Annotated in this window: 51 protein-coding genes and 1 tRNA gene (1 of these 52 running past the window's edge); 25 read left to right on the top strand and 27 right to left on the bottom strand. The window is 71.6% G+C overall.

Annotated features, from left to right (window positions below; genetic code table 11):
• The 3 genes from FCN22_RS14220 to FCN22_RS14210 form a co-directional block, all read left to right on the top strand.
• Nucleotides 1–965: the 3' portion of a hypothetical protein gene (locus FCN22_RS14220; RefSeq protein WP_137122220.1), read on the top strand. 475 nt of this gene lie to the left of the window's left edge; 965 of the gene's 1440 nt are visible here — the last part of the coding sequence; the start codon falls outside the window, past its left edge; its stop codon occupies nucleotides 963–965.
• Between the two features lie 122 nt (nucleotides 966–1087).
• The gene (locus FCN22_RS14215; RefSeq protein ID WP_202911582.1) at nucleotides 1088–1516 is read left to right on the top strand and encodes a VOC family protein; all 429 of its coding nucleotides are present in this window, start codon (nucleotides 1088–1090) and stop codon (nucleotides 1514–1516) included.
• Nucleotides 1517–1629: 113 nt separating this feature from the next.
• A complete protein-coding gene (locus tag FCN22_RS14210; RefSeq protein WP_137122218.1) occupies nucleotides 1630–1965 on the top strand; it encodes a YnfA family protein in 336 nt (111 codons plus the stop codon).
• A 179-nt stretch (nucleotides 1966–2144) separates the two neighbouring features.
• Here the strand turns inward: FCN22_RS14210 and ahcY are convergent, their stop codons facing one another.
• Nucleotides 2145–3608 (bottom strand): adenosylhomocysteinase, encoded by a 1464-nt coding sequence (ahcY, locus tag FCN22_RS14205; RefSeq protein ID WP_137122217.1) that lies wholly within the window; start codon nucleotides 3606–3608, stop codon nucleotides 2145–2147.
• A gap of 338 nt (nucleotides 3609–3946) precedes the next feature.
• Here ahcY and FCN22_RS14200 point away from each other — a divergent pair, with 338 nt between their 5' ends.
• Nucleotides 3947–4576, top strand: a complete 630-nt coding sequence (locus tag FCN22_RS14200) for a hypothetical protein (protein WP_137122216.1) — start codon at nucleotides 3947–3949, stop codon at nucleotides 4574–4576.
• A gap of 18 nt (nucleotides 4577–4594) precedes the next feature.
• Here FCN22_RS14200 and FCN22_RS14195 read toward each other — a convergent pair whose 3' ends face one another.
• Nucleotides 4595–5308 carry an HAD family hydrolase gene (locus FCN22_RS14195; protein ID WP_137122215.1) on the bottom strand — a complete coding sequence of 238 codons (714 nt, stop codon included), beginning with the start codon at nucleotides 5306–5308 and terminating at the stop codon, nucleotides 4595–4597.
• 4 nt (nucleotides 5309–5312) lie between these two features.
• Entirely contained in the window at nucleotides 5313–6278 is a 966-nt protein-coding gene (locus FCN22_RS14190; protein ID WP_137122214.1) for a cation diffusion facilitator family transporter, read from the bottom strand.
• A 131-nt stretch (nucleotides 6279–6409) separates the two neighbouring features.
• On the opposite strand from FCN22_RS14190, the gene FCN22_RS14185 reads away from it, so the two are divergent.
• The 3 genes from FCN22_RS14185 (at nucleotide 6410) to FCN22_RS14175 (ending at nucleotide 9867) form a co-directional block, all read left to right on the top strand.
• Nucleotides 6410–7192 carry an alpha/beta fold hydrolase gene (locus FCN22_RS14185; RefSeq protein ID WP_137122213.1) on the top strand — a complete coding sequence of 261 codons (783 nt, stop codon included), beginning with the start codon at nucleotides 6410–6412 and terminating at the stop codon, nucleotides 7190–7192.
• Between the two features lie 69 nt (nucleotides 7193–7261).
• The gene (locus FCN22_RS14180; protein ID WP_202911581.1) at nucleotides 7262–7930 is read left to right on the top strand and encodes a 4a-hydroxytetrahydrobiopterin dehydratase; all 669 of its coding nucleotides are present in this window, start codon (nucleotides 7262–7264) and stop codon (nucleotides 7928–7930) included.
• A gap of 356 nt (nucleotides 7931–8286) precedes the next feature.
• Nucleotides 8287–9867: an HNH endonuclease signature motif containing protein gene (locus tag FCN22_RS14175; protein ID WP_137122211.1), complete on the top strand. Its 1581-nt coding sequence runs from the start codon at nucleotides 8287–8289 to the stop codon at nucleotides 9865–9867.
• Nucleotides 9868–9926: 59 nt separating this feature from the next.
• On the opposite strand, the gene FCN22_RS14170 is transcribed toward FCN22_RS14175, so the two are convergent.
• The 12 genes from FCN22_RS14170 to FCN22_RS14115 all read right to left on the bottom strand — a co-directional run bounded on the left by FCN22_RS14170 (nucleotide 9927) and on the right by FCN22_RS14115 (nucleotide 21803).
• Entirely contained in the window at nucleotides 9927–11330 is a 1404-nt protein-coding gene (locus tag FCN22_RS14170; RefSeq protein WP_137122210.1) for a mycothione reductase, read from the bottom strand.
• A 9-nt stretch (nucleotides 11331–11339) separates the two neighbouring features.
• Nucleotides 11340–12260: a PaaX family transcriptional regulator gene (locus FCN22_RS14165; protein WP_137122209.1), complete on the bottom strand. Its 921-nt coding sequence runs from the start codon at nucleotides 12258–12260 to the stop codon at nucleotides 11340–11342.
• Nucleotides 12257–13594 carry a kynureninase gene (gene kynU / locus FCN22_RS14160; protein WP_137122241.1) on the bottom strand — a complete coding sequence of 446 codons (1338 nt, stop codon included), beginning with the start codon at nucleotides 13592–13594 and terminating at the stop codon, nucleotides 12257–12259. The genes FCN22_RS14165 and kynU overlap by 4 nt, the downstream gene beginning before the upstream one ends.
• A 68-nt stretch (nucleotides 13595–13662) precedes the next feature.
• Nucleotides 13663–14544, bottom strand: a complete 882-nt coding sequence (kynA, locus tag FCN22_RS14155) for a tryptophan 2,3-dioxygenase (protein WP_274381599.1) — start codon at nucleotides 14542–14544, stop codon at nucleotides 13663–13665.
• A gap of 64 nt (nucleotides 14545–14608) precedes the next feature.
• Nucleotides 14609–14851 carry a hypothetical protein gene (locus FCN22_RS14150; protein ID WP_137122208.1) on the bottom strand — a complete coding sequence of 81 codons (243 nt, stop codon included), beginning with the start codon at nucleotides 14849–14851 and terminating at the stop codon, nucleotides 14609–14611.
• Nucleotides 14848–15564: a DsbA family oxidoreductase gene (locus FCN22_RS14145; RefSeq protein WP_137122207.1), complete on the bottom strand. Its 717-nt coding sequence runs from the start codon at nucleotides 15562–15564 to the stop codon at nucleotides 14848–14850. The genes FCN22_RS14150 and FCN22_RS14145 overlap by 4 nt, the downstream gene beginning before the upstream one ends.
• Nucleotides 15565–15752: 188 nt before the next feature.
• Nucleotides 15753–17051, bottom strand: coding sequence for a TolB-like translocation protein (locus FCN22_RS14140; RefSeq protein ID WP_137122206.1), 1299 nt, complete (start codon nucleotides 17049–17051; stop codon nucleotides 15753–15755).
• Between the two features lie 85 nt (nucleotides 17052–17136).
• Complete coding sequence (locus FCN22_RS14135; RefSeq protein WP_137122205.1) at nucleotides 17137–18411, bottom strand: hypothetical protein; 1275 nt, start codon at nucleotides 18409–18411, stop codon at nucleotides 17137–17139.
• Nucleotides 18412–18440: 29 nt separating this feature from the next.
• Complete coding sequence (locus tag FCN22_RS14130) at nucleotides 18441–19625, bottom strand: SIS domain-containing protein (RefSeq protein ID WP_137122239.1); 1185 nt, start codon at nucleotides 19623–19625, stop codon at nucleotides 18441–18443.
• A gap of 12 nt (nucleotides 19626–19637) precedes the next feature.
• Nucleotides 19638–19841 carry a Trm112 family protein gene (locus FCN22_RS14125; RefSeq protein ID WP_137122204.1) on the bottom strand — a complete coding sequence of 68 codons (204 nt, stop codon included), beginning with the start codon at nucleotides 19839–19841 and terminating at the stop codon, nucleotides 19638–19640.
• Entirely contained in the window at nucleotides 19838–21331 is a 1494-nt protein-coding gene (locus tag FCN22_RS14120) for a phosphomannomutase/phosphoglucomutase (RefSeq protein ID WP_137122203.1), read from the bottom strand. Before FCN22_RS14120 ends, FCN22_RS14125 begins: the two co-directional genes overlap by 4 nt.
• Nucleotides 21332–21386: 55 nt before the next feature.
• Nucleotides 21387–21803: a DUF3499 domain-containing protein gene (locus FCN22_RS14115; protein WP_137122202.1), complete on the bottom strand. Its 417-nt coding sequence runs from the start codon at nucleotides 21801–21803 to the stop codon at nucleotides 21387–21389.
• Between the two features lie 147 nt (nucleotides 21804–21950).
• Here FCN22_RS14115 and FCN22_RS14110 point away from each other — a divergent pair, with 147 nt between their 5' ends.
• The gene (locus tag FCN22_RS14110; protein ID WP_238384744.1) at nucleotides 21951–22277 is read left to right on the top strand and encodes a metallopeptidase family protein; all 327 of its coding nucleotides are present in this window, start codon (nucleotides 21951–21953) and stop codon (nucleotides 22275–22277) included.
• A 1-nt stretch (nucleotide 22278) separates the two neighbouring features.
• Here FCN22_RS14110 and FCN22_RS14105 read toward each other — a convergent pair whose 3' ends face one another.
• Nucleotides 22279–22623 carry a hypothetical protein gene (locus FCN22_RS14105; RefSeq protein WP_137122201.1) on the bottom strand — a complete coding sequence of 115 codons (345 nt, stop codon included), beginning with the start codon at nucleotides 22621–22623 and terminating at the stop codon, nucleotides 22279–22281.
• 123 nt (nucleotides 22624–22746) lie between these two features.
• On the opposite strand from FCN22_RS14105, the gene FCN22_RS14100 reads away from it, so the two are divergent.
• Nucleotides 22747–23535 (top strand): SDR family oxidoreductase, encoded by a 789-nt coding sequence (locus FCN22_RS14100; RefSeq protein ID WP_137122200.1) that lies wholly within the window; start codon nucleotides 22747–22749, stop codon nucleotides 23533–23535.
• An 84-nt stretch (nucleotides 23536–23619) separates the two neighbouring features.
• Here the strand turns inward: FCN22_RS14100 and FCN22_RS14095 are convergent, their stop codons facing one another.
• The 3 genes from FCN22_RS14095 to FCN22_RS14085 form a co-directional block, all read right to left on the bottom strand.
• Nucleotides 23620–25149, bottom strand: a complete 1530-nt coding sequence (locus FCN22_RS14095; RefSeq protein ID WP_137122199.1) for a DUF5719 family protein — start codon at nucleotides 25147–25149, stop codon at nucleotides 23620–23622.
• 79 nt (nucleotides 25150–25228) lie between these two features.
• Entirely contained in the window at nucleotides 25229–28390 is a 3162-nt protein-coding gene (locus tag FCN22_RS14090; RefSeq protein WP_162308207.1) for a glycosyltransferase family 2 protein, read from the bottom strand.
• 63 nt (nucleotides 28391–28453) lie between these two features.
• Nucleotides 28454–28741, bottom strand: a complete 288-nt coding sequence (locus FCN22_RS14085; protein WP_137122197.1) for a WhiB family transcriptional regulator — start codon at nucleotides 28739–28741, stop codon at nucleotides 28454–28456.
• Between the two features lie 373 nt (nucleotides 28742–29114).
• Here FCN22_RS14085 and cofD point away from each other — a divergent pair, with 373 nt between their 5' ends.
• Both cofD and FCN22_RS14075 read left to right on the top strand, forming a co-directional pair.
• A complete protein-coding gene (gene cofD, locus FCN22_RS14080; protein ID WP_137122196.1) occupies nucleotides 29115–30119 on the top strand; it encodes a 2-phospho-L-lactate transferase in 1005 nt (334 codons plus the stop codon).
• Entirely contained in the window at nucleotides 30116–31309 is a 1194-nt protein-coding gene (locus tag FCN22_RS14075; RefSeq protein WP_238384743.1) for a coenzyme F420-0:L-glutamate ligase, read from the top strand. The genes cofD and FCN22_RS14075 overlap by 4 nt, the downstream gene beginning before the upstream one ends.
• Before the next feature lie 135 nt (nucleotides 31310–31444).
• Here the strand turns inward: FCN22_RS14075 and FCN22_RS14070 are convergent, their stop codons facing one another.
• Nucleotides 31445–32392 (bottom strand): DNA-3-methyladenine glycosylase family protein, encoded by a 948-nt coding sequence (locus FCN22_RS14070; RefSeq protein ID WP_137122195.1) that lies wholly within the window; start codon nucleotides 32390–32392, stop codon nucleotides 31445–31447.
• 63 nt (nucleotides 32393–32455) lie between these two features.
• Between FCN22_RS14070 and FCN22_RS14065 the strand changes: the two genes are divergently transcribed.
• Complete coding sequence (locus tag FCN22_RS14065; protein ID WP_238384742.1) at nucleotides 32456–33178, top strand: TIGR03089 family protein; 723 nt, start codon at nucleotides 32456–32458, stop codon at nucleotides 33176–33178.
• A gap of 65 nt (nucleotides 33179–33243) precedes the next feature.
• Here FCN22_RS14065 and FCN22_RS14060 read toward each other — a convergent pair whose 3' ends face one another.
• Nucleotides 33244–34752: a substrate-binding domain-containing protein gene (locus tag FCN22_RS14060; protein WP_162308206.1), complete on the bottom strand. Its 1509-nt coding sequence runs from the start codon at nucleotides 34750–34752 to the stop codon at nucleotides 33244–33246.
• Nucleotides 34753–35090: 338 nt separating this feature from the next.
• Between FCN22_RS14060 and FCN22_RS14055 the strand changes: the two genes are divergently transcribed.
• Together FCN22_RS14055 and FCN22_RS14050 are read left to right on the top strand one after the other, a co-directional pair.
• Nucleotides 35091–35915 (top strand): CoA transferase subunit A, encoded by an 825-nt coding sequence (locus FCN22_RS14055; RefSeq protein ID WP_137122192.1) that lies wholly within the window; start codon nucleotides 35091–35093, stop codon nucleotides 35913–35915.
• A 2-nt stretch (nucleotides 35916–35917) separates the two neighbouring features.
• On the top strand, nucleotides 35918–36556 hold the full coding sequence (locus FCN22_RS14050; RefSeq protein ID WP_137122191.1) for a CoA transferase subunit B: 639 nt from the start codon (nucleotides 35918–35920) through the stop codon (nucleotides 36554–36556).
• 313 nt (nucleotides 36557–36869) lie between these two features.
• Here FCN22_RS14050 and FCN22_RS14045 read toward each other — a convergent pair whose 3' ends face one another.
• From FCN22_RS14045 to FCN22_RS14035, 3 genes are read right to left on the bottom strand one after another with little or no spacing between them, the layout of a single operon-like run.
• Nucleotides 36870–37784 (bottom strand): glycosyltransferase, encoded by a 915-nt coding sequence (locus FCN22_RS14045; protein ID WP_137122190.1) that lies wholly within the window; start codon nucleotides 37782–37784, stop codon nucleotides 36870–36872.
• Between the two features lie 53 nt (nucleotides 37785–37837).
• Entirely contained in the window at nucleotides 37838–38668 is an 831-nt protein-coding gene (locus FCN22_RS14040; RefSeq protein WP_137122189.1) for a CDP-alcohol phosphatidyltransferase family protein, read from the bottom strand.
• Nucleotides 38665–40827, bottom strand: coding sequence for a DUF5941 domain-containing protein (locus FCN22_RS14035; protein ID WP_137122188.1), 2163 nt, complete (start codon nucleotides 40825–40827; stop codon nucleotides 38665–38667). The genes FCN22_RS14040 and FCN22_RS14035 overlap by 4 nt, the downstream gene beginning before the upstream one ends.
• A gap of 225 nt (nucleotides 40828–41052) precedes the next feature.
• On the opposite strand from FCN22_RS14035, the gene FCN22_RS14030 reads away from it, so the two are divergent.
• Both FCN22_RS14030 and FCN22_RS14025 read left to right on the top strand, forming a co-directional pair.
• Entirely contained in the window at nucleotides 41053–41961 is a 909-nt protein-coding gene (locus FCN22_RS14030; RefSeq protein WP_137122187.1) for an ABC transporter permease, read from the top strand.
• A complete protein-coding gene (locus FCN22_RS14025) occupies nucleotides 41948–42961 on the top strand; it encodes an ABC transporter ATP-binding protein (protein ID WP_137122186.1) in 1014 nt (337 codons plus the stop codon). The genes FCN22_RS14030 and FCN22_RS14025 overlap by 14 nt, the downstream gene beginning before the upstream one ends.
• A gap of 24 nt (nucleotides 42962–42985) precedes the next feature.
• Here the strand turns inward: FCN22_RS14025 and FCN22_RS14020 are convergent, their stop codons facing one another.
• Complete coding sequence (locus tag FCN22_RS14020) at nucleotides 42986–43984, bottom strand: glycosyltransferase family 2 protein (RefSeq protein WP_274381597.1); 999 nt, start codon at nucleotides 43982–43984, stop codon at nucleotides 42986–42988.
• 133 nt (nucleotides 43985–44117) lie between these two features.
• On the opposite strand from FCN22_RS14020, the gene FCN22_RS14015 reads away from it, so the two are divergent.
• From FCN22_RS14015 to FCN22_RS13990, 6 genes are all read left to right on the top strand, one after another.
• Nucleotides 44118–45332 (top strand): LCP family protein, encoded by a 1215-nt coding sequence (locus FCN22_RS14015; protein WP_238384741.1) that lies wholly within the window; start codon nucleotides 44118–44120, stop codon nucleotides 45330–45332.
• A 141-nt stretch (nucleotides 45333–45473) separates the two neighbouring features.
• On the top strand, nucleotides 45474–48761 hold the full coding sequence (fdh, locus tag FCN22_RS14010) for a formate dehydrogenase (protein WP_137122183.1): 3288 nt from the start codon (nucleotides 45474–45476) through the stop codon (nucleotides 48759–48761).
• Complete coding sequence (locus FCN22_RS14005; protein ID WP_202911579.1) at nucleotides 48761–49699, top strand: 4Fe-4S dicluster domain-containing protein; 939 nt, start codon at nucleotides 48761–48763, stop codon at nucleotides 49697–49699. Before fdh ends, FCN22_RS14005 begins: the two co-directional genes overlap by 1 nt.
• The gene (gene nrfD, locus FCN22_RS14000) at nucleotides 49696–50799 is read left to right on the top strand and encodes an NrfD/PsrC family molybdoenzyme membrane anchor subunit (RefSeq protein ID WP_238384740.1); all 1104 of its coding nucleotides are present in this window, start codon (nucleotides 49696–49698) and stop codon (nucleotides 50797–50799) included. The genes FCN22_RS14005 and nrfD overlap by 4 nt, the downstream gene beginning before the upstream one ends.
• Nucleotides 50800–50820: 21 nt before the next feature.
• Nucleotides 50821–52125: an L-lactate MFS transporter gene (locus FCN22_RS13995; protein ID WP_137122181.1), complete on the top strand. Its 1305-nt coding sequence runs from the start codon at nucleotides 50821–50823 to the stop codon at nucleotides 52123–52125.
• 70 nt (nucleotides 52126–52195) lie between these two features.
• Nucleotides 52196–52750, top strand: coding sequence for a protein-L-isoaspartate O-methyltransferase family protein (locus FCN22_RS13990; protein ID WP_238384739.1), 555 nt, complete (start codon nucleotides 52196–52198; stop codon nucleotides 52748–52750).
• Between the two features lie 155 nt (nucleotides 52751–52905).
• On the opposite strand, the gene FCN22_RS13985 is transcribed toward FCN22_RS13990, so the two are convergent.
• Together FCN22_RS13985 and selD are read right to left on the bottom strand one after the other, a co-directional pair.
• Complete coding sequence (locus FCN22_RS13985) at nucleotides 52906–53301, bottom strand: rhodanese-like domain-containing protein (protein ID WP_338016658.1); 396 nt, start codon at nucleotides 53299–53301, stop codon at nucleotides 52906–52908.
• Between the two features lie 2 nt (nucleotides 53302–53303).
• Nucleotides 53304–54299, bottom strand: coding sequence for a selenide, water dikinase SelD (gene selD, locus FCN22_RS13980; RefSeq protein ID WP_137122180.1), 996 nt, complete (start codon nucleotides 54297–54299; stop codon nucleotides 53304–53306).
• Between the two features lie 87 nt (nucleotides 54300–54386).
• Between selD and FCN22_RS13975 the strand changes: the two genes are divergently transcribed.
• The 3 genes from FCN22_RS13975 to FCN22_RS13965 form a co-directional block, all read left to right on the top strand.
• A tRNA-Sec gene (locus FCN22_RS13975) sits at nucleotides 54387–54482 on the top strand.
• A gap of 165 nt (nucleotides 54483–54647) precedes the next feature.
• Nucleotides 54648–55961, top strand: coding sequence for an L-seryl-tRNA(Sec) selenium transferase (gene selA, locus FCN22_RS13970; protein WP_137122179.1), 1314 nt, complete (start codon nucleotides 54648–54650; stop codon nucleotides 55959–55961).
• A gap of 2 nt (nucleotides 55962–55963) precedes the next feature.
• Nucleotides 55964–57671 (top strand): GTP-binding protein (locus FCN22_RS13965; protein WP_137122178.1); only part of this gene is annotated, 1708 nt, incomplete at its 3' end.

Here is a 57671-nt window from a genome sequence, read left to right as displayed (position 1 = left end):
TGCTGACCCTCTACACCGCGGCATGGCTCGCGACGGCGCGAGACCTGCGCCCACGGTGGTGGATGGTCCCAGTGACATGGCTTTGGGCTAGCTCACACGGGATGTGGTTCACGGGAGTCCTGGTCGGTACGGCGGTGATCGTCGGCCTTGCCCTGGAGCATCGTGTCAACGTTCGACAGGCGTTTCGTCTTGCCCTGGTGCCAGTGGGATGCATGGTCGCGGCAGCCTTGACTCCCGTGGGCCCGCAGCTGCTGATCTCTCCGTTGTCTGTCCGCGGTTACGCCCAGTTCGTCGCGGAGTGGGTCGCGCCGGTCATCACAGACCCTGCCCCAATGGCCACACTGACCATGGCGCTGGTCGTGGCAATAACTTGGGTACGTTCGGCGCGCCCAACTCCTTGGCATCAGATCGCCGTCCTGGTCGTTGCCCTGGGATGGACGCTGCTATACGGACGCACCGTTGCTGTCGGCGCCGCAATGACCGCACCACTCTTTGCCGGCTGTCTGCAAGTCCTGCTCAAGCAGTCCCGACCCCATTTCGCCAGAGCGGAGAGGATCTTTGTCTTCGGTGTGGCAGCACTCTGCATGGTCGTCGCGGCAATCGTTCCGGGCCCGAGCGCGCCTTCGGCAGCCGCATTCCCCAGCGCGCTAAACGGCAAACTCTCACAGCTCCCATCAGGCACCGTGATGCTGGACGCGTACTTCCTCGGCGGTTGGCTGCTCTGGCAGCACCCAAATCTCGACCTCGTGATTGACGGGCGGACTGAGGTCTATGCGGTTTCGTATGTTGAGGACTACATGGGCGCACTGCGTGCCGACCGTGGGTGGGACGAGTTCGTACGGTCGTCGGGCGCAAAGGTGGCGCTGGTGGAGACCGGCTCACCGCTCGCAACCGCGCTTCAACAGCGGTTGTCCTGGCGGTCGGACGGTTCGGATGCGGGCTACACCCTGCTCCGAGCGCCTTGAACCGACGTCAGGTGAGTCAGGATGTCGGTCCGGGTGCTGTCCGGGCGATTGACCTCAAGTCCACCTGAGGCTGCAGTCTTAGTCTCATGGACGGCCTACCCGCATCGTCGACGCTCCGCATCGTGCGGCCCACGAAGGACCTGGACACGACCGAGACCTTCTGGGTCGAAGGCGTGGGCCTCGAGGCGCTGTGGCGCAACGACCACCCGCACGCCGGCGAACACGCACTCCTCATGGTCGGTGTCGCCGGTGCGGTATGGCACTTGGAGATCGTCGACGATCCTGCGGCGGCGGCTGAGAGTCGCCCGAGCGCCGAGGACCTCCTCGTGCTCTACCTCGGCGAGTCTGCCGACCCGCAGTGGGTCGACAGGATCTGCGCCCACGGCGGGACGGTCGTCCCGTCCCGCAACCCCTACTGGGACCAGTGGGGCGTCACGATCAAGGATCCGGACGGGCATCTCCTGGTCCTGTCCCACCGCACCTGGGGCCCGCGCACAACAGTCACTCCCGTCCCTTCCCAGCGGGTCCGCGGAGATGGGGTCCCACGGTGACGGCTGCCCGCCGAGCGGTCGGTCCAGCGGTTCACGTTGAAGCCCGTCCTCCCGGGCGCGGCGGCGGCCCCAGGGGCAGCGGCCGGGGGGCGATGCGCTGACAGGATGGCCAGGTGGACACCCTCAGGTCGATTGCTCTGTTCGTCGCCGCCGCCATCGCCGAGATCGGTGGCGCCTGGCTGGTCTGGCAGGGAGTCCGCGAACACAGGGGATGGCTCTGGATGGGCGCCGGCGTCATCGCGCTCGGCCTCTACGGCTTCGTCGCCACCTTGCAACCGGACGCCGACTTCGGCCGGATCCTCGCTGCCTACGGCGGTGTCTTCGTCGCCGGCTCGCTAGCGTGGGGCATGGCACTCGACGGCTACCGGCCGGACCGCTACGACATCGCGGGCGCCCTCATCTGCCTGGTCGGCGTCGCCGTCATCATGTATGCACCGCGAACCCGCTGACGCCGGGACCGATCTCCGCAGCCCTCCCCCACCGTCGAAGGACCCTTGGCGCGAAACGGTCACCCAGCCCGCGCCACCGTGCCAACCCGCCCCCAGACGCAGGTATGCCGTCCGCTCACTCGAGCGGACGGCATACCTGGCAATTGCTCGACCGGCAGAGGAAGCCGGGCGCCTGAGGATCAGTAGCGGTAGTGCTCCGGCTTGTAGGGGCCGGCGACGTCGACGCCGAGGTAGTCGGCCTGCTGCTTGGTCAGCTCGGTGAGCCGGACGCCGAGGGCGTCGAGGTGCAGGCGGGCAACCTTCTCGTCGAGGTGCTTGGGCAGCACGTAGACCTGGTTGGAGTAGTCACCCGGCTTGGTCCACAGCTCGATCTGGGCGATCGTCTGGTTGGCAAACGAGTTGCTCATGACGAAGCTCGGGTGGCCCGTGGCGTTGCCCAGGTTGAGCAGCCGGCCCTCCGACAGCACGATAATCGAATGGGAAGTGCCCGCTGAATCATCATTGAACGTCCACTCGTGCACCTGCGGCTTGATCTCGGTCTTGGTGATGCCCTTGACCCTGGCGAGGCCGGCCATGTCGAGCTCGTTGTCGAAGTGGCCGATGTTGCCGACGATCGCCTTGTCCTTCATCCGGCTCATCTGGCCGGCCGAGATGACGTTGAAGCAGCCGGTCGTGGTGACGAAGATGTCGGCGGTCTCGACGACGTCGTCGAGCTGGGCGACCTGGTAGCCCTCCATCGCCGCCTGCAGCGCGCAGATCGGGTCGATCTCGGTGATGATCACGCGGGCGCCCTGGCCGCGCAGCGACTCGGCGCAGCCCTTGCCGACGTCGCCGTAGCCGCAGATGACCGCGACCTTGCCGCCGATGAGCACGTCGGTGGCGCGGTTGAGGCCGTCGATGAGGCTGTGGCGGCAGCCGTACTTGTTGTCGAACTTCGACTTGGTGACCGAGTCGTTGACGTTGATCGCCGGGAAGAGCAGCGTTCCTGCCTTCTGCATCTCGTAGAGCCGGTGGACACCGGTCGTGGTCTCCTCGGTGACCCCCTTGATGCCCTGGGCGATCTTGGTCCACTTCTGCGGCTCGGTCCTGAGGGTCTCGCGCACGACCCCCATCACGACCTGGAACTCCTCGGGGTCCTCGTCGGTGGCGGTGGGCACGACGCCGGCCGCCTCCCACTTGACGCCGTTGTGCACGAGCATCGTCGCGTCGCCGCCGTCGTCCAAAACCATATTCGGGCCGGGCCCCGCAGCATCATCAGAAGGCCAGGTGAGGATCTGGGTGGTGCACCACCAGTACTCCTCCAGCGTCTCGCCCTTCCAGGCGAAGACCGGCACACCCTGCAGGTCGTCGGGGCTGCCGTGCGGGCCGACGACGACCGCGGCGGCCGCCTCGTCCTGGGTGGAGAAGATGTTGCAGGAGGCCCAGCGCACCTGGGCGCCGAGCGCGGTGAGGGTCTCGATCAGCACCGCGGTCTGCACGGTCATGTGCAGCGAGCCGGCGATGCGCGCTCCCTTGAGGGGCTGGCTGGCGGCGAACTCGTCCCGCAGGGACATCAGGCCGGGCATCTCCTGCTCGGCCAAGCGGATCTGGTGACGGCCGGCCTCGGCGAGGCTGAGGTCGCGAACCTTGTGGTCAAAGGACATAGGAAAAGTGCTCCTGGTCGTCTTACGGTCGGTTGGCAGACCCGGCGTAGCCCCTCTGGGCGCATCTTCTCGCGGGTCATCACCCACGCCGGCAACCGCCAGTCTATGCCCGTATGCCGTCCGCCCGCCGCCCGCGCGCGGCGGCCGCGCCGCTCGCCCAGCCACACGGCATACCCGCAAGTCGGGTCAGCAGTCGACAGATCATCCTCGAGGATGATGCGGTCGCGACCTGGGGTCGATGCGCTGTGGCGCCAGCGTGGACACAGTGAAGGTGCACCTTTCGCCACGCTGCCGGAGGAGCCGGCAGGAATGGGACAGCGTCTGCAGGAGGACCAGGAATGACCCACACGGAGCGCCCCGTCGCGCGCGATCGATCCCGACAGGCAGCCCGGGATCCTGCAGTCCCGCCGTCGGCGTTGCGGCAGAGGATCTCCGTCGCTCTTGGCTTGTGGGGCCTCGGTTACGCCTGCTACCGCGCCTACTACGCAGTCGGTGGCACCTTCGGCATGATCGGCGAACCACGCTCCGAGACACAGTTTCGCGTCATCAATGCCCTCGGCGCCGCGATCATCCTGCTCGCCGCGATCGTGCCGGTTGTGCTGGTGCGGGTGCGCCCGGCTCGGGCCGCCGTTCCGGTGCTCGCGTGGGTGGCCGCTGTCGGCTGCTGCATGCACGCCGTCGTCGACATCATCTTGAGGGTGCTCAGCCTGACCGGCGTTCATCCGACGCACCTGCCGAGCAGCGTGTGGCTCTCGGTGGACCGCCGGGCCGCCGACCTCCAGGACGTGTTGCTGAACGAGCCGTGGTTCCTTGTCGAGGGCCTCCTGTGGGCGGCTCTCGGCCTGGCCTTCGTCGCGGCGCCGCGCCGGCGCGCCTGGCTGTGGTCGGCCCTCGCCGCGTGCCTCGCGCTCAGCGTCGTCGGGGTCCTCAGCGGACTCGCCGTCATCGGGTCCTTCCACCTCGGCTAGATGGGGACAGCGACCGCCCTAGCGAGGGCTCTGGCGCAGCGGCTCACGCGTCGGGTCCGGCGTCGTGTCGGGCATCAGGTCACGCATCTGGTCGAAGACGATCGCTCCCGCCTCGGCAAGCTCGGCGTGCGGGGTCAGGCCACCACCGAAGCCGTATGCCGTCATCCCGGCCGCCCGCGCGGCCCGCACCCCGAAGGCGCTGTCCTCGACCACCACACACCGGTGCGGCTCGACGCCGAGGCGAGTCGCGGTATACAGGAAGAGATCGGGTGCGGGCTTGCCGTGCTCCACCTCGTCTGCGCTGAAGATGCGGCCGTCGAACAGCTCCCACAGCCCGGTGAGGCCCAGGGTCTTGCGCATCTTGGCGTGTGACCCGCTCGAGGCGACGCAGGTGAGGGTGCCGGCCGCGATCAGGGCCTCGGCGAGCTCGCGGACGCCGGGCACCGCCCGCAGGTCACTCTCGAACGACGCTTGGACCTCGGCGGTGGAGCGCTCGTCGAACTCGCGGGTGCGCTCCGGTCCCAGGTGACGCTCGACCTCGGCCAGCATCGCGGCGCTGGTGGCGCCCATGAAGCGGCGGACGAGCTCCTCCTGGGTCATCGGCCAGCCCATCTCGGTGAGCATGCGGGCCTCGACGACCGCGGTGAGGCGTTCGCTGTCGACCAGGACGCCGTCACAGTCGAAGATCACCAGGTCGGCGTCGGCCGGCGCCAGGGGTGTTGGACTCGTCATGTGGTCAGGGTGCCTCGGCGCGTTCCCACGGCGCGGGCTCGGCGCTGCCGCGGTCGATGTCGGGCTCGAGGTAGAGCACCAGGGTGAGGCCGGGGACGGCCGCACGGGCCCGTTGCTCGGCGTCGTTGATGGCCGAGGAGATCTCGTCGCCGTGCTCCCGGCGGCCGACCCCGAGCTTGGCCGCGACCAACAGCTCCTCGGGCCCGAGGTGCAGGGTGCGCATGTGGATCACCCGGGTGACGGCGTCCGTGGTGTCCGACTCGAGGGCGTCGCGGATCTTGTGGATGACGTCGAGGCCCGCGGACTCGCCGATCAGCAGCGACTTCATCTCGACGGCGAGCGTGATCGCCACCGCCACGAGCAGGAATCCGATGGCTGCGGTGCCCACGGCGTCCCACTTGCCGTTGCCGGTGAGCAGCGTCAGCCCCACGCCGAAGAGCGCGAAGATGAGGCCGAGCAGCGCGGCGAAGTCCTCGAGCAGGATGACCGGCAGCTCGGGCGCCTTGGCGCTGCGGATGAACTTCGGCCAGGACTGCTCGCCACGGGTGTGGTTGCTCTCCTTCACGGCCGTGCGGAAGGACATGCCCTCCATGCCGATCGCGACGAGCAGCACCACGATCGGGACCCACCACCACTTGCCCTCGAGGCCGTGCGGGTCGGCCCACTTGTGCCAGGCCTCGTAGAGCGCGAACAGGCCGCCGACGCTGAACAGCACGATCGAGACGATGAACGCGTAGACGTAGCGCTCGCGCCCGAAGCCGAAGGGGTGCTCGGGCGTGGCCTTGCGCTTGCTGCGCTTGCCGCCCAGCAGCAGGAGCCCCTGGTTGCCGGAGTCGGCCACCGAGTGCACCGACTCGGCGAGCATCGAGCTGGACCCGGTCAGCAGGAACGCGATGAACTTGGTGATCGCGATGCCGGTGTTGGCCAGCAGAGCTGCGATGATCGCCTTGGTGCCGCCCTCGGTTGACATGCGGAAGAGACTAACCACCCGCGCTGCGCAGGCGCCCGCGACGCGGCCCAGGGCGCCGGAGTCGTCGCCGCCGCAAGCTCTGAGGCTCGGGCGGACAGCACCCCTTGCGCCCGCGTGATTGGGTAGTCGCCGTGGAGACTCGAGCGGGCGAGGTCACGGTCCAGTATGTCGAGCACGGAGCCGGCCGGCCGGTGCTCGTGCTGCACGGCGCTGGGGTCGACCACCGCGAGACCGAGGCCTGCTTCGAGCCGATCCTGCGCGACGGTGCAGGGTTGCGGCGGATCTATCCGGATCTTCCCGGCATGGGTCGAACGGTCGCTCCCGATGACCTGCGCAGCGCCGAGGACGTCCTGGCCACTCTCCTCGAATTCGCCCGTGCGGTCGCCGGCGACGGCTACCTGCTCATCGGTCACTCGGCGGGTGCCTACTACGCCCAGTCGATGGCCGACAGGGCGCCGGCGCAGGTCGCCGGTCTCACGCTGGTCTGTCCGTTGCTGCCGGGCACGCGCGACGTTCCGCCACACCGCGTCGTTGTCGGACCGGACGAGGTGGGCGACGAGGGCTTCCGCAGCTACTTCGTGATCCACACGCCGGAGATGCTCGAGCGTTATGAGCGCCATGTCGCTCCTGCGGCCGCGTTGGTCGACCAGGCCGCGATGGCGCGAATCGGCGAGCGATGGGAGCTCGCCCCCGGTGAGGGGTCCGTCTTTGCAGGTCCCACGCTGATCGTGGCGGGGCGGCTGGACTCGAGCGTCGGCTACCGGGGCGCGGTTGACCTCGTCGACCACTACGCGCACGCCTCACTGGCCGTGCTGGACGACGCCGGGCATGCCCTGCCTCACGAACAGCCCGACCTCCTCCGCGCCCTGGTCACGGAGTGGCTAGGGCGCGTCGAACGATCAGCTCGGCGTTGAGGACGCGGTTCGTCCGAGATCTGACCTAGCGTGACGGCATACAGGCACATCCGGAGCGGAGTGATGAGCATGACGCAGCAACGGCTGACCGAGGTCCAGGTACGCGAGGCCGGCCTGGACGACTGGCGGCAGATCCTCGGGCGGCTGAAGGCACGCTTTCGGACCGGCGACTTCGCCACCGGGCTGGCCCTGGTGGACAAGATCGGGGAGGCCGCCGAGGCGGCCGACCACCACCCCGACATCACGCTGACCTACACGGACGTCATCGTGACGCTGACGAGCCACGACGTGCAGGGCGTCACGGGACGCGATCTGGAGCTGGCGCGGCAGATCAGCGACCACGCGGCGCAGCTCGGCATCGAGGCCGACGTGTCCGGCCTGACCCAGCTCGAGCTGGGACTCGACACGGCCGCGGGGCAACGCCTGGCACCGTTCTATGCAGCCCTGCTCGGCGGGCAGGTGGACCACGGCGAACCGGTCGACCGCAGTGGTCAGGTCCCGACCGTGTGGTGGCAGGACCCCGGCGAAACCGACGCGGAGTGGGCCCTTCCCGAGCAGTCCTTCGAGCAGCGCTGGCACTTCGACGTGTGGGTCCCGCACGACGAGGCAGAACGTCGCCTCCAGGCGGTCCTCGACGCGGGCGGCCGGCTGGTCAGCGACAAGGCAGCGCCGGCCTACTGGGTGGTCGAGGACGCCGACGGCAACCGTTCCTGCATCTGCACACCGTCCGGGCGCTGAGCCGAGCCGGAGGGCCGCCAACGCCGACCATCGGGGCCGTGGGTGCCCGGGCTGGCGTCTGCCACACGCGGGCCGCTGTCCAAGGATCCCGTATGCCGGGTGACTGGCTCCCGTCCACGGGCTCGTCTCCGCCTGTGGACAGTGGGGCGTCTCGGGTAGGGGTTGTGGACAACTTGGTCGACGGATCCGACTGGCAGTGCTGTTGATTCGGGCTGAGTGGGTTGTCGGTGGTCACCTCTAGGGTGAAGTCATGAAGCACAGCGGACCACCGTTCCCCCGCGGGGGCGACACCGGCTCAGGCACGGGTGGTGCTTTCGGCCTCGGTGGCGGACACGGGATGCCGGAGCGTCCGCTGGATGCCTCCGACGTCGCGGCGGCGGCAGCTGCGAGCGGGTCGGGTGAGGTGGGGCCCGGAGGGCCTGCCGCGGGTCGACGCGGTTGAGGTTGCTGCGGCGCGTGAGCGATTGTCGCGCACCGCGGCGGATCTGCGGACGGTCGCGGCCGGTCTGTGGTCGGTCGGGTCGGACGACCTCGCCGCCCTGATCAGCCATCTCGACGTGGTGCGCTCAGGGGTGGACATCGCCACCGTGCTGGCCACCAGGGATGCGGCACAGCGGGGCGTGGTCAGCGAGTCGCAGCAGGCGTCAGAGGGGCAGTGGCTCCGTGCCCAGGTCCTGAGGCTCGAGCCGGCGGAGGCGGCAGCCGTGGGGCAGGTCGCGAAGGCGTGCACCCAGCAGCCGCGTCACCAACTCCTGCAGTCCCTGGTGGCATCGGGTGCGGCGACGACCAAGGCCGCCGCGACGGCGCTGCGCGAGGTCACCAAGATCTTGCCCGACCTCGACCTGGACGTCGACTACGACGAGGTGCTGGGCTGGTATCTCAGCGCGTTGATGGGTGGCGCGACCGGCGCCGACCTCCGACGACTGTCCGACCGGCTGCGCCAGCAGTACGGCTCCGCCGAGGCCAACCAGAAGGGCGAGAAGGCCCACGGCCTCAATGCCCTGGACGTCTCCACCCTCCCCGACGGGGTGCGGCGCTACCTGATCCACCTGTGCCCTGAATACGCCGCGGCCCTGGATGCCGCGCTGGCCACCCTCTCCGCGCCCCAGCCCGGTGTCGACCCCGACACCGGCGAGCAGCTCCGGGACGAGCGCACGCCCGCCCGTCGCCGCGCCGAGGCCTTGGTCGAGATCGTCAAGCGCACGGCGGCCACCGATCCGAGCACCTCGTCGACCGCGACGACCAAGCTGATCCTGACCATGTCGATGGCCGACCTCCTCTCGGGCACCGGTTCCGCCACCACCCGCGAGGGCGAGCTCCTGGATGCCGGGACGGCCAGGCGGCTCGCCTGCGACGCCGACGTGATCCCTGCGGTCCTGGGCGGTGGCGCGGAGATCCTCGACTGGGGCACCGAGAAACGCCTGTTCGACGGCCCGTTGCGGGCAGCGATCGTGGCCAGGGACCGGTGCTGCACCTTCCCTGGCTGCGGACGACCGGCGACCTGGTGCCAGGCACATCACCTGGTTCACTGGATCGACGGCGGCAGGACCGCGCTGACCAACGCTGCCCTGCTGTGCCAGCGACACCATACGATCGTCCACCGAGACAATCTCGGCGCCTCCATCGTCGACCACCAGGTGGTCTGGGACACCACTCCTCGTGCGGAGCCGCCCACCTCGGACACCGGTTACCCGCCGCAGATCACGACCTGCCCCGGCCAGTGCGACGGGCGCGACGAACGCGATGAACGCGATGAACGCGGTGAGGGCGACAACGGTGGCGGCGGGCCGGGTCCGGGTGGCCGAGGGCCGCGTGACAACGGTGGCGGCGGGTCGCGTCGCGAAGGCCCCGGGGCCTCGAGCAGCAGTGCGACGGTCGGCTCGGGGTGGCTCTACCAGCCCAACGTCGGTGCTCGCCCGGACGAGACCGAACCCTGACTCCGCCGCACCGGCCCCGCCATCACCGGCGGGGCGCGTCGGCGTGCCCGGCCGCCGGGTTACTGCAGGGGGTAGACCCGCGTATCCGCGTCGGGCGCCAGCTGGAGGCCGAGCAGGGCATTCTCGACGACTTCGGTGAGCGCGGGGTGGATCCAGTACTGCCCCTGCGCCATCTCGCGCACGGTCTGCCCGGCATACATGCCCTGGACCAGCGGCTGGATCAGCATCGACGCCTCGTGGCCCATGATGTGCGCGCCGAGCAGTTGTCCGGTGGTGCGCTCCGCAACCAACTTGCAGACACCGGTGCGGTCCTCCATCGCCCAGCCGTATGCCGTGTCCCCGTAGTCCTGCACCTTGGTCACCACGTCGTGCCCGGCAGCACGTGCTTCTTCTTCGGTGAGCCCGACCGCGGCCACCTGGGGATGGGTGAAGACGGCCTCCGGCACGAAGCGGTGGTCAATCGGGCGGAGGTCGCCCGGGTGGGCGAGGTTGTGAGCGACGATGCGCGCCTCGTGGTTGGCCACGTGCTTGAGCTGGTAGGGCGAGGACACGTCCCCCAGCGCCCACACGCCCTCGGCCGTGGTGCGGCCGTGGGCGTCGACCTTGACCCGACCGTCGTCGTGCAGCTCGACGCCGGCGAGGTCCAGCCCCACACCCCTGGTGTTGGCCGTGCGACCGGTCGCGACGAGCAGCAGGTCACCGTCGGCATGGGTGCCGTCGGCGAAGTGCAGCCGGACGCCGTCCGCGTCCCCGGTGACCTTGACCAGCTTGGTCTCGAGCCGGACGTCCCAGCGACCGCGTGCCAGCTCGGTGAACCGCTGGCTGATGTCGGCGTCGAGGTGTCGCAGCACCGCGTTGCTGCGGCCGACCATCGTCACCTCCGTGCCGAAGGCGCCGAACACGTGCGCGAACTCCGCGCCGATGAAACCTGAGCCGAGGATCAGCAGTCGGCGCGGCAGCTCATCGATCCGCATGATCGTGTCGGAGGTGTGGAACGGCACGCCAGACTCGGCCACCTCCGGTGGGACGTCGGCGTGGGTGCCGGCGGCGATGACCACCTGGTCAGCGGTGACGTGCTCGATGGTCCCCTCGACGTCCACGTCCATGGCACGCGGCCCGGTGAAGGTCGCACGCCCGAGCAGGGCGGTCGTGTTGTCGCCGTCGCGCCGGTAGTCCAGTCCCCCTGCCGAGATCGGGTCGATCCGGCCGAAGATGCGGTCGCGGATCTCCCTCCACCGCACGCCGTCGACATGGGCGTCCACGCCGAGCCGGCCGACCTCGCCGACCGCCGTGGCGACGTCGGCGGGGTAGACATACATCTTGGTCGGGATGCAGCCCACGTTGAGGCAGGTGCCGCCGAAGATGCCTGCCTCGATGACCGCGACCTGTTTGTCGTCGAAGTCGCGGGTGACGAGCGAGTTGCCGGAGCCGCTACCGATGATGGCCAGGTCGTAGTGGGTCACGCCCCGATGCTAACCAGCGGCGGCGTGCCGGCCGGTCACCGCCAGCACGTGGGACAGGCTCGGCCCCGAGAGCCGTTCGTGCAGCTCGGCGAAGAGCGCCACGCCCCGCTGCCCCGGCCAGTCGTGGGGCAGGTATTCCGGCGGCAGCGCCGGGTCCAGGTAGGGGATCGAGCGCCAGGCATCGAGCGCCCGCACGTAGTCCGCGAACGCCGCGGGACCGTCCACCGCCTCGTTGCCCGCAGCAGCCTGCCAGTCCGCCATCGCAGGCTGGCCGCGGCCCGCGGCACGGTCCTCGTCGCCTGCCACACGCCAGCGGGCGGCGACCGGCTCGAACTCACTGGTGAACACGTCATACCGGCCACCGAGGGCAGGCAGGTCCCACCACCGGGCCACCGCATCGGCGAGGTCTCCGTCGACCAGCGGCTCCTGCGTGCACAGGATCGTCGTGTAGCGCAGCAGGTCGACCTCGGCCAGCACCTCGCGGGTCTCCTCGATGAGGTGCCCGGGGCCGATCCACGCACCGGGCGTCATCGCGCCGCAGCCGAGCCACGTCAGTCGGGTCCGTAGCTGGTGCCGCAGGTGCCGGTGTGCCTCGGGGACCGAGAAGACGACCACCATCCAGGGGTCGCCGACGCGCATCTGGTGGTAGCCGTAGATCCTCCGGTCGCCGCGGGCGAGCATCACCTCCGCCTCGTCGGCAAGGGCGTACCCGGTGGCGCCGCGTGCCTGCGGCACGAGCAACCCCTTGGCCTTGAGCCGCGATAGGTTGGTGCGCACGCTGGCGCCCGAGACGCCCAGTCCCTCAAAGAGGTTCACCAGGTCGGCCACAGCGACCCAGCCACCGATCTCGCGCAGGAACGAGCCGATGAAGGTGCGCATCAGCGAGCTGTCGCCGCGGGTGGGGCGCAGCTCGTCCAGCCGGGCGCTCACGGTCCGGCTGCGCCGGCCCGGGCCGAGGACGAGTCGGTCGCCACGGGCCGGGACTCCAGGACCTCCCGCATGATCGCGAGCGCCTGCTCCACCTCGGCGAAGGTGGTGGACAGCGGCGAGAGCCCGATCCGTATGCCGTCCGGCTCGCGGAAGTCGGGGATCACTCCCCTCTCCCAGAGCGCCTCGTTGACCTCGCGGAAGTCGGCGCGGCGGAGGGTGACGTGGCTACCGCGTCGGGCCGGGTCTCGGGGCGAGGCGACCTCGACCCCGAGCTCGTTCGGCCACCCGTCGACGATCTCGATCGCAAACTGCGTGAGCGCAACGGACTTCGCACGGATCGCCTCGATGCCGGCCTCGGCCACGAGCTCGACGCCGACACGCACCGGAAGCATGCCCATGATCGGCGGGGTGCCGCTGACCACGCTCCGGATGCCCTCGGCCGGACGGTAGCCCGGCCCCATCTCGAACGGGTCGCGCCGACCCATCCAGCCCCAGATCGGCTGCTGCAGCTCGCCCTGCAGTCGCTCCGCGACGTAGCCGAAGGCAGGCGCCCCCGGCCCGCCGTTGAGGTACTTGTAGGTGCACCCCACCGCCAGGTCGACGCTCCACCGATCGAGCTCCACGGGCACCGACCCGGCGGAGTGGCACAGGTCCCACAGCATCAGCGCGCCGGCGTCGTGCGCGATCCGGGTGATCGCCTCGGCGTCCGCCAGCCATCCAGAGCGGTAGGCGACGTGGCTGAAGACCACGAGGGCGGTGTCCGGGCCGACCGCGCCGGCGACCTGTTCGGGCCGGATCCCCTCCGCGGGATCGGTCTCCACCCAGCGCAGCCTCAGGCTGCGCTCCTGCGCGATGCCTTCCAGCACGTAGCGGTCCGTGGGGAAGTTGTCGGTGTCCAGGACGATCTCGTGGCGGCCGGGGCGCGCTGCGACGGCGGCTCGGGCGAGCTTGTAGAGCATGACCGTGGTCGAGTCGGCGACCACCGTCTGCCCGGGGGCGGCGCCGAGCACCGATCCCCCGACGAGGTCACCGACCGTCTCCGGCCAGGTCATCCACTCATCGGTCCAGCCCCGGATCAGCCGGCTCCCCCACGTCGCCGTGATCAGGTCCTGCATCCGCTCGGCGACCTCCCGCGGCGGGCGGCCGAGAGAGTTGCCGTCGAGGTAGGCCACCACCGGAGCGCCGTGTCCCGCCGCCAGGTCACCGGCGGGTCCGGCCGCGCCCATTGGCAGGAACCGGTCGACGAACCCGGCGAGCGGATCGGCCGCGTCCAGCGCCGCAGCCCGCGCCCGCGCTCCCGTTCCCTCGACCGGACGCCCCTTCGACGAGTCCACTCGCGCGGATTCGGTGACGTCACTCACGGCCGAGGTGTTCAATGGGGCGTTTCTCACGCCATGGTCGCTCACGACGGGGCCACCTCGGAGATCTCGCCGCGGACGGCATACAGCTCGGGGAAGAAGGTGAGGTCAAGAGCCTTGCGCAGGAAGGGAACCCCGCTCGACCCACCGGTGCCAGGCTTCGAGCCGATGATCCGTTCGACCGTCTTGAGGTGGCGGAACCGCCAGAACTGGAAGTTGTCCTCGATGTCGACGAGCTCCTCGCAGGTCTCGTAGACGCCCCAGTGCTCGTGCGGGTCCTCGTAGATGAGCTTCAGCGTCGGCACCAGGTCGGGCTCGAGGGTGTAGGGCTTGCTCCAGTCGCGCTGGAGCCGCGAGGCCGGGATGTCGTAGCCGCGGCGCGAGAGGAAGGCGAGGAACTCGTCATACAGGCTCGGTTCGGACAGCAGCCGGCGCAGGTCCGCCTGCGCGGCGGGGTCGTGCTCGAAGACGGGCAGCATGTCGGCGTTCTTGTTGCCGAGGATGAACTCGACCTCGCGGTACTGGTACGACTGGAAACCTGACGAAGAGGCGAGAAAGCTTCGGAACTGGGCGTATTCGCTGGGAGTCAGGGTCGCGAGCACCGACCACTGATCGGTCAGCTGGTGCTGGATGTGCTTGATCCGGGCCAGCCGCTTGAGCGCCGGAGCGAGCTCGTCGGCCTTGATCAGCTCGCGGGCCGACCGCAGTTCGTGCAGCATCAGCTTGAGCCACAGCTCGGAGGTCTGGTGCTGGATGATGAAGAGCATCTCGTCGTGCTGCAGCGGATGGCTGAGCGGCTGCTGCGCGGAGAGCACCTTGTCCAGGTGCAGGTAGTCGCCGTAGGACATCGCCGTGGTGAAGTCGGAGCGCACCCCCTCCTCGAGGGTCCGGGTGTTGTCGCGCCGGGTCGTGTCTTCGGTGGTCACGAGGGGTCTCCTGCCTGTGCCGCAGCTGGTGGACCCGACGAACGTTACAACTAGCTGACGTTCGTCACAAGACTGTATGCCGTGCTCCCGGGCTGCCTTCGGCCTCGTCCGGGATGGTGCCCGGGACGATGCAGACGCCGTCGACGCAGACCGCGCTGCCCGCGTCCCCGACCATGGTGAACGGGCTCGCCTGCTGCTGGGACGGCGCCTCGTCCGAATCCCACTCCCGCGAGCCCTCTCGGGCGTCCGGGCCGAGGTCGCTCGCCGCCGAGGTGTCCGGTCGGTCGCTGGCGGTGGTGTCGCTCATGCCGATGCCTCGTCCTGCTCTCGCTGCCCCGGGTCGTCCTGGTCCTCGTCCTGGGCCTCGCTGTCGGCCGCTGCCTGGGCGAGGGCCGAGGCGAACACGTCCGGCTCCTGCGCGCCCGAGACGCCGTAGCGCGAGTCGAGCACGAAGAAGGGGACGCCCGAGATCCCGTAGGCACGTGCCTGGGCGATGTCGGCAGCCACCGCCTCGCGGAACTGCCCCGACTCGAGCGCCCGCACGACCTCGGCACGGTCGAGGCCGACCTCGGCGGCGAGGTCGGCCAGCTCGTCCACGTGCCCGACGTGGCGGCCCTGCTCGAAGTAGGCCGCGAGAAGCCGCTCCTTGAGCTCGATCTGGCGGCCGCGGGCCTTGGCGAGGTGCAGCGCCTCGTGCGCCTTCAGCGTCTTGGTGTGCTGGATGTGGTCGAAGTCGTAGGCCAGCCCGACGGACGCGGCGATCTGCCCGACCCGGTCGAGCATCCCGGTGACCTGCTCACGCGGCATACCCTTGTGGCCGACCAGGAAGTCGACCTCGCTGCCCTCGAAGTCGACTGGGGTGTCCGGCGCCAGCTCGAAGGAGTGGTACTCCACCTCGACGTCGCGTTCTCCGCCGGCCGCGGCGTAGCGCCGCACCCCCTCCTCGAACTTGCGCTTGCCGATGTAGCACCACGGGCAGGCGATGTCGGACCAGATGTCGACCTTCAACGGTTTCGTCACGTCAGCGGCAACGGCGTGCGGGACGTGGGCATTCCGCGAGCCGCCCAGAGGCGCGAACCACCGGGCGCGGGGCACAGGGCTCAGGGCTCAAGGGATCAGGGCTCAGGGCTCGGGGCTCAGGGCAAGCAAGTTGCAAGGACAAGCAAGCCGCAAGGACAAGCAGGGCGCGGGTGGGGTCGCGTGGCCAGTCAGTGGGCGGCGCGCACGGCGACCTTGCTCAGACTCGGCAGGCCGACACCGAGGTGGCGCAAGCGGTCGGTCGAGCCGTCCCACGCCACCAGCGTCCCGTCGTCCTCGACGAGGAACAACCATCGGCTGTCCGGCGACCACGCTGCTGAGACCTCGCCCGTCAGGTTCTGTCCGCCGAGCCGCACCGGCACGCGCCGGCTCGCGCCGGACGCCAGGTCGATGAGCAGCATGCCGGACTCGCTCGGGTCGAAGATGGCAGCCGTGCCGCCGTCCGGCGAGATGACCCCGCCCGTCGCGAAGTAGTCGACCGGTGACCCGGGCAGCCTGCGCCGGGTGCCGGTCCGCTTGTCGATGACCACCCTGGCGCAGCCGTCGTGGTCATCGCACTCCACGACCAGCCAGCGGGTCGGTCCGATCGCCTGCAACGTTCCGGTGGTGATGCGGTCGAGGCCGTGATCGGTGACGTCGTAGATGCCGCCCGTCGTCCAGATGCAGGGGTGGCCGCTCCCGTCGGGGAGCATCGGGTCCTGCATGTTCGGCGGCGCGGGGATGTCGCTGCCCGCAGTCGTGCCGTCCAGATCCAGCAGGCGGAAGACGAAGGAGCCGGTGTCGTCGACGACCCTGACCCAGACGTGGTCGAGGTCGGGCCCGGGCACCACCGTGATGTGCCCGCGGAGGGTGGCTGGGAGCTCCCGAGCGGCGTCGCCGTCGGCCACGAGGTATCCCGGCACGAAGCCCATGGGCGTCGCCACGAGTGCACCCCGCCCCGTGACCAGGAAGGACCGCGGGACGGTGCTGCCCAGCGAGGGAAACCTCGTCGTGGTGAGGCGACCCCTCGCCGGCTGGATCCGCACCACCGCGTCGTCGGCGAGGGCGAAGAGGTCCCAGCCGCCCCGGATGCCGAGTAGCGAGTGGCCGACCGCCGTCACGGTGACCTTGCCGCGCGCGGGCCAGCGGTCCTCGCCCGGGCGGGCCAGCTTCGCGCTCAGCCGACGCGGCCAGACCGAGGCGGTCCCGGTGTTCGTGCTCGCGCGGGTATTCGAGGCGATCGGAGTGCGCGGCGGTGCCGCCGACGGCTGCTGGTCGGGCTGCAGCTGCAGCACCACCAGCGCCACCACCGGTATGACAAGCAGGATCAGCCAGCGCAGGCCACCGCCTCCCTCACCCCTGCCCTTCTCCCAGGACTCGTCGAGCAGCTCGGCGTCATCCATCTCGATGTCGTGAGCGCGGCGGTCCGGATCGCGCTGGTCGTTCCGACCCAGCTCGTCGTCCGCCTCGTCCTGCGCGTGGTTGCCCACCTGACCATGGTGGCCCTCCGCGCTTCACCGCGTACGGCATATCGCCGGTATGCCGTGCGAGTCCGGCAGGTTCGCCTTGGCCGGATCAGCCGTTCGAGCGCACGACCACCTGTCCGACCCTCGGCAGGTCGACCCCGAGGTGGTGCACCCGCCCACTCGCGGTGTCGACGGCCAGGAGCACGCCGCGGTCGTCGACGAGGAAGACCCATCGGCTGTCCGGCGACCAGGCGATGGCGTTCTGCCCGGGGTCGATGCTGAGCCCACCGTGAGCGCCCACCTCCGAACTCGCACCGGATCGCAGGTCGGACAGCCACAACCTGGGTCGACCGCCGGCGTCGACGTCGGTGAGCGCGGCCATCGAACCGTCGGGAGACAGCGCTCCCTGGGCGTCGTACAGCCACGCCGGAAGGCTGGACAGCGTTCTGCGGCGTCTCGACTCGCGGTCGACGACCGAACCCGCGCAACGATCGACGTGGTCGCACTCCACGACCAGCCATCCGGTGGGCCCCGAAGCCACCAACACCCCGACGGTGACGCGGCGCGGCCCGTCAGGAAGCAGGTCGTAGATCCCTCCGGTGGTCCGCAGCAGCGGGTATCCGGCGCCGTCGGGCCTGATCCAATCCTGTCCGTTGGCCGGTTTCCTGATGTCGGGTCCCGCGGGACGGCCGTCGGGACCCACCAGTCGGATGGCGCTGTCGTCCACGCCGTTGCCGAGGTCGACCCAGACGTGACCCGGGTCGGGCCCGGGCACCACCGGATCACCGGTGCTCAGGACGCCGGTGAGCTGGCGGGCAGGCCTTCCATCGGGCACGAGGTAACCCGGGACGGAGCTCAACGGTCGCACGATCGCCCCCGCGCTGGTGGCCACGAACGCCACCGGGCCGCTGCGGTCCAGGCTCGGCACCGTGGTGGTGGTGAGCCGATCACGCCCGAACTCGATCCGGACCACCACGCCGTCGCCGGAGGCGAAAAGGTCCCAGTGGCCGCCGATCCCGAACGGCGCGTGGTCGAGGTTCATCACCGACGGCACCTTGGACGGTCCACCGTTGCCCGTCGGTCGCGCCGCCCCCACGGTCGGCTGGCCGATCCGACCCGGCACCACGCTCGCACTCGACCTGACCGTCGACCACGGGCTCGCGGGAGTGGGCGACGCCGACGGAGTCCGATGCGGCTGGAGCTGCACCACCACCAGCGCGACCACGGGGATGACGAGCAGCAGCAACAACCAGCGCAGGCTTCCGCCCCGCTCCTCGTCCGCCTCGTCCCTGCCGTGGCTGGCCACCAGACCATGGTGACTGACGAGGCGCCGGACGCGCACGGCATACGGCCCGTATGACGTCCGCAGCCGCACCGCGGGCACCACCTTGATGGTGGTTCAGCCCGCGGAGGTCAGTGTCCGGTGCGGTCGCGCAGGTCGGCGACGTGCGGTGAGACCGCCGGGTCGAGGCCGAGCCCGATGGCCAGGTAGGTGGCGGTGAAGTCGGTCTGCGCCATCTGGCCCGCCAACCGCACCAGCGGGTGGCCCGGTTCGGCGGTCACGGTGCTGACCGTGACCCCTGTCTCTTCCGCGGACTGCAGCACGGCATCCGTGAGCGCCTCGGCCTCGTCCGACTCGAGGCTGCGCATCTCCGGGGGCGCGTCGCGCAGCATCAGCAGACCGAGCCGGGGCTGGGCCGGGCCGTCCAGGAAGGGGTCGGCGAAGATGTCGTCACGTGCGCCACGACCACCGGCACCCTGGCCCCCGACCGCGGTGAACGGTCCGTCGAAGCACGCCACGATCTGCGAGGCCGCGTCGGGCAGTTCACCGCAGGTGGCGGGCATCCGGGCCGTGCGCGCCAGCATCGATGCCGCGCGCCCGGCGGCGACCCCGTTGAGCGGCCCGTCGCCGAGGATCACCGGCACCGACTCGGCCAGCCGCGTCGCGAGCAGCTTGGCCGGGTTGACGAATGACTCCGACGACGGTCGGCAGGCCTCGGCCTGCTCGTCCAGGCGCTCCGCGACCGCCTCGAGGGTCGACGCGGGCGCGTCGACCAGACCGAGCTGGTTCGCGGCCATCACCACCGGCGCGAGCAGCGACCACAACCCGGTGCGCGACGAGATCCGGCCGCGCCCGACGCCGATGTGCACGCCGCGCGCCTGGGCGCAGATGTCGGCCAGCGGGGAGTCGGTGGCACCGACGGTGAGCAGCGCCGCGCCGCGGCGAGCGGCCTCGGCCGCGACCGCCACCGGTCCCGGCGCCCGTCCGGACAGTGACACGGCCACGACGAGGTCGAGCGGCCCCACCCACCCGGGGAAGGGCAGGTTGCGCCGGGCCGAGACCGGCACCGGCGATCCGGGCTCGGCCAGCAGCTCGAGCACCTGGGCCACGACCGACGAGCCGCCGAGCGCGGCCACGAGCACCGACCGTGGCCGTTCACCCGAGGAGACCCGGTCCAGTCCCGCCTCGCCGGCGAGCGTCACCGCCTCGCGCACCTGGGCACCCGCCGTGGCCAGTGCACGGAGGGTCTGGTGGGGGTCCCGTTCGGCGATCCGGTCAGGATCGTCGACGGAGGACTCGTCGAAGAGCGGCGCCATCACGGAGCCGAATCAGTCCGCCAGCGAACGAGCTTCGTCGATCAGCAGCACCGGGATGCCGTCGTCGATGCGGTAGGCCAGCCGGCACTCCTCGTTGCTGCACTGCAGCTCCGGGCCGGATGGACCGGTGCCGTCGGTGAGCTCGGAGCGGCACTGGGGGCAGCGCAGGATCTCGCGCAGCCACGGCTCGATCCCTGCGGTGGTGGGCTCCGTCATACGCTCTCTCCTTGGTCGTGCAGGTCCGCCTCCGCGGGCCCGCCCGTGCGGACGATCGACAGCACCGTGTCACGGATCGTGGCCATCGTGGGCTCATCGGTGGCCTCGACGTTGAGCCGCAGCAGCGGTTCGGTGTTGCTGGCGCGCAGGTTGAGCCACCACATGGAGTCGGACTCGTGCGTGACGGTCAGGCCGTCGAGCTCGTCGACGGTGACGTCCTGGCCCTCGGCCCAGCTGCGCACCCGCTCGGTCGCGGCTGCGGCGTCGGCCACCGTCGAGTTGATCTCGCCTGAGGCGACGTAGCGGCTGAACTCCGCGACCACCTCCGACAAGGGGCGCTGCTGCTCGCCGAGCGCAGCGAGGACGTGCATCGCGGCCAGCATGCCGGTGTCGGCGAACCAGAACTCGCGGAAGTAGTAGTGCGCGGAGTGCTCGCCGCCGAACACCGCCTCGCTGCGGGCCATGGTGCCCTTGATGAACGAGTGGCCGACCCGCGTGCGCAGGCCCTGTGCGCCGTGCTCGGCAATGATCTCCGGGACGGCCAGCGAGGAGATGACGTTGTAGACGATCGTCACGTCCGACGCGTCACGGCCGGCAGCCACTTCTCGGGCGATCTCCCGGGTCGCCACCAGAGCGGTGATCGCGCTCGCCGGGACCGGTTCACCGCGCTCGTCCACGACGAAACACCGGTCGGCGTCGCCGTCGAACGCCAGCCCCAGGTCGGCGCCGTGCTCGACCACCGCGGCCTGCAGGTCGCGCAGGTTCTCCGGCACCAAGGGGTTGGCCTCGTGGTTGGGGAAGGTGCCGTCGAGCTCGAAGTAGAGCGGTATGACGTCCAGCGGCAGTGCGGGCAGGCCAGCCGCTTCCTGCAGGACCGCAGGCACGGTGTGCCCGCCCATGCCGTTGGCGGCGTCGACCACGACGGACAGCCGCCGGCCCTGGTCTGGCTGGGTCAGGTCGACCAGCGTGCGGAGGAAGGCCGCGTAGTCGGCCAGCACGTTGCGCTCGGTGATCTCGCCCGCTCCCGTGCGGACGTCAGCGCCCCCGATCTGGTGATCGGCTCCGCGGTCCAGCAGCCACTGAGCCAGGTCGCGCACCTCGGCCAGGCCGGAGTCGGTGCCGACTGGCCGGGCCCCCGCGCGGCAGAGCTTGATCCCGTTGTAACGCGCCGGGTTGTGGCTCGCGGTGAACATCGCGCCAGGAACGTCGAGCGCCCCGCTGGCGTAGTAGAGACCGTCGGTCGAGCACAGTCCGATCAGGGTCACGTCGATCCCGTGCGCGGCGACACCTTCGGCGAACGCCCGCGACAGGACCGGCGAGGAGGGACGCATGTCGTGCCCGATCACCATTGCGGAGGCGCCCTCGGGAATGACCACCACCTGGGCGAATGCGGACCCGATCGCGCTGACGACCGACTCGTCGAGCTGGTCGGGCACCAGGCCTCGCACGTCGTAGGCCTTGATGAAGTCGGACAGCCGATGAGCGCTCACGCGGCGACTCTATCGACCGCCGGACCGCGCTCGCGTGGGGTTGGTGGGGTTGAGCTCACCGATCGCGCAGGACGCGCAGGTGTCCCCGGCGACCGACCTCGACGGTGCCGGCCGGCCCGGGAGCGGGCAGACCACGGTGCGGCGCTCCCGCTGACTGCGCCGACGCGGCGCGGGACGCGGCTGCGGCGACCGGTTGTCGGGGTCGGCCCGCCTCGCGGACGGCGTCGGCCAGCGCGAGCAGGTCGTCCTCGGTGGGGCCAGGGTCGACGAACTCGGTCGCCAGCCGCACGACGTCCCACCCGCGCGGCGCGGTCAGCCGTTCCGCGTGTCCGGCGCACAGGTCGTAGGTGTGCGGCTCGGCATACGTCGCGAGCGGGCCGAGCACGGCGGTCTGGTCGGAGTAGACGTAGGTCAAGGTCGCCACAGCGCTGCCACCGCACGCCGTCCGGGAGCACTGTCGCGAGAGGTTCACCCCCCGACTGTATGGCGTGTGGCCGCCTGAGCCGGACCGGCACGCCGTAGAGTCGGAGACGTGATGGCGCACCGACGATCCGGCCCCTTGCGCGACCGGCGGGGGCGGGGGGTCCGGGGGCCGTTGGCCTGGCCGCCGGTGCCCGGCATGGCCACCCGGTCGCAGCGTTTCGACGAGCTCGTCCTCGACTCCGCGGAACGGATCGAGTCACGTCTCGGGCGCAGCCTCGACCCGGCCGAGCTCGCGGTCGAGGACGTGCCGCCGAGCGATCCCTCGGCGTGGGAGGACGGAGTGCCGTTGGGACGGCTCTTCCCGGCCGACGGCCGCACCCCGCCGCGCGTCGTGGTCTACCGCAGGCCGATCGAGACCCGTGCCGGGGACGAGCGGGAGCTCGCCATGCTGGTGCAACACGTGGTGTCCGAGCAGGTGGCCGCGATGCTCGGCCTGGACCCGGACGACCTGGGTCCCGACTGAGTCAGCGGCGCTCCTGCTGGTCGCCCGCCGCCTCTCGCTCGTCGTCGTCGAGCTCGTCCTCGTTCTCGTCGAGCTCGTCGTGGTCCGTGCCGGCAGCATCGTCGCCCGGGTTGGGGACAGCGTCGTCGTCGCCGATCTCGTCGTCCGGGGCCATGTCCTTGTCGTCGGTGGCCACCTCACCGAGCCCTCCCACGAGGTCATCCGCCGCGATGCCGAACTCGCTGAGCAGGCCGAGGTCGTTCTCGGTCTCGATCACCACGGGCAGGCGTTCCTGCGCCTCGCTGGCGCGGTCGTCGAGGCCCCGCTCCTTGAGCATCTCGACGATGGCGTCCCGGCTGATGCGCATCTTCTGGTCAACTCCCCTCGCCTGCTGGACCCGGTGCTGCTGCAACCCGGTTCCCCCACCCTGCCACGTGCCGCGCGGATCCGCAGAGGTTGCCGCTCCGGGCGGCGACGTACCATCGAAGTCATGGACGAGAACGCACCTGTCCTGGTCACGGGCGGCACCGGCACGCTGGGCAGTGCCGTCGTGGCGGAGCTGCAGTCACGGTCTCGACCTGTGCGCATCCTGAGCCGACGGGCGCGACCGGCCAATCCCGCGATCTTCGCCGGTGACCTGTCGACCGGGGAGGGGGTCCAGGACGCGGTCCTCGGCACGCGCGCGGTAATCCACTGCGCGACGAGCCCGACCAAGTGGCGAGCCGTCGACCTCGACGGCACCCGCCGCCTGCTCCGGTTGCTGGGCGGGGTCGCACCTGAGTCGCACCTGGTCTACATCTCGATCGTGGGCTGCGACCGGAACTCCTTCCCCTACTACCGGATCAAGGCCGCCGCCGAAGACGTCTTGCGCGATGCCGTGGCCGCGGGCCGCAACCGCGCCTCGATCGTCCGCGCCACGCAGTTCCACCAGCTCGTGCGTCTCGCCAGCAAGGTCCCGCCGAAGGGCCCGGTGGCGTTGTCGTTCAAGGGGATGCGGTTCCAGCCGTGCGACACGGCGTTCGTGGCCCGTCGCCTCGTGGACGTCGCGTTGAGCGAGCCTCGCGAGTCAACAATCGAGTTGGCGGGTCCCGAGGTCGTGTCGCTGCGCGACGCCATCCGGCTCACCGCCGAGCACGAGCACAGGTCGGTGCCGCGGGTTGTCGAGCTACCTGCGGTCGGTGGCGCCCTGCGGTCCTTCGTCAGGGGCATCAACCTGCCAGGGGCGTCAGCGGAGCTCGGAGGCACCACCTACGCGCAGTGGCTCGCGGGACGCGACTGACTCACCGGGCCGTTTTCGCCGGGCCCCGGTGAGACCCGCCGGCCGAGCGGACGAGTCGGTTCCGCGCCGGGAAGGTGAGGTCGGTCAGCCGTCGACCTGACGGATGGGTGCCTGCGTCGCGACGAGCGGCGAGGAGACCAGCGGCAGGGCCGCGACGAGCGGGCCGTCGTCCTCGGCCTCGGCCGTGGTCAGGACCGCGGCGTGCACCGAGTCTGCGTCGGTGCCCACCCACACGCTCGTCGCCGACTCGAGGGGCACGGACCGCACCGCATCGGCGGCCAGCACGAACCGTCGGGTCGTGGCCTTGCCGTTCGCGTCGACGGTGGTCACGGAAACCGGCGCCTTCGCGCCGGTGCTGGTGAGCGTCAGGGCGTTGGTCAGCCCGTGCCGTCCGGCTGGAGGCAGGGGGGTGCCGGCCAGGCCCTCGACCGCGGCCGACGACGGCGTCCACGCCAGGTCGGTGGCCTTGCGGTCGAGCTTGCTCTTCGACCCCGTGGACCGGCCGTGCTCCACCGTGGCCGCCGCCACGACCGGGACATCCGCCCGGACCTGGATGGCATAGGTCCCCGCCGGGAGGTCCGACAGGTCGATGTCCCGAGCCGAGTGGCCGCCCACCCGCACGACGTCGTGCTTGACCCGCCGCGGTCCCTCGGTCGTGAGCACGCGGGTCTGCACGACCGCCTGGGCGTCGCCCGGCACCGCTACCCGCAGGCTCGCGGAGCCGTCGACCGACACGCCTGCGATGACCTGCTCCCTCGACGGCGCAGCAGTGGCCCTCGCCGTGTCGCCTCCGCGGGCCACGACCCCGTCGAGCCAGGTGTCGTTGATGGCGGCGTAGACCTCACCGCCGTGCGCGGTGACCTGCACGACCGGCGTCTTCTCCAACCCCGCGATCGAGTCCAGCAGGACCGCCGTGCGACCGCGTGGCGGCACCACGACACCCCGGCCGCTCTCCGAGGCGACCTTGCCGTGGGCACCCAGGACCTGCAGGTCCACGGTGACCGCGTTGGCGGCCGGGTTCACCAGCACGACCCGCTCGAGGCGTCCGGCCTGGGCACCCCCGGCAACGAGCCAGGAGTGTGCCTGGGGCTGTCCGCACGCCACGGTGGTGAGGGCGCGGCCGTCGCCTTCCCGCACGAGGGAGTACTGCATCGCTGCGGCGCCGGGGGCGAAGTCGCCGCCAGCGAGGAAGAGCACCCCGCCCGCGGCGTCCAGGTCGAGGGAGGAGGTGGACCTGCCGGAGGTGCCCTGTCCCTTGGACTCGCGCGCGTGTGCCTTTGACTGTCCCGAGTCGGAGATCTTGTGGGCTCGGAGCGTGCCCTCGGCGCTGCTGCGGGCTTCCGCCGGCAGGGCCGCGTCGGGAGCCGCCGCAGCGAGGGCGGTCACCCTCTGCGTGGCCTTCAGCCCTCCCGAGACGCCGAGGCGCTCCGGACCGGGGCACAGCAGCCCCGTCTGGGCCACCGGCACGGTGGTGGGCTTCTGGCTCTGGTCCGACACCGCGGTGGCCGACGTGGGGCCCAGGTCGACCGTGCCGTCCAGTCGGGTCGCGCCGAGGACGAGCGCCGCGCCGGCAGCCCCGACCAGGGCCGCCCGGGCGATCCCGAGGCCCCTCATACCGGGACCCCCGCGAAGTATCGGAGGCCGTGGTCCCCGTGAAGGATCGGAGCGCAGCGGAGAACTTCGTGGGGGTAGATCATGCCGCCGCCCTCCGCGAACGGCGGTTGCCGAAGGGCACCGCGAGGAAGAGGGTCAGGCCGAGCAGCGCCAGCTGCAGGAGCCGCCAGTCGCGGTGGGTCGTCTGCAGCGACACCGACACGGTGCCGGCCGAGGCAGGCAGCCGGTAGGTGGGCTGGTCGGCACTGGCGGCGGACGGAATGACCTGGCCGTCGTAGGTGACCCGGGCGTGGTCCGCGAGGCCGGGCGCTTCGGCGAGGGCGAGCACCCGGCCGTCGTCGCCCGCCGGGACCTCGGCACGCAGCTGCGAGTGCGGGCCCGAGCTGTCCAGTGCCAGGACCGGGTCCCCGTCGCGGTCGAGGACACGAGCACGGGACGGCTGCACCCCGAGCGAACCGTCGCCCGGTTGGGCGAGGACGCGCCAGAGCACCAGCCCGTGGGCGTCGCTGAGCCGCGTCAGTCCCGCGGTCGCGTCCAGTTGCCGCACCAGTGGATCGTCCGCGCCGCCCTGCAGACCGACGAAGCCGACGCCCAGGTCGGCGAGCGCGGCCTGGACCCCGTCACCAGCGCTGGCGTCGTCGCCCGCCAGCGTGCGCCGGACCGCCTTCTCGGTGAGCACGGTTGGCCCGGCAGCCGCCTGGGGCAGGCTGCGTGCGACCTCGCCGGGCTCGGCTCCCTGCACGGAGTAGGTCACCGTGTCGCCCTCGCGCTGCAGCACCAGCAGCCTGGTGGCGGCGGGCCCGAACGCCTGGTCGGCGGCGACTGCCGGCATCAGCTCGCTCGTGGGACGCAGGTGCTCCCCGACGCCCGCCCAGCCGGTCCAGGCGGTGCTGGCGACGACACCGGCCACGGCAACGCCGGCGACGACCAGACCGAGGCGGGAGCGCCACCTCGAGGACGCACGGGCTTGCTTGGTCCCGATGGCGTCGAACCCGAGCAGCGCCGCGCCGATCAGCGCCAGTCCGAGCAGATCGACCCCGGTGCCTGCCCACGGTGTGATGGCGTCTCCCGCGCCCGGCTGATGGGCCGGCACGGTGTCGACGTGGACGAGCGCCGCCGCCAGGCCGGCGGCGAGACCCACCAGGCCCAACAAGCCGAGCGCCGTGGCCATCGGCGAACGTGGCCCTCGTCGGAGCAGGCCCAGCAGCCCGGCGACCACCAGCGGCGCGGCAAGCAGCACGACATACAGCTCGGCGTGCTCGGGCCGCAGCAGGGCGAGGTGCCAGGGGACGACGGGGTTGTCCTGCCACACGGTGAGGCCCGGACCGCCGAGCAGCAGGCGCGGGTCGTCGAGGACGCGCAGCAGCCACGGGCCGACCAGCGCCACCGGGACGACGAGCAGGAGGGCGCCGCGCAGCCGCGCCCAGCCCCTGCCACCGAGCACGACGAGCAACGCCAGTGCCGTGGACAGGACCAGCAGCGGCGGGTCGAACACACCGAGGAGAGCGACGGCGAGGACGGTGCCGAAGGTAGCCGGTGCCGAGGCGCGACGGCGCGCGACGACGGCAAAGCCGGCCAGCACGAGGGGCAGCAGGACGTGCGCGACGGCGGCGCCGAGTCGACCGGAGTCCAGGGCGCTTGCCAGGGTGCCGAGGCTGGCCCAGGCGAGAGCGGCCCAGGCTCGCGGCCACCGCAGACGGGTCACCACCCGGGTGCCGAGGTAGGCGCTCCACGCGGAAAGCGGCATCGATGCGACCAGGAACCAGCCGATCGCGGTGGCGGCCGGTGACGCGGACGGGTCGACCCAAGGCACGTGAGCGACCACCCAGGCGGCGCCGGCCAGGACGGGAAGGTAGGGAGCGGCCTCGCCGGCCGCGCCGAGTCCGGCACCGTGCCAGCCATCGACCCAGGCGTGCCAGAGCGCCGACGGTCCCGCCTGCAACGGGTTCAGCTCGCCGCCGGACAGCCCCAGACCCGAGCCACGCAGCGCCGACGTCGTGATGACCGTGCGCCACGCGATCACGGCGACCACCGCGGCGAGCAGGACCACGAGGAAGCCCGGGTGGCGGATCACCCGTTGTGGCCAGGTGGCCGGCAGTTGGCTCATGGTCTCGGTGTCCGGCGACACGGGCCCGGTCTCGAAGTTCACCGGGTCGTCCCTGCTCTGCGCTCGCGTGCCGTCGAAGCTCACCGCGTCCTGGATGCTGTCCACGGTGTTGCGCATCGCGGTGCGGGAGGGCACGAAGAGGCCGTGCAGGTCACGACGGCGCACGACCCGGCGTCGGCGGAACCGCCAGCGAGCACCCAGCAGCCGCGGGCCGGTGAACAGCGTTGCCAGATCGGCGAACTCGTGCCAGGCGTGACGCGGACGCTTGACCAGCAGCAGCGCCAGCCCGGACACGACCGTGCTCAGCGCGATCCACAGGGCCAGGAATGGCGTAGCGAGCAGGGAACACCGCGTGAGCGCCACCTGACGGGCCCGCCGACGGGAGATCCGGCGCGCCGCCGCGGGCGAGCGACCACCGGGACGGTCGCCCCGGGCGGAGGCCGCGCCCTCGCGGACGACGGCCTTGGGGACCACCACGACCCGGTGCCCCGCCAGCTGGGCGCGCCAGCACAGGTCGAGGTCCTCGGATCCGGTGAAGGAGCGGTCGAACCCGCCCAGTTCGTCGAAGACGTCGCGTCGCACCAGCATGCCGGCGCTGCTGACCCCGAGGACGTCGGTGCGGGCGTCGTACTGCCCCTGGTCGGGTTCGCCGACCTCGGGCCCCCCGGACGCGCGTCCGGTGCGGGTGTACTGCAGACCGACGCTGCGCAGCCGACGGGACTCTTCCCACAGGGTGACCTTGGGCCCCACGATGCCGACCGAGGCAGACCGGCGGGAGGCGTCGACCAGCCGGTCGAGGGTGAGCGGAGTGGGTGCCGTGTCGTCGTGCAGCAGCCAGATCCACTCCCCGGGCGTGGCGCTCGGAAGGGCGTCGACGCCCGCGGCGACAGCGACGCCATACGAGACGTCACGACCGAGGGTGAGGATCTCGACGGAGGGGATCGAGGCACGGATCCTGGCGTGCTGGCGCAGGATCGTCGGACTCGTGTCGGTGGAGCCGGTGTCCACGATGACCAGGTGGTCGGGTCGGCGCGACTGCATCGCGAGGGCGTCGAGCGCCTCGACCAGCCAGGGCTCGCCGTCGTGGACGACGAGGACGGCGCTGACCGACCCCATCGCGGGGGCAGCAGGCACACGCGCCCCGTGGGCGCGGGGTGGAGCGAGCGTCATGGTCCAGCCGCTTCGTCGCCGCGGCGACTAGACGGCGCGCTTCTTGAGCTTGCGGCGCTCACGCTCGGACAAGCCGCCCCAGATGCCGAAGCGCTCATCGTGCGCCAAGGCATACTCCAGGCACTCGGCCCGCACCTCACACCCGACACAGACCTTCTTGGCGTCGCGGGTTGATCCCCCCTTCTCCGGGAAGAAGGCCTCCGGGTCGGTCTGCGCACACAGTGCGCGTTCCTGCCACGAAAGCTCCCCCTCCTCGTCGACCTCACCGAAACTGGTGATCAGCTGTAGCTCGTGCACGGCTCCTCCTCGACCCATCGCTAGCCAGCACTCGCGTTGCACGAACCGCCGGGCAAAATCGACACGGGCCACACCGCTTTCGCCGAGTGAACCGCCAGGTGACGACCCCGGCGGGTCCCTGCTGCACGTGTCGAGCTTGTCCGGATGGACGACAACAATGGAATTACACGCGTGTCATACGGTCAAAGTCAAGCCCGCGTCTGATAAAACTCCTCCGGCTCCGCCCCGTTTCAGGCCCGGTGGCGCGTGGTGCCGTGCCCTTTCTCAGCCACTTCCGCGCGCTTCTCAGGTCGCTGCACAGCTGCCCCTGTGGGCCCCCTTCCATGGCTTCGCTCCGTGAGCCGGTGGACCACCGCGTGGGGCGGCGAGGTCGGCTGGAAGACTGTCAGCCATGCAGATCACCGCACTCGCCGGCGGTGTGGGCGGTGCCCGGTTCCTCCGTGGACTGCTCGCCCACCTCGACCGCTCCCCCGACCTCGCCGGATCCACGATCACGGTGATCGGCAACACCGGTGACGACATCACGCTCTTCGGCCTGCGGGTGTGCCCCGACCTCGACACGCTGCTCTACACGCTCGGCGGGGGCATCGACGAGCAGCAGGGGTGGGGCCGCGCGGACGAGACGCACTCCGTGCAGGGCGAGCTGGCGGCATACGGAGCGGAACCGCAGTGGTTCGGGCTGGGCGACAAGGACTTCGCGACGCACATCGTTCGCAGCCAGTGGCTCGGGCAGGGGGTATCCCTCTCGGAGGTCACCGCTCGTCTGGCGGCGCGGTGGGGGCTGCCGGATCGGGGAGTGACCCTGCTGCCGATGAGTGACACTCCGGTCGAGACGCACGTGGTCGTCGACCGGGGGGAAGGCCCGTCGGCGATCCACTTCCAGGAGTGGTGGGTTCGTCACCAGGCGGCCGTGCCGGCGGAGCGCTTCGTCGCGATCGGGATGGACCGGGCGACCGCGGCCCCCGGGGTGCTGGACGCACTGCGGAACGCCGACCTGGTGCTGCTGCCGCCGAGCAACCCCGTGGTGTCGATCGGCATCGTCCTGGGAGTGCCGGGCGTCCGGGATGCGTTGCGCGGCACCACTGCTCCCGTCGTCGGCGTCTCCCCGCTCATCGGCGGCGCGCCGGTGCGCGGCCACGCCGACGCCTGCCTGTCGGCGATCGGGGTCGAGTCCACCACCCAGGCGGTGGCCGGGCTCTACGCCGACTTCCTCGACGGGTGGCTGGTCGACGAGCGCGACGCCGAGGTCGAGGTCGGCGGCCCGCGGTTCGACCCCGGGTTGCAGGTGCGCGCCCTCCCGTTGTGGATGAAGGACGTCGACCACGCAGCGGACATCGCCGGTGCGGCGCTCGAGCTGGGGCTCGAGCTGGGCCGGCAGGGACGCCACGCCGTATGACGGGACGCACCGCCCCGTTGGTCGTCACCCCGGTCACGGGGATGCCCGAGATCACGGCGGAACACGGGCTGGCCGGGCTGGCTCGGCTCATCTCCGAGGGACTGCGCCGGGGAGGCCTCGAGCTGGTCGACGGTGACGTGCTGGTCCTGTCGAGCAAGGTGGTCTCCAAGGCGCTCGGGCTGCGCGCGCCGGCCGGCGACAAGGCTGCCGTGGTCCTGGCTCAGAGCCGGCGCGTGGTCGCCGAGCGGCGCACCGACATGTCGGTGACACGGGTCGTGGAGGCGCTCGCCGGGCCGGTGATGGCCGCGGCAGGCGTCGATGCCTCCAACACCGGGTCCGACGAGCTGTTGCTGCTGCCCGATGACCCGGACACGGTCGCGCAGGTGCTGCTGGAACAGCTCCTGGCGACGGCCGCGGCGGCATGCGGCGCCGACGTTGGACGCGGCCACCCAGGTGGGAGCGACTCAGGTGGGAGGGACCCAGGTGGGAGCCATCCGGGTGGGAGCGAGGCAGCCGGTTTCCCCCGGATCGGCTTGGTGCTGAGCGACACTTCGGGTCGGCCCTGGCGCGCGGGGCAGACCGACTTCGCGCTCGGCGCGGCCGGACTGGCCGTGCTGGACGACCTGCGGGGTGCGACCGACGCAGACGGGCGGCCGCTGTCGGTCACGATGCGGTGCCTGGCCGACGAGCTGGCCAGCGCGGCCGACCTGGTCAAGGGTAAGGACCGGCACGTCGCACTCGCCCACGTGCGCGGCCTCGAGAGCAATTCCCACCGCACGGAAGCGGTCGGCGGTATGACGGGTGCCCGCGCCTTGGTGCGCACGGGGCCGGGCGACTGGTTCTCGCACGGCACCTACGAGGCGGTCCGGGCCGCGCTCGGGGTCGAACCGGCGAGCCCGGAGGCCGAGCGGATCGGCATACCCTCCACGGACGCAGATCAGGTCGGAGCCCGGCTGGCCCGGGCCGCCGCGCTGGCGGTGCTGGGGCTGGAGGCCGTCACCACCAAGGTCTCGGGCGGTCACCTCGAGCTCGCCTCGGACGACCCGGTCGCGCTCGGCGTGGTCCTCGGCCGCTTGTCGCCCGCTCTCTGGGCCGAGCGGCTCTCCGGCACCATCGAGCTCCCGTCGGGCCGTCCCGGCGAGCCGGGTCCGCGGACGCGGGTCACCGTCGAGGTGCGCGAACGCGACTGACCCGCCACGGCCCTTCCGTCGGCGTCGCGTGGCCTCCGCGCACCGGTCTCCCAGCGCCCCGTGCCGATCCTTGTCGCAGTCCGTATGCCGCTCGCACGGGAACCGCCACGATGATCCGTCTGGCGGGACCTCCGGTCAGCGGAGACGGGACCCGGACCGCCCGACGGGCAGATGGCGGCGCGGCGGCATCCGCGGCCCACGTCTGGGCCGCATCGCGCCGCTGAGCTCGAGCAGTCGCTGCACCCGATAACGGTGTCCGGCATAGGGTTCGAGCAATTCGGCCAGCCCGTCGTCGTCCACTTCCTGCCCGGTGAGTGCCCACCCGACGTCCTTGGCCACGTGGTAGTCGCCGAAGCTGACCGCGTCGGCGTCACCGAGCGCCCGTTGGGCCACCTCGGCGGTCGTCCACACCCCGACGCCCGGCACCGCCCGCAGCCGCCGCCGGGCCGAGACCCGGTCGAGGTCCACGCACTCCTCGAGCCGCCCGGCGGCCCTGACCGAGCGCACCACCGTCGCAGAGCGGGCCCCGTCGACACCGGCCTGCAACCAGGCCCACGACGGGATCCGCCCCCACGTCACTGCCGCCGGGGCCACCCAGAGCCGGCCCTCCGCCCCCGGAGCGGGTTCCCCGTGCCGGCGGACGAGGCGGCGCCAGGCCGAGTAGGCCTCCTGCCCGGTGACCTTCTGCTCCAGCACCGTCGGGACGAGCGCCTCGACCACCAACCCGGTCCGCGGCACCCTCCAGCCGGAGAACATCCGGCCCGCCGCCACGACGCGCGGGTGGCGGGGCACGAACCCCGACACGTCGTCGCCCGCCCCGAGCAACGCCGGAAGGGAGTCGAGCAGCCAGGTGGCGCCGGGACCCCACGCACTCGCGGCGACCTCCCCCAGAGCGGGCCGGCTCGAGAGCCGCAGGGTGGCCGGGCCCTCCGGTGTGCGCACACCCCTCCAGAGGGTGCCGTCCGGGTCGACGCGCCAGGTCGGGTCGTGGGCACCACGCCGCAGCGGACCCAGGGTGGCGAGCACGTCGACCGGCCGCCCCGGGACCCAGGTGCGGCGGCGCACCTCGGCGACGTCAGGCATGCCACGAGGATGCCATCTGCACCGGACGGACGGGCAACCGCGCCTGCGACCTACGCTGGCCCCGTGCCCACCCCAGCCTCCGTCCTCGCCGACCTGCTCACGTCGGATCCCACGCGTCCGCGCCTGACCTTCTACGACGACACGGAAGGCCCCACCCGCGGGGAGCGGATCGAGCTGTCGGCCAAGGTGATCGCCAACTGGGTCGCCAAGGCAGCGAACGCCCTGCAGGACGAGTTCGACGCCGGCCCCGGCAGCACCGTGGCGCTCTCCCTCCCGCTGGCCCACTGGCGCGCCGTCTACTGGGCCCTCGCCACCTGGTCGGTCGGCGCCACCCTCAGCACCGACCTCGACCTGCCGCACGACGTGCTGGTCACCGACGACGACCAGGCCAGCACCGACGCCGACCTGGTGGTCGTGACCCTCCCGGCGCTGGCCCGCGCACACCCGGGGCCTCTGCCCGCCGGCGCGATGGACGAGGCCCGCGAGCTGTCCACGTATGGCGACCGGTTCAGCCCGTACGCCGAGGCGCCACCCGCGCAGGTGGCGTGGGCAGGCAGGGGCGCCGATGGGCGCGGTGAGCACACGGCATACGACACGGTGGTGCGTGAGCGGGACTGGCCGGCCGGGGCGCGCGTCAATCTCGACGGGTCGTCACCCGAGGTGCTGCTCGACGCGCTGTCCGCCTGGGCGGCGGGCGGCTCGGTGGTGCTGGTGCGCTCCCCCGATCCCGCGTTGATGCCGGACCGGCTCGCCGCGGAGGGCGTCACGCTCGACCTGGTCGGCTGACCGGCTCGCCCGGCCGCTGCGACCCTGGTGGTCGGCGGCGGCTCGCGGGCTCGTGGGAGCAGCCGTCACGAGCAGTTCGGGCGACACTGCCGTTGCAGGAGCGCCTCGACGAACACCGTCCGGATGTCGCGCGGGTCCTTGGCCACGAACGCCTCACCCTGGGTCCATCCGGCGATCTTCGACAGGGCCCTGGTGTCGGCTGTCGGCCCCATGGCCACCGTGATCACGACCACCGGGCGATGCGGATCCGCCACCTGGCGCAACCGCTGGTGCAACGCGCCGAGGGTGAGCCCGCCGGAAGGGTCGTCGTTCCAGCCGTCGGTGAGGATCACCACGGAGTTGACCCGGTGCGGGTCGTAGCCGTGCTGCACCGAACGGTAGGCGGCGAGCACGGTGTCGTAGAGCGCCGTGTCGCCCGTGGTGTCGGCCGGCAGCCCGCGAGCCGCGGCCAGGATGACGTCGCGATGGGTCTTCCCGGACCGGACCGCGTCGAGCCGCTCGATGGGCGACAGCTCCCTCCAGTCCTGGCCGCCCGGCCCGCGATGCGTGGAGAACTCCCACAGTCCGACCTGCGAACTCGGAGGGAAGACCTGCATGGCCTCCGCCGCCGAACCGGCGGCCAGCTGGATCCGGGTCCGGTCACCCGCGCTGTGGTCCATCGAGCCGGAGACATCGATCACCGCGAGCATGCGCATGTCGGTCCGCACGCTGTCCCAGGCCGCGAGCACCCCGGTCGCTGCGGCGGCGGTCGGGTGGGCGCGAACCTTCGGTGAGGCGGGGACGCCGGCCAGCCCAGGACCCGAGGAGTCCGGGCCAACACGGAAACCCGCCACCTGCAGGGCCTTCGTGCCCTCGCTCGAGGTGAGCGCCTGGCGCAGCCGGGATCCGGCGGCCTCGACCGCCGGAGATCGTCCGGGCAGCTGGACGAACGGGTAGTCGAACGACGCGGTCCCCTCCGCGGGCACGACCGCCCGCATCCGGGCACCGGGGTGCGCCGCAAGATGGCTCGCCACAGCCTGCTCGCTCGTCGGGAAGACCACGGCCAGCTTCGTGCCGCTCGCCGCGAAGAGCTGCCCGTCGCTCGGCGCGCTGGTGCGCGACAGCCGGATCATCGCGGCGCCGAGAGCCTTCTGGGCCGCTGCCCCGTCACCGACGACCGACCGGGCCGTCAGCAGGGCCAGCATCCCTGACGTGTCGCGCCCCGGGTCGCCGACGCGGACCGGCACGGACGCGGACAGCAGAGATCCCCAGGCCACATTGCCGTCGCCGGCCAACCGGTCGGCCAGGCCGCCGGGGACCGCGAGCACCAGCGGGCTGTACGCCACGTCGCCATCGGAGGTGAGCGGCGCCGTCGAGGTTCCTGCCTCGGCGTTCGCCCGGTCCACCCACAGCGACGAGTCAGGGATCCACACGTCGGGTGCGGCGGCGTCGTCCTCACTCACCTGGAGGAGCACCGTGGCCGGGTCCGGCGTGCTCACCTGGTAGTCGGCGCACGCGCCGTCCAGGGCAGCGGCGCCCTGGTCCACCAGCTCCCGGACGACCCGGGCCATCGCTTCGGTCGTCGCGACGCGCACGGTGGTCGGGGACGAGCAGGACGTCGTCGCTCCGGAAGGTCGAGAGGTCCCCCCGGTGGTCGCCGTGATTCTCGCCGGGTCAGCACCGCCGGGGGCGCCAGCGGTCCCGACCCCGGACTGACGGTCGCCACCGAGCACGGTCACGCCCGTCACGGCCAGGGCGGCCACGACCACCAACGCCAGAACGACCCCAAGTGCCCGTATGCGCCCCCGCGGTCTCTCATGGGATCCGTGTCGTCCTGTCATGGACCGCTCTTTTCGCCGGCGCGGGCAGCGCTGCCACTCGCACGACCTCGGGGACCACGTCCCGCCGAACATCACGACGATAGAGTCCCGCCATGGACAAAGTGGTCAGTTCTGCCAGAGAGGCCGTCGAGGGGATCGTCGACGGCTCGTCCCTGGCGGTGGGAGGGTTCGGGTTGTGTGGCATTCCGAGCGTGCTCATCGCCGAGATCCACGACCTGGGGGTGAAGGATCTCGAGGCCATCTCCAACAACTGTGGGGTGGACGACTGGGGGCTGGGGGTGCTGCTGAAGGCCAAGCGGATCAGCCGGATGGTGGCGTCCTACGTCGGGGAGAACAAGGAGTTCGAACGGCAGTACCTGCACGGTGAGCTGGAGCTGGAGCTGACACCGCAGGGCACGCTGGCCGAGAAGCTGCGCGCCGGAGGCGCCGGCATCCCGGCCTTCTACACGGTCACCGGCGCCGGGACCCAGGTCGCTGAGGGCGGGCTGCCCTGGCGCTACTCCCCTGACGGCGCGGTCGCGGTCGCGTCGCCGAAGAAGGAGACCAAGACGTTCACCGTCGACGGCGAGGACAAGCAGTTCGTGCTGGAGCGGGCCATCGCGGCCGACTTCGGCCTGGTCCGCGCGTGGAAGGGCGACCGGCACGGCAACCTCGTCTTCCGGCAGAGCGCGCGCAACTTCAACCCGCTCGCGGCGATGTCCGGCAGGGTCACGATCGCCGAGGTCGAGCAGCTGGTCGAGCCCGGAGAGCTGGACGCCGACGCGGTCCACCTGCCGGGCATCTACGTCCAGCGCGTGCTGCCGCTGACCCCCGAGCAGGCCGCCGAGAAGCGGATCGAGCGCCGCACCGTCCGTCCCCGAGGCACCGAAGCCGCCCCCGCGGGCGCCGGCGCCGGGTCCGAGAGCAAGGAGGCCTGAACATGGCACTGACCCGTCAGGAGATGGCCGCCCGCGCGGCCCGCGAGCTGTCCGACGGCGCCTACGTCAACCTCGGCATCGGCCTGCCGACCCTGGTGCCCAACTACGTGCCCGACGACGTCGAGATCGTGCTCCAGTCGGAGAACGGCATCCTCGGCGTCGGCGCCTACCCGATCGAGGGCGAGGAGGACCCCGACCTGATCAACGCCGGCAAGGAGACGGTCACCCTGCGCAAGGGCGCGTCCTTCTTCGACTCGGCCACCAGCTTCGGCATGATCCGTGGCGGCAAGGTCGACTCCGCGATCCTCGGTGCCATGCAGGTCTCGGCCGCCGGTGACATCGCCAACTGGATGATTCCCGGCAAGATGGTCAAGGGCATGGGCGGGGCGATGGACCTGGTGCACGGCGCCAAGAAGGTCATCGTGCTGATGGAGCACACCGCCAAGGACGGCTCCTACAAGATCGTGAACGACTGCTCGCTGCCCTACACCGGGCGCGGAGTCGTGCAGCGGATCATCACCGACCTCGCCGTCATCGACGTCACCGAGTCCGGGCTGGTGCTGCGCGAGCTCGCCGAGGGCGTCAGCGAGGACGAGGTGCGCGACAAGACCGAGCCCGAGCTCACCGTCGAACTGCTCTGACTCCCGAGCCTCCATTATTGGCAAGGCATCGGCGCAGGATCGCAACCCGCGCTGGCACTACCCGACCGGAACACCACGACACGCCGGTATGGCGGCAGGTCACCACACCAGTGTCAGCGCGACTTGCGATTCCGTCACGTCGGCACGCCGCTCACTGGCTCTTTGCGCCACTGCAACCAGACACCGCGTCCAGCGCGACCAGACACCGAGTCGCCATGGCCGGCCCGGCGTCAAGCCATGCTGGCAAAGGTCGGCCAAACCGGCGGTATGGCGCCCGCGAGCCCAGGTTTGCCAGCGTGGCTCGACGGCCCGGTCAGGTGCGCAGGGCCCCGGGGCTCCCGAGGGACTCCCGGGCAGCCTCGACGATCGACCGGCGGGCCAGGCCCCGCCCGTCACTCGGCCGGCCCCCGTGCAGCACGGCCTCGGCAAAGGCCTCCCCGTCCAGAGCGCTGAGCTCCACTCCGACGGGCCGTGCCGCGGTGTCGCTGGCGACGACCCGGGTTCCTGCCGCGAGTGCCTCCCGCACGATGAGCGCGTCGCCGTCCCACCAGGTCGGGCGCAGGAAGACGGCCGAGCGAGCCAGCGCGTCAGCCACCTCGTGCGGGGAGAGGTTGAACGACCAGCGCACCCAGGGCAGCTCCTCCACCCGGCGGCGCAGCGTCGCCAGCCGTGGGGTCTCGTCGCCGTAGGCCAGCATCCACAGCCGAAGTTCGGGCCGCGACTGACGAGCCAGCGCCACCGCCTCGAAGGCGACCTCCGCCCCGTAGTGCTCCTGCCCCGAGTTGGTAGCGACCGTGATCAGGTCGGGCTCGCGTGGCCCGACTCCATCGTCCGGGGGCAGCGCCACGAAGGGTGACACCACCCGCACCCGCTCCCGCAGGCCGGCCGGCAGCAGGCCACCGATCTCGTCGTTCACCGCCCAGAGCTCGTCATAGGCGTGCAACGCGACCCGCAGCAGCCGGCCGCGCCATCTCCCCGCCGTCTCGACCTGGCGTCGGGTCGACCCGGAGTGCAGGACCAGGACGGTGCGCCCGGGCAGCATCCCGAAGAGCGGGCCGAGGACGATCGCGCGCCAGAGCCGGGTGATGTGGAACAGGTGCAGGCTGCTGCGCCCCCAGATCCGCGGCAGCATCCGCACGGCGTCGCGCGCCGATGCGGTGTTGACGCGGCTGACCGGGACGCCGTCGTCCGCCAGCGCCGCGCTGAGGTCCTCGACGCAACGCCTCACGCCCCCGACCGGACCCGGCACCTGCGCCCACTGGAAGAGCCTCCCGCCCACGGTCAGTCCAACCGCGAGCTGGTCAGGACCGCGAGCAGGTGCCCGAGCGCGGTGATGAAGGCCAGCGGCACGAGCACGAGAAGCAGCACGTGGGTGCCGCCGAGGTCGCCCCGCACGGCGTCGACGATCCCTGCCACGAGGAGCAGCAGCGAGAACTCAACGGCGACGAAGGCGCGGAAGATCGGCAGGTAGCCGAACAGGCGACGCACCCGGGCCAGCCCACTCACCTTGGAGCGAGCAGTCGCGGCCACGTCGTCCAGCATCGGCCGGCCGGTCTTGGCCCGGGAGACGTGGACCAGGTCGGTGAACGCCTTGTTGAGCAGCACCACCACGGCCACGACCAGGCCGAGCACGGTCCAGCCCCCGACCTCGAGGGGGTGTGCGAGGTCGTAGCCGTCGGCCCTCAGGCCGAGAGCGATCGGCAGGCTGCCCTCGGTCAGGTAGTGCCCGACGCGGTCGAGGTAGATCCCGGCGGGCGAGAAGTGCTGCCGCCACCGGGCCACCTCCCCGTCACTGCAGTCGAGCAGGATCTGCAGCTGCATCGCGACGACGACCAGCACCGGGCCAACCACTCCCGGCAGGAGCGCGAGGTAGGCCCCGACCAGCCCGACCACGATCATCAGCCAGGTCACGCCGTTGGCGCTGAGGTGCGTCGGGAGCAACCAGCGGGTCACCCGGATGCTCAGGTGGCGCAGGTAGAGCGTCCCGGCCCAGTGCTCTGCGTTGTAGCGGGCCATGTGGGCCACCGGTTGCCCCACCGACCGCAACAGCTCCAGCGAGGGGTGGTCGTCGTCCGGGTCGTGCGTGGGTCGGTCCGTGGAAGCGGACGTCACGGTGTCCCTGCCATCGCCGCCTCGGTCACCGCTCGCTGCCGGGCCGCCGCGCGTCGCCAGCCCAGCACGGAGTCGACAGCGTAGACGACGGCGAGGACGGCCGCCCCGATCCACAGCACGAGCGACAGCAGCTCCGGCGCGAGGAAGGCGACCAACAGCAGCCCGACGACCCGGCCGTCGACACCGAGGGTGGCCAAAGCCACCCAGCCGGCACCACCCTCTCCGGTCTCACGCAGGCGGTAGACGACGTCGTAACGGTGGTAGGCCACCACGGCGAGCCAGAGGTAGGCCGCTCCGCGTGCCCCCTCCGGCACGACCGCGACGGTCACCGAGCCCACGACCAGCGCCTCGGCGAGCCAGAGGACCGACGGCAGCTGCCAGCCCAGCGGGTCGCTCACCGGGGGCCGCGCCGCCGCCCCGAGGACCACCATGACCGGAATTCCCACGACCAGGGCGATGAGGACCTGGTGCTGCGTCGCGGCGACGATCACGGCGACGTAGAGGGCCGCCGCCGCGGCGAGCCCACCGACCACCGGCATGCTCGAGATCCGACCCACGACGCGTGCCAGCGGACCGAGGTCCATCTGGTGGTCGAGGTCGCTCCAGCGCCCGGTGCCGGGCAGCAGGTCGTCGGTGATGCCGTCCCTGCCCCAGACGGCCTTGACGGTGCGCCCACCCTGGGTCCACACCAACGCGATGGCCATCGCGGCGATCACGGCCCACAGCACGACGAGCGGCCGGAACGTCAACAGGCCCAAGGAGATCAACAGGTAGCGCTCTGCGATCGGGAAGTGGATGACCTTCTTGACGGCGTGGACCGTCGCGTCCCTGCGTGTCGGCGCGGAGGCGAACGCCGTCGTCGCGCCCTCCGATCCCCCGTCCCGCTCCTGCGTGAGGGGTATGACGTCCGGCCGGCTCGCGCGCAGCGGGCGCAGCCGGTCGACATACGCGTAGTCCTCGAGGTGGCGGAAGGTGACCAGGATCATCGCCGCTCCGGCCACGACCCAGCCAGGAGCACCGTGCCGCACGGCCACGAAGGCCAGGGCCGCGAACATCGCGTACTCCTTGACCCGGTCTCCGACCCCGTCGAGCCAGGCACCGAAGGCACTGAACCGGCGGGTGAACCGGGCGATCTCCCCGTCGACGCAGTCGACGACGAGCGCCACCTGCAGCAGGACCGCGGCGACGATCCACAGCCAGCGGTTGTCCGTGGTCACCAGTCCAGCAGCGAGCAGGCCGATCGTGAGGCTCGCGACGCTGACCAGGTTGGGGGTCCAGCCGCGGCCCAGCCCGAAGCGGGTCACCCGCCGCGACATCGGTCGGATGGCGCGGGTCGACAGGTATCCGTCACCGCCACGGGACGCGCCACGCAGCCGCTGCTCCCATGCGCTGCCCGGATGGCCCTGGGCGAAGGCGCCGGCTCGCCGCCACGTGAACGGGCCGAGCTCACGGTTGCGCAGCCGCAGTCCGCCCCGCACCAGAGCCAGCACGGCCAGGGCGAAGGTGTCGCGGGCCTCACCCGGGTCGACGCGGCCACCGGCCGACTGCCAGAGCTCGGCGGCACGCTCACGGTCCTGGGCGTCGATGCGGACGAGGCCGGTGAGGGCGTGGTCGGGTCCGGTCACCTCGTGCACGTCAGTGCCGAGCGACTCCAGGGCCGCGGCGTCTGCTCCGACCCTGACCGGTATGACGTGCGGCAACCCCTCGGTCACCGCTTCCGGCCGGATCGTCTGGGCCGCGGTGCCCGACCCGGGGCGGTCGAGCAGGTCGAGCAGTGCGGGCAGCTCGAGCTCGACGTCGCCACCGATGAGCACCAAGGGTCGACGCAGGTCGGCACGGGCAAGGCTGACCAGGTCCAGGACACCAGCCGCTCCGGGCTCCTCGATGGTGACCGGCTCGCGCAACGACAGGTCGGCGAGCGCCTGCCGCAGGACCGGTGTCAGGCCACCGCCCAGGACCACGACGTCGGCGCCGGCCGACCAGCCGTGCACCGCTCGTGCGTCCTCGTCACCGACGAGCACGACGTCGACGCCAGCCACCACACCGTCCTCCACACCCTTCGCCCGGCCCCCGGTGCCCGTGCCGCCGACGGTGTCCTTCGTGTGCAACGTGCTCACGAGGTCGCGTCCGCCGCGCCGTTCGGGGACCCGTTGCCGCACGTCCGCACCGTCCCGGTATCCACGGCGCCACGCTACCCGAGGGTGCCTCGCTTCCCTCGCATCCACGGGCTGGGGTGCGTCTCGCGTGTGGCGCCCCGGCACACCCGCCGGAGCGGTCGGCATACCGGATCGGCCAGCCTCCTGCGTTATGCTCACACGCGCCGTGGGACGACGCGGCGGCACGCCCCGTCACGGTGTGTCTTCACCCCATCGAGGAGCGCTGCATTGGCCGATCGTGCCGCGGGCAGGCCCGCGATCGGTGATCCGCCGCCGGTCCTCAGCTCCGAGGAGGCCGCCGAGCTCGCCCGGCGCCACGGGCTGCGTCAGGTGGGCATCCGCCCGACGCTGCGCCAGTACCTCGCCGACACGTGGCAGATGCGCCGGTTCCTGCTGACGCTCTCCTCCGCCGAGTCCTACGCCAAGAACCAGAACAACCACCTGGGCCAGTTGTGGGCGGTGCTCAATCCGCTGCTGCTCGTCGCGTCCTACTTCTTCATCTTCGGATTCCTGATCAACACTTCCAAGGGTGTGGACAACTACCTGGCCTTCCTGGCCATCGGCATCTTCCTGTTCGGGTCGACCGCGGCCAGCCTCACCAAGGGCTGCCGGGCGATCATCGGCAACCTCGGGCTGATCCGCGCGCTGCGCTTCCCACGGTGTGTGCTGCCCCTGTCGGTGTCGCTGACGGAGTTCATCAGCAACGTGCCCGCGTTCGGCGTGCTGTTGGTGCTCATGCTCGTGACGGGTGAGCCACCGAGTGTGGCCTGGCTGTTCTTCCCCGTCGCGCTGATCATCCACAGCCTGGTCAACACCGGGATGGTGCTGTTTGCGGCGCGCATGGTCAACGGGTCCCGCGACCTGGCCAACCTGGTCAACATGGTCGTCCGGCTGCTTCGCTACGTCTCCGGCGTCTTCTTCTCGATCGACCACTACACCCAGGGACACGAGGCCTTGGCGGCTGTGCTCAGCTACCAGCCCTTCGCGCTCGGACTCACCCTGCCCCGCGAGGCCCTGCTCAGTGAGACGGCGGTCCACCCGTTGAACTGGCTCGTCGGGCTGGCCTGGGCCATCCTGCTCCCCGTGGGCGGGATGATCTTCTTCTGGCGGGGGGAGTCGACCTATGGCCGAGGTTGACCGGCCGGTCGGCTCCACCGGGGAGCAGGAGCAGCGCGGGTCCGAGCAGGCCGTCCCTGCCGTGATCGTCTCGCACATCGACATCGTCTACCGGGTGTTCGGCGCCAAGCGCCGCGGCGTGGCCTCCTCCCAGGCCCAGTCGAGTGTGGTGCGCCGCGCGCTCAACCGCGGTCGCCCGGTTTCGGGCACGCGGGACGTCCGCGCGATCCAGGACGTGTCGTTCGTCGCGGACCACGGCGAGTCCATCGGCATCATCGGTCGCAACGGCTCCGGCAAGAGCACCCTGCTGCGTGGCGTCGCCGGCCTGCTGCCACCCACGAAGGGCGAGGTCTACCTCAACGGCACCGCCTCGCTGCTCGGCGTCAACGCCGTGCTGATGAGCTCGCTCACCGGCGAGCGCAACGTGATGATCGGCGGCCTGGCCCTCGGCCTCACGCCGGCCCAGGTGCGTGACCGGTATGACGAGATCGTCGAGTTCTCGGGGATCGGCGAGTTCATCAACCTGCCGATGTCCGCCTACTCCTCGGGCATGGGGGCACGGCTCCGGTTCGCCATCTCGACGGCAGCGGTGCCCGACGTGCTGATGGTCGACGAGGCCCTCGCCACCGGCGACGCGGACTTCCGGGCCCGCAGCCAGAAGCGGATCGAGCAGATCCGCGAACAGGCCGGGACGGTCTTCCTGGTGAGCCACTCCAACAAGACCATCACGCAGATGTGCGACCGCGCCCTGTGGCTCGAGCGCGGCCGGCTCGTGATGGACGGTCCGTCCGAGGAGGTCGTCGAGGCCTACCGCGAGCACTTCGCCTCCCGACGGCCCGGCGGCGCCCAGCCCGGCCGCGGCGGACAGATCGGTCGCCCCCGCAAGACCAAGGGTCACAAGGGTGGCAAGAGCGGAAAGGCGGGCAGGGGGGCCGAAGGCGGCCAGAAGCCTGCCGGCGAACGGGAGGCGGCAAACCAGCGGGAGCAGCTGCCCGAGTCCGCGATCCGCGAGTGGCCCTGACGTCCCCGACCGGGTAGGGGCGGGTCAGAAGGTCTCGGGCTTGAGCCTTCGCGGGCTGGTCAGGAAGCCCCAGCCCCAGCAGCCGTGCATGACGGCGAGCACCGGAGGCACCCGCACCCGAGTGGCGAGCGGTTCGCCCCGAGCGGCGAGCAGACCACCGACGGTGACTGACACGGCATACCCCGCGGGCAGCAGCCACAGGGGCCACCACACGAAACCTCCGACCGTGCCGCTGGCGACGAGCACCAGGGCGGTCGGCGGGGCCAGGTAGCGCAGGTTGATCGAGTCGGTGTGCAGCCGTGACACGACCCGGCGCCACCGGCCGTAGTCGCGGTACTGCCTGGCCAGGGTGCGCACGCTGGCGCGCGGCCGGTAGGTGACGGTGAGGTCGGGAGTGAACCAGATCAGGCCACCGGCGCGCCGGATCCGATAGTTCATCTCCCAGTCCTGGGCCCGGCTGAAGTGGGTGTTGTAGCCGCCGACGCGGCGCAGCCACTCCCGCCGGAAGACCCCCAGGTAGACGGTGTCGGCCTCGCCCGGCTGTCCGCCGATGTGGAACCTCGCGCCGCCCACGCCGATCCGGGAGGTCATCGCGACCGCGACAGCGCACTCGAACGGCGTCTCGCCGTGGGCCTGCATGATGCCGCCGACGTTGGCCGCCCCGGTCTCGTGCAGCAGGGCGATCGCCTTGGCGATGTAACCCGGGGAGAGGATGCCGTGCCCGTCCACCCGCACGACGATGTCGTGACGCGCCTCCGCGATGGCGGCGTTCAGGCCGTCCGGAGTGCGCCCGCTGGGGTTGTCGACCACGCGCACTCTCGGGTCGGCGGCCGCGAGGGAGGCCGCGACCTCGGGCGTCCGGTCGGTGCAGGGTCCAACAGCCAGGATCACCTCCATCTCGCCCGGGTGGTCCTGGGCAAGGATGGCGGCGACCGCATCGGCCAGGTGCTGCTCCTCGTCCAGGATCGGCATGACCACCGAGACGGCCGACTCCGGCGCGGGCGGTGGCGGTTCGGGCGGCAACGGTGGTCCTCGCGGAGGTGACGGTCGGGTCGCGGTCAGGCTACCGGTGCCGGGCCGGACCGACGCGCACGACACGGACCGTTCGGGGACCACGTGCACGGCTGGACCCAGACGACTCCTTTACCCTGTTGCGGTGCCTCAGGACTTCGAAGACGGCGTAGACCGCTCCCGCCAGATCCCGCAGGGCAACCGGCCGGGATCGCGCGCTCCCCGCTCGCAGGCTCCTGACCCGGCCGACGGCGACGTGATCCGGGTGGACACGAGGCGTTCCACCGCCCGCCCGATCCCGACGCGCAAGATCCGCACCGACCGGCCCTCACCAGCTCCCGCCGGCCCCGGCGGCCCGACCGGTCCGTCCGGCACCGGTGGTGGTGGCGGTCGGCCGCCGCGGCGCCACCGCAAGCTGCGTCTCACCCTCACGATCGTCGTGCTGGTGCTGATCGCCTGGATCGGGTCGCTGGTCTGGGCCGGCACGAGCGCCTGGAACCACGTCGCCAAGGTGGCGGCCGAACCCCTCAGCAAGGACCGCCCGGCCCAGGGGTCGGGTCGCAACTACCTGCTCGTCGGTTCCGACAGCCGCGAGGGGCTCACCAAGGCGCAGAAGAAGGAGTACACCACGGGCAACGCGGCCGGCGGTCGCACCGACTCCATCATGCTCGTCCACCTGCCCGACAGCGGTGACCCGACGCTGGTCTCGATCCCTCGGGACAGCTACGTGCCGATCCGGCGCTACCAGGACAACAAGATCAACGCGGCCTTCTCCTTCGGCGGGCCCTCGCTGCTCATCGACACCGTCGAGCAGACCACCGGCCTGCGGATCGACGGTTACATCCAGGTCGGGTTCGCCGGGTTCAGCGGGGTCGTGGACAGCCTGGGCGGGGTGCGGATGTGCCTCCCGCACCCGATGAACGACAAGAAGGCCGGCATCAACCTCCCGAAGGGCTGTCAGGTGCTGAACGGCAAGAACGCCCTCGGTTACGTCCGGGCCCGGTACTCCGACCCGCTCGGTGACCTCGGCCGGGTGCAGCGGCAGCGGCAGTTTCTCGGCGCCCTGATGAGCAAGGCGGCGTCACCGGCCAACGTGCTGCTGCCGTGGCGTCTGCACCGGATCGGCTCCGCGGGAGCCAAGGGGCTGACCATCGACAAGAACGACTCGCCCTGGGAGGTCGCGAAGGTGCTGCTGGCCGTCCGCAAGGTGTCCCAGGGCCATGGCCAGTCGCTCACCATCCCCCTGTCCGACGTCAACCTGCAGACCCACGCGGGCAGCGCCGTGAAGTGGGACCACGACAAGGCGCTCGCGCTGTTCAAGGCGCTGCGCACGGACCAGCCACTGAGCGTCCAGCCGTGAGGCCCCTGCGTATGGCGAGTGGTCCGGCCGGGGGCCCGCGGTTGAGGGGCAGCCAGACGGCATACCGCAGAGCTGGGTTGTCCCTTCCAGTAACAGCATCCGACCGGTAGGGTGCGAGGCCACGACGGCCGGAGGTTGACTGTGAGCGCTCGGAAGACCCTTCTGTCCTGGCCGGTGGTGCGTCAGCTCACCGGCACCGACCCGCTTGGCCGAGGCGCCGCGGCGCAGTCGCAGAAGACCCGCGACTGGACCGCACGCACCGAGACGGCAGACCGTGTGGTGCAGAGCGTCTGCCCCTACTGCGCGGTCGGGTGCGGCCAGCGCGTGTACGTCAAGGACGAGAAGGTCATCCAGATCGAGGGCGACCCCGACTCGCCGGTGTCCCGCGGCCGCCTGTGCCCCAAGGGCTCGGCCAGCGAGCAGCTCGTCAACGCCCCCGGCCGCCAGCGCTACATGCTCTATCGGCGGCCCCACGGCACGGACTGGGAGCGGATCGACCTCGAGACCGCGACCGACATGGTGGCCGACCGGGTGGTCGCGAGCCGGGCGGCCCAGTGGCAGGACGTCGACCAGGAGGGGCACGCGCTGCGGCGCACGATGGGGATCGCAGCGCTCGGCGGCGCGACCCTCGACAACGAGGAGAACTACCTCATCAAGAAGCTGTTCACCGCGATGGGGGCGATCCAGATCGAGAACCAGGCGCGTATATGACACAGCGCCACCGTCCCCAGTCTGGGGACCTCGTTCGGACGCGGCGGTGCCACGACCTTTCAGCAGGACCTGCAGAACTCTGACTGCATCGTCATCCAGGGTTCCAACATGGCCGAGTGCCACCCGGTGGGTTTCCAGTGGGTGATGGAGGCAAAGGCACGGGGCGCCAGGGTCATCCACGTCGACCCGCGCTTCACCCGCACCTCGGCGATGGCCGACCAGCACGTGCCGCTGCGTGCCGGCAGTGACATCGTCTTCCTCGGCGCGATCATCAACTACGTCCTCACGAACGAGTTGTACTTCCACGACTACGTGCTCTCCTACACCAACGCTGCGACGCTGGTCAGCGAGGACTTCCGCGACGTCGACGACCTCGACGGCGTGTTCTCCGGCTACGACCCCCAGAGCGGCAGCTACGACCCGACCTCCTGGGCCTACGAGGACGTCGCCGAGCCCGCGGCGGCCGGGACCGATCGCCAGGCGCCTGCCGAGCACGAGGAGTCGGCGGGCCACGCGACAGGAAGCCAGGGTGCGTCGGAGGAGGGCGCTGCCCACGTGCACCGCGACGAGACGCTGCAGCACCCCCGGTGCGTGCTCCAGATCCTCAAGCGGCACTACTCGCGCTACACCCCCGAGATGGTCGAGCGGATGTGCGGGGTTTCGCAGGAGGACTTCCTGGCGGTCTGCGAGGCGGTGACGGCCAACAGCGGACGCGACCGCACCACCGCCTTCGTCTACTCGGTCGGCTGGACCCAGCACACTGTGGGCGTCCAGTACATCCGTGGCGCCGCCATCCTCCAGCTGCTGCTGGGCAACATGGGCCGGCCGGGTGGCGGCATCCTGGCGCTGCGCGGACACGCGAGCATCCAGGGCTCCACCGACATCCCGACCCTCTTCGACATCCTGCCGGGCTACCTGCCGATGCCGAAGGCCGGCAACAGCGACACCCTCGAGGACTACCTCGGCCGGATCTCCACCTCGTCCCAGAAGGGTTTCTGGAGCGATGCCCGGTCGTATGCCGTGAGCCTGCTCAAGGCGTGGTGGGGCGAGAAGGCGACCGCCGACAACGACTTCTGCTACGACTACCTCCCGGCCCTCACCGGCGACCACGGCACCTACCAGACCGTGATGGACATGATCGCCGAGAAGGTCGAGGGCTACTTCCTGCTGGGGCAGAACCCGGCGGTGGGGTCTGCCCACGGACGGATGCAACGCCTCGGCATGTCGCACCTCAAGTGGCTGGTCGTGCGCGACTTCAACCTGATCGAGTCCGCCACCTTCTGGAAGGAGGGGCCGGAGATCGCGACCGGCGAGATGCGCACCGAGGACATCGGCACCGAGGTGTTCTTCTTCCCGGCGGCCTCCCACGTGGAGAAGGACGGCACCTTCACCCAGACCCAGCGGATGCTGCAGTGGCACCACCAGGCGGTCGAGCCGCCGGGTGACTGCCGGAGCGAGCTCGACTTCTTCTACCTGCTGGGCCAGAAGGTCCGCGAGCGCCTGGCCGACTCGACCGACGAGCGGGACCGTCCGCTGCTCGACCTCACCTGGGACTATGACCGCGAGGACGGCCGGCCCGGCGCGTCCGCCGACGCCGTGCTGCGCGAGATCAACGGCTGGGAGCTGACCGGCCCCGACCACAACGAGCGCGGCGACATGCTGTCCAGCTTCACCCAGATGAAGCCGGACGGCACGACAGCCGGCGGCTGCTGGATCTACACCGGCGTCTACGCCGACGGCATCAACCACTCGGCCTCGAAGAAGCCCGGCTCCGAGCAGTCCTGGGTCGCGCTCGAGTGGGGCTGGTCGTGGCCCGCCAACCGGCGCATCCTCTACAACCGCGCCTCCGCCGACCCCGACGGCAAGCCGTGGAGCGAGCGCAAGGCCTACGTGTGGTGGGACGAGGAGGCAGGCAGCTGGACCGGCCACGACGTGCCCGACTTCCCCAAGACCAAGGCGCCGTCCTTCCGCCCGGAGCCCGGCACCCCGGGGCCGGCCGGTCTGGCGGGCGACGACCCCTTCATCATGCAGGCCGACGGCAAGGGCTGGCTGTACGTACCCAAGGGGCTGCTCGACGGGCCGCTGCCGGCCCACTACGAGCCGCAGGAGTCGCCGGTGCGCAACCCGTTCTACAGCCAGCAGTCGAACCCGACCCGGCAGGTCTTCAAGCGCAAGGACAACCTGTCCAACCCCTCGGCCGGCGCCCCCGGTTCCGACGTCTTCCCCTACGTGTTCACCACCTACCGGCTCACCGAGCACCACACGGCCGGGGGGATGAGCCGCTGGTCGGGCTACCTCGCCGAGCTCCAGCCGGAGTTCTTCTGCGAGGTCTCCCCCGAGCTGGCCCGCGAGCGCGGGCTGGACAACGGCGGGTGGGCGACCATCATCACGGCGCGCACCGCGATCGAGGCGCGGGTGCTGGTCACCGACCGGATCACCCCGCTGACCGTCGAGGGCAAGCGGATCCACCAGATCGGGCTGCCCTACCACTGGGGAGTCGGCGGGGGCGGCGCCCTCGTCAGCGGCGACAGCGCCAACGACCTGCTCGGGGTGACGCTGGACCCGAACGTGCACATCCAGGAGTCGAAGGCCTCCTCGTGCGACATCCAACCTGGCCGACGGCCGACCGGGCCAGCGCTGCTGCGACTGGTCGACACATACCGCAGCCGCGCGGGCATCACGGTCGAGACCAGCAACACGCTGCGCGGGGAGGCATGATGAAGAACAGTCTCTTCGGTCCCCTCGACCCCGCACCCGATGCGGGGTGGACCGATGCTCCGGCCCGCAAGGGCTTCCTGACCGACACGTCGATCTGCATCGGCTGCAAGGCGTGCGAGGTCGCGTGCAAGGAGTGGAACGCGATCCCGGCCGACTGGTCCGAGGGCCTGACCGGTGACTCCTACGACAACACCAGCGCCCTCGGCGCCAACACGTGGCGGCACGTGGCGTTCATCGAGCAACCCGCCGCTCCCCCAGCCCCTCCGCCGGTCGACCTCGGTATGCCGACCCTGCGCCCCGCGGACGAGGCTGCCGCTCCCGACGGAGCCGGCAGCCAGGACGGGAACAAGCCCGACTTTCGCTGGCTGATGTCCTCGGACGTCTGCAAGCACTGCACGCACGCCGCGTGCCTCGACGTCTGCCCGACCGGGTCGCTGTTCCGCAGCGAGTTCGGCACCGTCGTGGTGCAAGACGACATCTGCAACGGCTGTGGCTACTGCGTGCCGGCGTGTCCCTACGGCGTCATCGAGCGCCGCAACGGCCCGGAGGACGCGAAGAACGTCGGCATCGCCCAGAAGTGCACGCTGTGCTACGACCGCCTCGAGGCGGGCAACACCCCCGCGTGCGCCCAGGCGTGCCCGACCCAGTCGATCCAGTTCGGCGACGTCGACGAGCTGCGCGAGCGCGGTCGGGCGCGGGTGGAGCAGCTGCAGGCCCAGGGCGTCGAGGGAGCCCGGCTCTACGGCGACGACCCGAACGACGGTGTGGGCGGCACGGGCTCGATCTTCCTGCTGCTGGACGAGCCGGAGGTCTACGGCATGCCGCCGGACCCGGTGGTCACCACCCGTGACCTGCCCGACATGTTCCGCAAGGCCGGCATGGCGGCCCTCAGCCTGGCCGCCGGAGCCGCCCTGTCGTTCCTCGGGGGTCGTCGATGAGCACCCCCGGAGAGGCGCAGAACACCTTCGGCCGGTGGCCGGACGAGGAGGACCGGTTCGGCGGTCGCCGCCGCGGCGGGCAGGCCGGCAAGATGCTCCGGTCCGCCGGCGACGCGATCAGCCGCAGCTCGTGGCGGCGCCGCGAGGGCGGCGAACGGGCCGTCGTGCCGCCGGCGAAGTTCACGTCCTACTACGGGCTCCCGGTGGTCAAACCCTCGCCGTGGCAGAACGACATCCCCGCCTACTTCTTCTTCGGTGGCCTCGCGGCAGGTTCGTCCCTGCTGGCGGCCGGCGCCGACCTCACCGGCCGTGAGGCGCTGCGACGCGGCGGCCGCGTCGGCGCCCTCGGCGCGGTCGGGCTGAGCACCTTCTTCCTCATCCACGATCTCGGCAAGCCCAGCCGGTTCGTCAACATGCTGCGCGTGGTCCGGCTGACCTCACCGATGTCGGTGGGCAGCTGGATCCTCGCCGCCTACGGCCCGATGGCCGGCATGGCGGCCATCTCAGAGGTCACCGGTGGCCTGCTGCCGGGTCGGCTCGGCAGGCTGGTGTCCGCGCTCGGGCGTCCGGCCGGTCTGGGCGCAGCCCTGTTCGCTCCGCCGTTGGCGAGCTACACCGCGGTCCTCGTGGCGGACACGGCCACGCCTGCCTGGCACTCGGCATACCGCGAGCTTCCGTGGGTGTTCGCCGGATCCGCCGCGGCGGCCTCCGGTGGCCTGGGCATGGTCGCCAGCCCGCTGTCGCAGGCCGGCCCGGCACGTCGGATGGCGGTCGGTGGCGCCGTGCTCGACCTGGTCGCCGGCCAGCAGATGGAGCACTCCATGGGCCTCGCCGCCGAGACGCTGCACGAGGGGCGGGGCGGCACGTTGATGAAGCTGAGCCAGGGGCTGACCGTGGCGGGAGCCCTCGGAGCAGCCGTGCTCGGACGCCGCAGCCGGGTCGCTGCAGCGCTGTCCGGTGCGGCCCTGCTGGCCGGCTCGGCCTGCACCAGGTTCGCGATCTTCGAGGCCGGTCAGGCGTCGGCGAAGGACCCGAAGTACACCGTCGTCCCGCAGCGCGAACGACTGCAGCAGGCCGAGCAAGCAGCCCACTTCAGATAGCCCGACCCTTAAGGAGGGGACATGACCAGCAGCACGACCACGCCCACGGACAACCCGACCAAGGGCCGATGGTGGCTGGTTGCCGCCGCCCTCCTCCTGCAGTTCTCGATCGGCGCGGTCTATGCCTGGAGCGTCTTCAGCAAGGCGCTCGCCGACTCGGAGGCGTTCCACCTGACCAAGGTCGAGGCCTCGCTGCCGTTCACCGTGACGATCGGCATGATCTTCATCGGGTCCTACCTCGGTGGGCGGATCCAGGACAAGCAGGGACCCCGCATCGTCGCACTTGCCGGTGGCGTCATCTACGCCGTCGGCGTCGTGATCGCCTCGTTCGCCGCAGACCGGAGCCAGCTCTGGCTGCTCGTGCTCGGCTACGGCGTGATCAGCGGCTTCGGCCTCGGCTTCGCCTACATCGTGCCGATCGCCATGCTGCAGAAGTGGTTCCCCGACAAGCGGGGTCTGATCACCGGGCTTGCCGTGGGTGGTTTCGGCTTCGGTGCCGTGCTCACCTCGCCGATCGCCCAGGCGCTGATCAAGAACAACCAGGACGTGCCGACGAAGGTCTTCCTGCCCCTCGGGATCGGCTACCTCGTGCTCTCCCTCATCGGCGCCTCGTTCTTCCGCAACCCCCCGGAGGGCTACCACGTCCCGGGCTACTCACCCGCCACCACGGGACGCACCGTCGACAGCGGCAAGGACTACACCGAGAAGGAGGCGCTGCGCACGCCACAGTGGTACATGCTGACGGCGATCCTCACCCTCAACGTCACGGTGGGCATCGCGCTCATCGCCGAGGCCGCCGCCACCGCAACCTATGTCGCGGGTTACACCGCGGCCGGGGCGGCAGGGCTGGTCGGCGCGCTCGCGATCTTCAACGGCGGCGGACGGATCGTCTGGGCGGCGCTGTCGGACCGGATCGGACGGATGACCGCCTTCGCCTCGATGCTCGCGATCCAGGGGGTCTGCCTCCTGCTCGTGCCGCACACCAGCAACGCGGTCCTCTTCTTCATCCTCGCGGCGCTGATCTACCTCTGCTACGGCGGCGGCTTCGGCACCATGCCGGCGACCGCTGGGGACTTCTTCGGCGTGAAGTACGCCGGGGCAATTTACGGCCTGATGATCCTGGGCTGGAGCCTCGGTGGCATCTTCGGCCCGATGATCATCTCGGCCCTGATCGGCGGTGACCGCCACTACACGCTCGGCTACACCACGATGGGCATCATCGCCCTGGCCTCCATCGCCCTCCCGCTCATCACCAAGATGCCCCGCACCCGGAAGACGGTGGACGAGGGAGTGCTCGGGGAGGAGAGTGTCGTCGGCGAGACCTGACCGGGCGGCTCCCCCGCGGTCGTGCCGGCGTGACGTGCGGTCCGGTGGGTCAGCGTGACTTACTGGTGTCATGGACGTCCAGCAGGCCATGCAGGAGACCCCGAGAGAGCGGTTCCTCCCGCGGGACCAGCGGATGCACGCCGAGGCCGACCGGGCGCTGCCGATCGGCGCCGGGCAGACCGGGTCACAGCCCACCACCGTCCGCACCATGCTCGGGTTGCTCGAGGTGTGTCCCGGCCAGCGGGTGCTCGACGTCGGCTCGGGGTCGGGCTGGACGACGGCTCTGCTCGCCCGCCTCGTGGCTCCGGGCGGTCGCGTCATCGGGGTCGAGCTCGACGAGGGCCTTGCCGCCTGGGGCGCCCGGAACGTCGCGGCCAGCGGCGTCGTCGGCGCCAGTGTCCGGCGGGCCACCCCTGGGGTGCTCGGCCACGCCACCGGCGCCCCCTACGACCGGATCTTGGTCTCGGCGGACGCGGGTCGCCTGCCCGACCCACTCGTCGACCAGCTCGCCGACGGCGGCGTGATGGTGTTGCCGGTGCAGGGTCGGATGACGCGAGTTCGGCGACGGGGCAACGACGTCGAGGTCGAACACCACGGGGCCTACCGGTTCGTGCCGCTGCGCTGAGCCCCAGCGCGTGGCTGGACCGCAGGTCACGCTGGCACTGCCCGGGTGAGCGGACGCCGTCCCGACGTGTCGTGCGGCGTGTCGCGAGGTAGTGCCAGCGTGACTCGCGAAAGCACGGGCTCGCGGCGGGTGCCCGTGCCTGCCGGCTGGACCCGTCAGCGCCGGACGTCGGCCAGCCCGTCCGCCAGCGGCAGGCCCGCGGCGATCCACGCCTCGACCCCGCCGACGACGTCGGTTGCCCGATGCAGCCCGACGGACCGCAGGCTGGCAGCCGCCAGACTGGAGCTGTAACCCTGCCGGCACACGACGACGACCAGCAGGTCCGGACCGGTCGCCTCAGGGATCCGGTAGGGACTCGTCGGGTCGAGCCGCCACTCGAGCACCGTCCGGTCGATGACGAGGGCGCCGGGCAGCTCTCCCTGGACGCGGCGCTGCGCCTCGGTCCGGGTGTCGACCAGGAGCGCGCCGTCGCGGACCGCCTCGGCGGCCTGCGTCGGAGTGAGCCGGCTGACTCCTCGCCTGGCCGCTTGGAGGACGGCGTCGATCCCCACGATCAGCGGACGGAGAGCGCGTGGGCGCCGCGGGGCGTGATCTCGCCAATGACCGGGGCCCCCGGCAGCCCCCCCACGACGAGAAGCCCGCCGCTGGTCTGCGCGTCCGCCAGCAGCAGCAGCTCGTCCTCGTCGACGGTCGCCTCGAGCTGCGGTCGCACCCAGTCGAGGTTGCGTCGGGTGCCGCCTGGCACGTAGCCGTCTCGGAGCGCCTCGCGCGCGCCGTCGAGGTAGGGGACGGCCGACGCGTCGACCACCGCCGACACCCCGGACGCACGGACCATCTTGTAAAGGTGGCCGAGCAGTCCGAAGCCGGTGACGTCCGTGGCCGTGGTGAGACCGGCTGCGAGGGCGGCGCGGGACGCCTCGTCGTTGAGGGCCACCATCGACGCGATGGCCTCCGGGAAGACCTCGCCCGTGGCCTTGTGCCGGTTGCCGAGCACCCCCACGCCGAGCGGCTTGGTGAGGCTGATCGGCATACCGACGCGTGCGTTGTCGTTGCGCAGCAACCGATCCGGATCCGCGAGGCCGGTGACGGCCAGCCCGTACTTCGGCTCGGGGTCGTCGATGCTGTGGCCACCGGCGACGGGGCAGCCGGCCGAGGAGGCGACGTCGGCTCCACCGCGCAGCACCTCGCGCAACAGCTCGGTGGGCAGCACGTCGCGCGGCCACCCGACGAGGTTGATCGCCACGACCGGGCGGCCGCCCATCGCATAGACGTCGGAGAGGGCGTTTGCCGCGGCGATGCGGCCGAAGTCGTAGGCGTCGTCGACCACCGGGGTGAAGAAGTCCGCGGTGCTGATCACGGCCAGGTCGTCGCGCACCTGCACGACCGCGCCGTCGTCGCCGGCCTCCAGCCCCACGAGCAGCTCCGGTCCGGGTGTGCCGATCAGGCCGCGGACGATGTCCTCGAGCTCACCGGCCGGGATCTTGCACGCGCACCCGCCCCCGTGCGCGAACTGGGTCAGCCGGTAGGTCGGTGTGGTGTCGGTGGTCATACACCCAGACCATAACCAGCCGCCGAACGCGATCAGGTCTGAACCCCGCAGCGGCTCTCGCGCCGCACACCGGCTAGCGTGTCCGGCGGAGGCGTACAGGTACCTGGTGGTCCTCCCGGTCTTCAACACCGGTGTGCGGCAGCATCTGTCGCAGGCGGGTTCGATTCCCGTCCGCCTCCGCCAACCGGCCCGGCTCCCCTCCCGCGGCCGTGCCGAGTCCACGAACCCGCGGACTTCACACGCCATCGGCCCGCGGAACCGTGCCGAGTCCACGAACCCGCGGACTTCGCACCCATCGGCCCGCGGGGCACGGGAGGCCGCGGGACGTCGCACGCCTAGGATCGGCACGTGTCCCGGTCCGATCCGCGTCGCCAGGTCCCCCGCACCGACACGGTGCTGGCCGACCCGCGGCTCGTCGAGGCCACTTCCCGGCTCGGGGCGGACTCGGTGAAGGCTGCAGTGCGTGCCTCCCAGGACCGCGCACGCCGGGGGGAGATCGCACCGAGCCACGTGGCCGGCAGCGCGGTGGCGTCGCTGCCACGGTCGGCCACCTCCCTGCGTCCCCTGCTCAACGCCACCGGCGTCGTGCTGCACACCAACATCGGCCGAGCGCCGTTGTCCGGGGCCGCGGTCGAGGCGATGACTCGCGCGGCAGGCTACGTCGACGTGGAGTTCGACGTGGACACCGGTGCCCGCGCCCGCCGGGGCAGGGGCACCCTGGCCGCGCTGCGGGAGGCCGTGCCCGATGCCGAGGACGTGCTCGTCGTGGGCAACGGGGCCGCCGCGCTCGTGCTCGCCACCACCGCCCTCGCCGCCGGCCGCGAGGTGGTGGTGTCCCGGGGCGAGATGGTCGAGATCGGTGACGGTTTCCGGCTGCCCGACCTGATCGCGTCCACCGGGGCGCGGCTGCGCGAGGTGGGCACCACCAACCGGACGGCACTGGCCGACTACGCGCAGGCCCTCGGGCCCGACACGGGCTGTGTGCTCAAGGTCCATCCGAGCAACTTCCGGGTCGAGGGCTTCACCTCGTCGGTGCCCCTGCACGACCTGGCCGGTCTCGGCGTCCCCGTCGTCTGCGACATCGGCAGCGGACTCCTGGAGCCCGACCCGCTGCTGCCCGACGAACCCGACGCCGCCAGCTCCCTGCGCGCCGGCGCCGACCTGGTGACCTGCAGCGGCGACAAGCTGCTCGGCGGCCCGCAGGCCGGACTCGTGCTGGGTCGCGCCGACCTGGTCGAGCGGCTCCGACGCCATCCCCTCGCCCGCGCCCTGAGGGTCGACAAACTCACCCTCGCCGCCCTCGAGGCCACCGTGGCCGGTCCGCGTCCCCCGACCACGGCCTACCTGCACGCCGACGCCGCCCGGCTCCGCGAGCGGTGCGCAGCGGTGGCGAAGGAGATCGGCGGCGAGGTGGTCCCGGCCGACGGGGCGGTCGGGGGCGGCGGAGCTCCGGGACTGGCGCTGCCCGGGTGGGCGGTCGCCATACCAGCGTCGTATGCCGTGCCGCTGCGCCTTGGTGAGCCGGGCGTCGTCTGCCGCGTCGAGCACGGGCGCGCCCTGCTCGACCTGCGCTGCGTGCCCGAGGAACAGGACGAGGCGTTGGTGGCAGCCGTGCTCGCGGCGGATGTCTCGCTCGCCGGACCTGAGTCCCCGGAGGCCTAGCCGTGCACGTCTTCGCCACCGCGGGCCACGTGGACCACGGCAAGTCCACCCTCGTGCGCGCCCTGACCGGGATGGAGCCGGACCGGTGGGAGCAGGAGCGTCGCCGCGGCCTGACCATCGACCTCGGCTATGCGTGGACCACCGCGGACCTCGACGCGGCCATCGCCTTCGTGGACGTGCCCGGGCACGAGCGCTTCATCGGCAACATGCTCGCCGGACTCGGCCCGGCACCGGCGGTGATGTTCGTCGTGGCCGCCGACGCCGGCTGGCAGGCCCAGTCGGCCGAGCACCTCGCCGCGGTCGACGCCCTCGGCCTGGCCCACGGGCTGCTCGTGGTCACCCGCGGCGACCTGGCCGACCCCGCCGCGGCGCTCGCAGAGGCCCGAGCGCAGATGTCGGGATCGAGCCTGGGCCAGGTCGCTGCCGTGGCGGTCTCCGGGCGGACCGGCGCGGGACTGGCCGAGCTGCGCCAGGCGCTGGCCGAGCTGGCCGCCCTGATGCCGCCGCCCGACCCGGGAGCCCGGGTGCGGCTGTGGGTCGACCGCTCGTTCACCGTCCGCGGGAGCGGGACGGTGGTCACCGGGACGCTCGGCTCAGGCCGGCTGCGGGTCGGTGACACGCTGTCGCTCGGGGGCCGCCCGGTCACCGTGCGTGGCTTGGAGAGCCTCGGCCGCGCCCACCAACGGGTCGACGGGGTCGCCCGGGTCGCGGTGAACCTGCGCGGTGTCGGCCGCGAGGAGGTGAGCCGCGGTGACGCGTTGCTGACGCCCGGCGCGTGGCCGATCACGCAGCACCTCGACGTGCGCCTGACCGCTCCCCTGGCCGCGACCCCCGCTCTCGGTCGTCCCGTCGGCCAACGCGCCGCAGTGGATCTCGACTCGCTTCCGGCGGGGCTCGTGCTCCACCTCGGCTCGGGCGCGCAACCGGTGCACGTCCGCCCGCTCGGCGCCGACACCGCTCGGCTCACGCTCCCCCGGCCGCTTCCGCTGCAGGCCGGTGACCGCGCGATCCTGCGCGACCCGGGGCGGCACCTCGTCGTGGCCGGTGTGGTCGTGCTCGACGTCGACCCGCCGCAGCTGCGCCGACGCGGTGCGGCGCACCGTCGGGCCGAGGCACTGGAGACGGCCACCGGCGAGGCCGACCTGCGCACCGAGGTGACCCGCCGTGGTGCCGTGCGCGGCGCGCAGCTCGAGGCGCTCGGCATACCGCAGCAGGACCTGGCCGGGACACCGGACGGCATGGTGCGACAAGGCGAGTGGTGGGTCGCCGACGACACCTGGCAGCGCTGGCAGGTCGGGCTCGCCGCTGCAGTCGACGCCGCGGCCCACGACCACCCGCTCAGCCCAGAGCTGTCACTCGAGGCCGCGCGCTCGGCGGTGGACCTGCCCGACCTGCAGCTGGTGGCGGCCGCCGCAGCGGCGGCCGGGCTGGTGGTCCGCGAGGGCGCGATCTCGCGGCCGGGCACCACGATCGCGTTCGGTGCGGCCGAGCCCGGTCTGCGCTGGGTCGAGGAGCGGCTCGGCGCCGAACCGTTCGCCGCGCCCGAGCAGCCCGACCTCGTGGCCCGCGGGCTCGGCGAGCGCGAGCTGGCGGCAGCCGAGCGCGCCGGGCGCCTCCTGCGCCTCGCCGACGGCGTCGTGCACAACGCAGGCATCACCCGGGACAAGCTGCTGGCCAACACCGACGCCGACCGGTGGGGGAGCGTGCTCG

Origin of the sequence: Segeticoccus rhizosphaerae (assembly GCF_005222685.1) — a bacterium.
In the GTDB taxonomy this organism is placed as follows: domain Bacteria; phylum Actinomycetota; class Actinomycetes; order Actinomycetales; family Dermatophilaceae; genus Segeticoccus; species Segeticoccus rhizosphaerae.
This window is presented reverse-complemented; position numbering and strand designations above follow the sequence as displayed.

Bases quoted from the DNA above. Each gene is read 5' to 3' on its own strand.
- ahcY (WP_137122217.1), bottom strand. From the start codon at position 3,608: ATGTCCTTTGACCACAAGGTTCGCGACCTCAGCCTCGCCGAGGCCGGC.
- FCN22_RS14200 (WP_137122216.1), top strand. From the start codon at position 3,947: ATGACCCACACGGAGCGCCCCGTCGCGCGCGATCGATCCCGACAGGCA.
- FCN22_RS14195 (WP_137122215.1), bottom strand. From the start codon at position 5,308: ATGACGAGTCCAACACCCCTGGCGCCGGCCGACGCCGACCTGGTGATC.
- FCN22_RS14190 (WP_137122214.1), bottom strand. From the start codon at position 6,278: ATGTCAACCGAGGGCGGCACCAAGGCGATCATCGCAGCTCTGCTGGCC.
- FCN22_RS14180 (WP_202911581.1), top strand. From the start codon at position 7,262: ATGACGCAGCAACGGCTGACCGAGGTCCAGGTACGCGAGGCCGGCCTG.
- FCN22_RS14175 (WP_137122211.1), top strand. From the start codon at position 8,287: ATGCCTCCGACGTCGCGGCGGCGGCAGCTGCGAGCGGGTCGGGTGAGG.
- FCN22_RS14150 (WP_137122208.1), bottom strand. From the start codon at position 14,851: ATGAGCGACACCACCGCCAGCGACCGACCGGACACCTCGGCGGCGAGC.
- FCN22_RS14130 (WP_137122239.1), bottom strand. From the start codon at position 19,625: ATGGCGCCGCTCTTCGACGAGTCCTCCGTCGACGATCCTGACCGGATC.
- FCN22_RS14125 (WP_137122204.1), bottom strand. From the start codon at position 19,841: ATGACGGAGCCCACCACCGCAGGGATCGAGCCGTGGCTGCGCGAGATC.
- FCN22_RS14110 (WP_238384744.1), top strand. From the start codon at position 21,951: ATGGCCACCCGGTCGCAGCGTTTCGACGAGCTCGTCCTCGACTCCGCG.
- FCN22_RS14105 (WP_137122201.1), bottom strand. From the start codon at position 22,623: ATGCGCATCAGCCGGGACGCCATCGTCGAGATGCTCAAGGAGCGGGGC.
- FCN22_RS14100 (WP_137122200.1), top strand. From the start codon at position 22,747: ATGGACGAGAACGCACCTGTCCTGGTCACGGGCGGCACCGGCACGCTG.
- FCN22_RS14095 (WP_137122199.1), bottom strand. From the start codon at position 25,149: ATGAGGGGCCTCGGGATCGCCCGGGCGGCCCTGGTCGGGGCTGCCGGC.
- FCN22_RS14085 (WP_137122197.1), bottom strand. From the start codon at position 28,741: ATGGGTCGAGGAGGAGCCGTGCACGAGCTACAGCTGATCACCAGTTTC.
- cofD (WP_137122196.1), top strand. From the start codon at position 29,115: ATGCAGATCACCGCACTCGCCGGCGGTGTGGGCGGTGCCCGGTTCCTC.
- FCN22_RS14075 (WP_238384743.1), top strand. From the start codon at position 30,116: ATGACGGGACGCACCGCCCCGTTGGTCGTCACCCCGGTCACGGGGATG.
- FCN22_RS14070 (WP_137122195.1), bottom strand. From the start codon at position 32,392: ATGCCTGACGTCGCCGAGGTGCGCCGCCGCACCTGGGTCCCGGGGCGG.
- FCN22_RS14055 (WP_137122192.1), top strand. From the start codon at position 35,091: ATGGACAAAGTGGTCAGTTCTGCCAGAGAGGCCGTCGAGGGGATCGTC.
- FCN22_RS14050 (WP_137122191.1), top strand. From the start codon at position 35,918: ATGGCACTGACCCGTCAGGAGATGGCCGCCCGCGCGGCCCGCGAGCTG.
- FCN22_RS14025 (WP_137122186.1), top strand. From the start codon at position 41,948: ATGGCCGAGGTTGACCGGCCGGTCGGCTCCACCGGGGAGCAGGAGCAG.
- FCN22_RS14005 (WP_202911579.1), top strand. From the start codon at position 48,761: ATGAAGAACAGTCTCTTCGGTCCCCTCGACCCCGCACCCGATGCGGGG.
- nrfD (WP_238384740.1), top strand. From the start codon at position 49,696: ATGAGCACCCCCGGAGAGGCGCAGAACACCTTCGGCCGGTGGCCGGAC.
- FCN22_RS13995 (WP_137122181.1), top strand. From the start codon at position 50,821: ATGACCAGCAGCACGACCACGCCCACGGACAACCCGACCAAGGGCCGA.
- FCN22_RS13990 (WP_238384739.1), top strand. From the start codon at position 52,196: ATGGACGTCCAGCAGGCCATGCAGGAGACCCCGAGAGAGCGGTTCCTC.
- selD (WP_137122180.1), bottom strand. From the start codon at position 54,299: ATGACCACCGACACCACACCGACCTACCGGCTGACCCAGTTCGCGCAC.